The sequence below is a fragment of the Micromonospora sp. NPDC005161 genome (assembly GCF_053599855.1).
Genome location: NZ_JBSFYQ010000005.1, coordinates 115344 through 172606 on the forward strand (window position 1 = coordinate 115344; position 57263 = coordinate 172606).

At 73.2% G+C, this 57263-nt stretch carries 54 protein-coding genes (1 of these 54 only partly in view); 13 read left to right on the plus strand and 41 right to left on the minus strand.

Annotation, left to right across the window (positions count from 1 at the left end):
* From ACWD5O_RS07155 to ACWD5O_RS07165, 3 genes are all read left to right on the plus strand, one after another.
* On the plus strand, positions 1–706 hold the 3' portion of the coding sequence (locus ACWD5O_RS07155) for a terpene synthase family protein (RefSeq protein WP_450084810.1). The gene continues 170 nt to the left of window position 1, outside the view; only the last 706 of its 876 coding nucleotides appear in the window; the start codon falls outside the window, past its left edge; the stop codon is at positions 704–706.
* A gap of 137 nt (positions 707–843) precedes the next feature.
* On the plus strand, positions 844–2670 hold the full coding sequence (locus ACWD5O_RS07160; RefSeq protein WP_354964971.1) for an AMP-dependent synthetase/ligase: 1827 nt from the start codon (positions 844–846) through the stop codon (positions 2668–2670).
* 234 nt (positions 2671–2904) lie between these two features.
* Complete coding sequence (locus ACWD5O_RS07165) at positions 2905–3741, plus strand: IS5 family transposase (protein WP_450084811.1); 837 nt, start codon at positions 2905–2907, stop codon at positions 3739–3741.
* Positions 3742–3930: 189 nt separating this feature from the next.
* On the opposite strand, the gene ACWD5O_RS07170 is transcribed toward ACWD5O_RS07165, so the two are convergent.
* Entirely contained in the window at positions 3931–5214 is a 1284-nt protein-coding gene (locus ACWD5O_RS07170; RefSeq protein ID WP_450084812.1) for a low temperature requirement protein A, read from the minus strand.
* Positions 5215–5306: 92 nt separating this feature from the next.
* Positions 5307–6761 (minus strand): MocR-like transcription factor YczR, encoded by a 1455-nt coding sequence (gene yczR, locus ACWD5O_RS07175; RefSeq protein ID WP_450084813.1) that lies wholly within the window; start codon positions 6759–6761, stop codon positions 5307–5309.
* A gap of 59 nt (positions 6762–6820) precedes the next feature.
* Between yczR and yczE the strand changes: the two genes are divergently transcribed.
* Together yczE and ACWD5O_RS07185 are read left to right on the plus strand one after the other, a co-directional pair.
* A complete protein-coding gene (gene yczE, locus ACWD5O_RS07180; protein WP_450084814.1) occupies positions 6821–7519 on the plus strand; it encodes a membrane protein YczE in 699 nt (232 codons plus the stop codon).
* A 102-nt stretch (positions 7520–7621) separates the two neighbouring features.
* Complete coding sequence (locus tag ACWD5O_RS07185; RefSeq protein WP_089019770.1) at positions 7622–8083, plus strand: hypothetical protein; 462 nt, start codon at positions 7622–7624, stop codon at positions 8081–8083.
* A 6-nt stretch (positions 8084–8089) separates the two neighbouring features.
* On the opposite strand, the gene hisF is transcribed toward ACWD5O_RS07185, so the two are convergent.
* The 11 genes from hisF to hisD form a co-directional block, all read right to left on the minus strand.
* Complete coding sequence (hisF, locus tag ACWD5O_RS07190) at positions 8090–8857, minus strand: imidazole glycerol phosphate synthase subunit HisF (RefSeq protein ID WP_450084815.1); 768 nt, start codon at positions 8855–8857, stop codon at positions 8090–8092.
* Between the two features lie 132 nt (positions 8858–8989).
* A complete protein-coding gene (locus ACWD5O_RS07195) occupies positions 8990–9988 on the minus strand; it encodes an NADP-dependent oxidoreductase (RefSeq protein ID WP_450084816.1) in 999 nt (332 codons plus the stop codon).
* Positions 9989–10033: 45 nt separating this feature from the next.
* Positions 10034–10465 carry an organic hydroperoxide resistance protein gene (locus ACWD5O_RS07200; protein ID WP_450084891.1) on the minus strand — a complete coding sequence of 144 codons (432 nt, stop codon included), beginning with the start codon at positions 10463–10465 and terminating at the stop codon, positions 10034–10036.
* A 5-nt stretch (positions 10466–10470) separates the two neighbouring features.
* The gene (locus ACWD5O_RS07205; protein ID WP_354964977.1) at positions 10471–10917 is read right to left on the minus strand and encodes a MarR family winged helix-turn-helix transcriptional regulator; all 447 of its coding nucleotides are present in this window, start codon (positions 10915–10917) and stop codon (positions 10471–10473) included.
* 84 nt (positions 10918–11001) lie between these two features.
* Positions 11002–11727, minus strand: a complete 726-nt coding sequence (gene priA, locus ACWD5O_RS07210; RefSeq protein ID WP_354964978.1) for a bifunctional 1-(5-phosphoribosyl)-5-((5-phosphoribosylamino)methylideneamino)imidazole-4-carboxamide isomerase/phosphoribosylanthranilate isomerase PriA — start codon at positions 11725–11727, stop codon at positions 11002–11004.
* Positions 11728–11740: 13 nt separating this feature from the next.
* Positions 11741–12064 (minus strand): hypothetical protein, encoded by a 324-nt coding sequence (locus tag ACWD5O_RS07215; RefSeq protein ID WP_089019766.1) that lies wholly within the window; start codon positions 12062–12064, stop codon positions 11741–11743.
* A 39-nt stretch (positions 12065–12103) separates the two neighbouring features.
* Entirely contained in the window at positions 12104–12736 is a 633-nt protein-coding gene (hisH, locus tag ACWD5O_RS07220; RefSeq protein WP_450084817.1) for an imidazole glycerol phosphate synthase subunit HisH, read from the minus strand.
* On the minus strand, positions 12733–12903 hold the full coding sequence (locus tag ACWD5O_RS07225; protein WP_450084818.1) for a hypothetical protein: 171 nt from the start codon (positions 12901–12903) through the stop codon (positions 12733–12735). The genes hisH and ACWD5O_RS07225 overlap by 4 nt, the downstream gene beginning before the upstream one ends.
* On the minus strand, positions 12903–13514 hold the full coding sequence (hisB, locus tag ACWD5O_RS07230) for an imidazoleglycerol-phosphate dehydratase HisB (RefSeq protein ID WP_450084819.1): 612 nt from the start codon (positions 13512–13514) through the stop codon (positions 12903–12905). The genes ACWD5O_RS07225 and hisB overlap by 1 nt, the downstream gene beginning before the upstream one ends.
* Complete coding sequence (locus ACWD5O_RS07235) at positions 13514–14584, minus strand: histidinol-phosphate transaminase (protein WP_450084820.1); 1071 nt, start codon at positions 14582–14584, stop codon at positions 13514–13516. Before ACWD5O_RS07235 ends, hisB begins: the two co-directional genes overlap by 1 nt.
* The gene (hisD, locus tag ACWD5O_RS07240) at positions 14581–15906 is read right to left on the minus strand and encodes a histidinol dehydrogenase (RefSeq protein ID WP_450084821.1); all 1326 of its coding nucleotides are present in this window, start codon (positions 15904–15906) and stop codon (positions 14581–14583) included. Before hisD ends, ACWD5O_RS07235 begins: the two co-directional genes overlap by 4 nt.
* Before the next feature lie 105 nt (positions 15907–16011).
* Between hisD and ACWD5O_RS07245 the strand changes: the two genes are divergently transcribed.
* Positions 16012–16716, plus strand: coding sequence for an LON peptidase substrate-binding domain-containing protein (locus tag ACWD5O_RS07245; protein ID WP_450084822.1), 705 nt, complete (start codon positions 16012–16014; stop codon positions 16714–16716).
* On the opposite strand, the gene ACWD5O_RS07250 is transcribed toward ACWD5O_RS07245, so the two are convergent.
* From ACWD5O_RS07250 to mraZ, 25 genes are all read right to left on the minus strand, one after another.
* Positions 16631–17431, minus strand: coding sequence for a DUF2567 domain-containing protein (locus ACWD5O_RS07250; protein ID WP_450084823.1), 801 nt, complete (start codon positions 17429–17431; stop codon positions 16631–16633). The two genes, ACWD5O_RS07245 and ACWD5O_RS07250, sit on opposite strands and share 86 nt — an antisense overlap.
* 82 nt (positions 17432–17513) lie before the next feature.
* Complete coding sequence (locus ACWD5O_RS07255) at positions 17514–19097, minus strand: AAA family ATPase (protein WP_450084824.1); 1584 nt, start codon at positions 19095–19097, stop codon at positions 17514–17516.
* Between the two features lie 74 nt (positions 19098–19171).
* On the minus strand, positions 19172–20200 hold the full coding sequence (locus tag ACWD5O_RS07260; RefSeq protein ID WP_450084825.1) for a hypothetical protein: 1029 nt from the start codon (positions 20198–20200) through the stop codon (positions 19172–19174).
* Positions 20201–20242: 42 nt separating this feature from the next.
* Positions 20243–21187 carry an RluA family pseudouridine synthase gene (locus ACWD5O_RS07265; RefSeq protein WP_450084826.1) on the minus strand — a complete coding sequence of 315 codons (945 nt, stop codon included), beginning with the start codon at positions 21185–21187 and terminating at the stop codon, positions 20243–20245.
* Positions 21184–21798, minus strand: a complete 615-nt coding sequence (gene lspA, locus ACWD5O_RS07270; RefSeq protein ID WP_450084827.1) for a signal peptidase II — start codon at positions 21796–21798, stop codon at positions 21184–21186. The genes ACWD5O_RS07265 and lspA overlap by 4 nt, the downstream gene beginning before the upstream one ends.
* Before the next feature lie 64 nt (positions 21799–21862).
* Positions 21863–22282, minus strand: coding sequence for a TraR/DksA family transcriptional regulator (locus ACWD5O_RS07275; RefSeq protein ID WP_074313014.1), 420 nt, complete (start codon positions 22280–22282; stop codon positions 21863–21865).
* Between the two features lie 225 nt (positions 22283–22507).
* A complete protein-coding gene (locus ACWD5O_RS07280; RefSeq protein WP_450084828.1) occupies positions 22508–24007 on the minus strand; it encodes a potassium/proton antiporter in 1500 nt (499 codons plus the stop codon).
* Between the two features lie 22 nt (positions 24008–24029).
* Complete coding sequence (locus tag ACWD5O_RS07285; protein ID WP_450084829.1) at positions 24030–24335, minus strand: DUF167 domain-containing protein; 306 nt, start codon at positions 24333–24335, stop codon at positions 24030–24032.
* Positions 24336–24345: 10 nt separating this feature from the next.
* Entirely contained in the window at positions 24346–25053 is a 708-nt protein-coding gene (locus ACWD5O_RS07290) for a hypothetical protein (RefSeq protein WP_450084830.1), read from the minus strand.
* Positions 25054–25133: 80 nt separating this feature from the next.
* The gene (locus ACWD5O_RS07295) at positions 25134–25937 is read right to left on the minus strand and encodes a DivIVA domain-containing protein (protein ID WP_450084831.1); all 804 of its coding nucleotides are present in this window, start codon (positions 25935–25937) and stop codon (positions 25134–25136) included.
* A gap of 44 nt (positions 25938–25981) precedes the next feature.
* Positions 25982–26287, minus strand: a complete 306-nt coding sequence (locus ACWD5O_RS07300; protein WP_354964994.1) for a YggT family protein — start codon at positions 26285–26287, stop codon at positions 25982–25984.
* A gap of 28 nt (positions 26288–26315) precedes the next feature.
* Complete coding sequence (locus ACWD5O_RS07305; RefSeq protein WP_354964995.1) at positions 26316–27005, minus strand: cell division protein SepF; 690 nt, start codon at positions 27003–27005, stop codon at positions 26316–26318.
* A 191-nt stretch (positions 27006–27196) separates the two neighbouring features.
* Positions 27197–27940 (minus strand): YggS family pyridoxal phosphate-dependent enzyme, encoded by a 744-nt coding sequence (locus tag ACWD5O_RS07310; RefSeq protein WP_450084832.1) that lies wholly within the window; start codon positions 27938–27940, stop codon positions 27197–27199.
* Positions 27941–27949: 9 nt separating this feature from the next.
* The gene (gene ftsZ / locus ACWD5O_RS07315; protein WP_089019751.1) at positions 27950–29065 is read right to left on the minus strand and encodes a cell division protein FtsZ; all 1116 of its coding nucleotides are present in this window, start codon (positions 29063–29065) and stop codon (positions 27950–27952) included.
* 255 nt (positions 29066–29320) lie between these two features.
* Positions 29321–30139, minus strand: a complete 819-nt coding sequence (locus tag ACWD5O_RS07320) for a cell division protein FtsQ/DivIB (RefSeq protein ID WP_354964997.1) — start codon at positions 30137–30139, stop codon at positions 29321–29323.
* Positions 30136–31710 (minus strand): UDP-N-acetylmuramate--L-alanine ligase, encoded by a 1575-nt coding sequence (gene murC, locus ACWD5O_RS07325; RefSeq protein ID WP_450084833.1) that lies wholly within the window; start codon positions 31708–31710, stop codon positions 30136–30138. Before murC ends, ACWD5O_RS07320 begins: the two co-directional genes overlap by 4 nt.
* A complete protein-coding gene (murG, locus tag ACWD5O_RS07330) occupies positions 31707–32813 on the minus strand; it encodes an undecaprenyldiphospho-muramoylpentapeptide beta-N-acetylglucosaminyltransferase (protein WP_354964999.1) in 1107 nt (368 codons plus the stop codon). The genes murC and murG overlap by 4 nt, the downstream gene beginning before the upstream one ends.
* Positions 32813–34243 carry an FtsW/RodA/SpoVE family cell cycle protein gene (locus tag ACWD5O_RS07335; protein ID WP_387323993.1) on the minus strand — a complete coding sequence of 477 codons (1431 nt, stop codon included), beginning with the start codon at positions 34241–34243 and terminating at the stop codon, positions 32813–32815. The genes murG and ACWD5O_RS07335 overlap by 1 nt, the downstream gene beginning before the upstream one ends.
* A gap of 320 nt (positions 34244–34563) precedes the next feature.
* Positions 34564–35688 carry a phospho-N-acetylmuramoyl-pentapeptide-transferase gene (mraY, locus tag ACWD5O_RS07340; protein ID WP_354965000.1) on the minus strand — a complete coding sequence of 375 codons (1125 nt, stop codon included), beginning with the start codon at positions 35686–35688 and terminating at the stop codon, positions 34564–34566.
* Positions 35685–37088 (minus strand): UDP-N-acetylmuramoyl-tripeptide--D-alanyl-D-alanine ligase, encoded by a 1404-nt coding sequence (locus ACWD5O_RS07345; protein ID WP_354965001.1) that lies wholly within the window; start codon positions 37086–37088, stop codon positions 35685–35687. Before ACWD5O_RS07345 ends, mraY begins: the two co-directional genes overlap by 4 nt.
* Positions 37085–38608 carry a UDP-N-acetylmuramoyl-L-alanyl-D-glutamate--2,6-diaminopimelate ligase gene (locus ACWD5O_RS07350; protein ID WP_450084834.1) on the minus strand — a complete coding sequence of 508 codons (1524 nt, stop codon included), beginning with the start codon at positions 38606–38608 and terminating at the stop codon, positions 37085–37087. The genes ACWD5O_RS07345 and ACWD5O_RS07350 overlap by 4 nt, the downstream gene beginning before the upstream one ends.
* Positions 38609–38699: 91 nt before the next feature.
* Positions 38700–40907 carry a peptidoglycan D,D-transpeptidase FtsI family protein gene (locus ACWD5O_RS07355; protein WP_354965003.1) on the minus strand — a complete coding sequence of 736 codons (2208 nt, stop codon included), beginning with the start codon at positions 40905–40907 and terminating at the stop codon, positions 38700–38702.
* 3 nt (positions 40908–40910) lie between these two features.
* A complete protein-coding gene (locus tag ACWD5O_RS07360; RefSeq protein ID WP_354965004.1) occupies positions 40911–41519 on the minus strand; it encodes a hypothetical protein in 609 nt (202 codons plus the stop codon).
* Entirely contained in the window at positions 41509–42621 is a 1113-nt protein-coding gene (gene rsmH, locus ACWD5O_RS07365) for a 16S rRNA (cytosine(1402)-N(4))-methyltransferase RsmH (protein WP_450084892.1), read from the minus strand. The genes ACWD5O_RS07360 and rsmH overlap by 11 nt, the downstream gene beginning before the upstream one ends.
* Before the next feature lie 203 nt (positions 42622–42824).
* Positions 42825–43256, minus strand: a complete 432-nt coding sequence (gene mraZ, locus ACWD5O_RS07370; RefSeq protein ID WP_450084835.1) for a division/cell wall cluster transcriptional repressor MraZ — start codon at positions 43254–43256, stop codon at positions 42825–42827.
* Positions 43257–43611: 355 nt separating this feature from the next.
* On the opposite strand from mraZ, the gene ACWD5O_RS07375 reads away from it, so the two are divergent.
* From ACWD5O_RS07375 to ACWD5O_RS07390, 4 genes are read left to right on the plus strand one after another with little or no spacing between them, the layout of a single operon-like run.
* A complete protein-coding gene (locus tag ACWD5O_RS07375; RefSeq protein ID WP_354965125.1) occupies positions 43612–44859 on the plus strand; it encodes a MurT ligase domain-containing protein in 1248 nt (415 codons plus the stop codon).
* Entirely contained in the window at positions 44849–45568 is a 720-nt protein-coding gene (locus tag ACWD5O_RS07380; protein WP_354965005.1) for a type 1 glutamine amidotransferase, read from the plus strand. Before ACWD5O_RS07375 ends, ACWD5O_RS07380 begins: the two co-directional genes overlap by 11 nt.
* Positions 45565–46254: a TVP38/TMEM64 family protein gene (locus tag ACWD5O_RS07385; RefSeq protein ID WP_354965006.1), complete on the plus strand. Its 690-nt coding sequence runs from the start codon at positions 45565–45567 to the stop codon at positions 46252–46254. Before ACWD5O_RS07380 ends, ACWD5O_RS07385 begins: the two co-directional genes overlap by 4 nt.
* Positions 46251–47033 carry a phosphotransferase gene (locus ACWD5O_RS07390; protein WP_354965007.1) on the plus strand — a complete coding sequence of 261 codons (783 nt, stop codon included), beginning with the start codon at positions 46251–46253 and terminating at the stop codon, positions 47031–47033. Before ACWD5O_RS07385 ends, ACWD5O_RS07390 begins: the two co-directional genes overlap by 4 nt.
* Positions 47034–47170: 137 nt before the next feature.
* Here ACWD5O_RS07390 and leuS read toward each other — a convergent pair whose 3' ends face one another.
* Positions 47171–50011 carry a leucine--tRNA ligase gene (gene leuS, locus ACWD5O_RS07395; protein WP_450084836.1) on the minus strand — a complete coding sequence of 947 codons (2841 nt, stop codon included), beginning with the start codon at positions 50009–50011 and terminating at the stop codon, positions 47171–47173.
* Between the two features lie 401 nt (positions 50012–50412).
* Between leuS and ACWD5O_RS07400 the strand changes: the two genes are divergently transcribed.
* From ACWD5O_RS07400 to ACWD5O_RS07410, 3 genes are read left to right on the plus strand one after another with little or no spacing between them, the layout of a single operon-like run.
* The gene (locus tag ACWD5O_RS07400) at positions 50413–51465 is read left to right on the plus strand and encodes an AAA family ATPase (RefSeq protein WP_354965009.1); all 1053 of its coding nucleotides are present in this window, start codon (positions 50413–50415) and stop codon (positions 51463–51465) included.
* Position 51466: 1 nt separating this feature from the next.
* The gene (locus ACWD5O_RS07405) at positions 51467–52765 is read left to right on the plus strand and encodes a DUF58 domain-containing protein (protein ID WP_354965010.1); all 1299 of its coding nucleotides are present in this window, start codon (positions 51467–51469) and stop codon (positions 52763–52765) included.
* 16 nt (positions 52766–52781) lie between these two features.
* Positions 52782–55250, plus strand: coding sequence for a transglutaminase family protein (locus tag ACWD5O_RS07410; RefSeq protein WP_450084837.1), 2469 nt, complete (start codon positions 52782–52784; stop codon positions 55248–55250).
* Positions 55251–55476: 226 nt separating this feature from the next.
* On the opposite strand, the gene ACWD5O_RS07415 is transcribed toward ACWD5O_RS07410, so the two are convergent.
* Positions 55477–55875 carry a DUF3040 domain-containing protein gene (locus tag ACWD5O_RS07415; RefSeq protein WP_074313058.1) on the minus strand — a complete coding sequence of 133 codons (399 nt, stop codon included), beginning with the start codon at positions 55873–55875 and terminating at the stop codon, positions 55477–55479.
* Between the two features lie 116 nt (positions 55876–55991).
* Positions 55992–57251, minus strand: a complete 1260-nt coding sequence (locus ACWD5O_RS07420) for a DNA polymerase IV (RefSeq protein ID WP_450084838.1) — start codon at positions 57249–57251, stop codon at positions 55992–55994.
* Positions 57252–57263 lie beyond the last annotated feature (12 nt).

A 57263-nucleotide genomic window follows, 5' to 3' on the forward strand; every position in this document is an offset into this window, starting at 1 on the left:
GATGGACGACGCCTGCGACGAGGACGGCCTCGGCGCCGACCCGGGCCGGCTGGCGCCGGCGATCGGCACCCTTCTCGACGTGCTGGACCGGTGCGGTGACCCCGACGTCGTGCCGCCGACCGCGGGGCCGCTGGGTGACGCGCTGCACGACCTGTGCCGCCGGGCCCGGCTGCACGACCGCCCGACACTGCTGCTGCGGTTCGTCAGCCAGGTACGGGAGTACCTGCTGGCGCTGCTCTGGGAGGCGACCAACCGGGAGCGCCGACGGGTGCCCGAGGTCGCGGAGTACGTCCAACTGCGCCGACACATCGGCGGCGTGCACCCCTGCCTCACCTTGACCGACCTGGCGTCGGAGGAGCCGCCCGAGCCGAGCCGGCACGCCGACCCGGCGCTGGCCGCCCTGGACCTGCTGGCGGTGGACCTGGTCTGCTGGTGCAACGACCTCTTCTCCTTCGGCAAGGAGAGCCGGGCCGACCCGGACGCGCACAACCTGGTGACCGTGATCGCCCAGGAGACCGGCACGGACGAACCGGGCGCGCTGCGGGCCGCGGCCGACCGGTTCAACCAGGGGCTGACGGCGTACCTGACCGCGGAGGACGCGCTGCTCGCCAGCGGGGACGAGGGGTTGCACCCGGCGCTCGCCGCCCGGCGCAACTGGATCCGGGCAACCTACGACTGGTCACTGGTGGCCGCCCGTTACGCCTGATCCGGCGTACCGGATGGCGGGACGGGGGGCCCGGACGATCACCAGGGCTAGCCGATGCCCGGCGACAGGCAATACCCTTCGGTAACCACTATGACGTGACGATCGTCACGCCACCACCCCCGAAGGCGGCTACAGCGATGGCTCTCGATGTCCCGTACCGCTCCATCCCGGACATGTTCCTCAAGCGCGTGGCGGCCACCCCCGACCGGCACGCGTTCGCTTACCCGGCCCCCGACGAGTCGGGCCCGGTCTGGCTGACCTGGGAGCAGGTCGGCCAGCGCGCCAAGGCGGTCGCCGCCGGCCTGCACGGCCTGGGCGTCGGCCAGGAGGATCCCGTCGCGATCCTCGCCAACACCCGCCTGGACTGGGTGATCGCCGACCTCGGCATCATGTGCGCCGGCGGGTCGACCACCACCGTCTACCCGACCACCGAGCCGGCGGACGCGACCTACATCATCGCCGACTCCGGTTCGAAGGTGCTCTTCGCGGAGAACCCGGCCCAGGCCGCCAAGATCGCCGGCGCGGACCTGCCCGCGCTGACCCACGTGGTGCTCCTCGACGGCGCCGCCGACGAGACCGCCGCGGTCCCCCAGCTCACCCTCGCTGACCTGGAGGAGCGGGGCGCCCGCGCGCTGGCCGCCGAGCCGGATCTGATCGACATGCTGGTGGCCGGCATCGGTCCGGAGCACCTGGCCACCCTGATCTACACCTCCGGCACCACCGGCCGGCCCAAGGGCGTCGAACTGCTGCACGGCGGCTGGTGCTGGGAGGCCGTGGCGCAGGCCGAGGTCGGGCTGCTCCGCGACGACGACCTGCAGTACCTGTGGCTGCCGCTGGCCCACTCGTTCGGCAAGACGCTGCTCTGCGGCGCCATCCACGTGGGCCTGCCCACCTACGTCGACGGGCGGGTGGACAAGCTGGTCGACCTGCTCTCGGTGATCCGGCCGACGCTGATGTGCGGCGCTCCCCGGGTGTTCGAGAAGGTCTACAACAAGGCGGTGACCACCGCGCAGGGCGCCGGCGGCGCGAAGGCGAAGATCTTCGCCTGGGGCGTCCGGGTCGGCAAGGAGAAGGTGACCCTGGAGCAGGCCGGCAAGCCGGTGCCCGCCGGGCTGAAGCTGCGCTACGGGTTGGCCGAGAAGCTGGTGTTCAGCAAGCTCCAGGCCCGCCTGGGCGGCCGGATGCGGGTGCTGGTCTCCGGCGCGGCTCCGCTCAGCCCGGAGATCGCCACCTTCTTCGCCGCCGCCAACCTGCCGATCTCCGAGGGCTACGGCCTGACCGAGACGAGCGCCGGCAACTTCGTCAACCCGCCGTCCGGGCTGCGGATCGGCACGGTGGGCCGGGCGATGGGCGACCTGGAGTGCCGGATCGACACCGACGGGGAGATCCTGGTCCGCGGCCGGCCGGTGATGCGCGGCTACCACAACCTGCCGGAGGAGACCGCCGCCGCGTTCACCGAGGACGGGTTCTTCCGCACCGGCGACATCGGCAGCCTCGACGAGCAGGGCTACCTGCGGATCACCGACCGGAAGAAGGACCTGGTCAAGACCTCGGGCGGCAAGTACATCGCGCCCTCGCACATCGAGGGGATGTTCAAAGCGATCTGCCCGTACACCTCGCAGGCGGTCGTCGTCGGGCAGGCCCGCAACTTCTGCACGATGCTGGTCACGCTGGACCCGGACGCGATCCGGGGGTGGGTGGCCGGCGGCCCGCTGGAGGGCCGCGACTACTCGGCCATCGTCACCTCGCCGGAGGCCAAGGCGATGGTCGAGGAGTACGTCGCCCAGCTCAACGCCAAGCTCAACCGCTGGGAGACGATCAAGAAGGTGGCGATCCTGCCGCGCGACCTGACCATCGAGGACGGCGAGATCACCCCGTCGTTGAAGATCAAGCGGCGCGGTGTGGAGAGCAACTTCGCCGCCGAGATCGACAAGATGTACGCCGGCACCCTCGCCGAACTCTGAGACGAGCCCTGACTGGGCGTTTTGATCTCTCCTGTTGTGGATTGCTGCTTTCGTCAGCGTGGTCGGCAGGGCATCGGGCAGAGTCGAATGACCACCACCAGGAACGGTTGGGCCCGATTGATGCCGATGCGATACGCCGGCTTTGATCCACGGATCGTGTCTGGTTCAGAAAGCTCTGGAATCGTCGGACTCCAGGTGCTATCCACCACGTGCCATCCACAGTAGACCTACTGTGTGACCGAGCGGCCCGCCTACCCCTCCGACCTGTCCGACGCCCGCTGGGCGCTGATCGCACCACGGCTCTCGGCCTGGCGCCAGGCCCGCACCGACGCAGGCATCGGCGGACGCACCGCCACCCACGACCTACGCGAAATCTTCAACGCGATCCTCTACGTCAACCGCACCGGCATTGCCTGGCGCTACCTGCCACACGACTTCCCGCCATGGCAGACCGTCTACGGCTACTTCACCGCCTGGACCACCAACGGCATCTTCACCCAGCTCAACTACGACCTCACCGCACTGGCCCGCACCAGGGCCGGACGCACCGCACAGCCGTCGGCCTGCGTCATCGACACGCAGAGCGTGAAGACCTCCACCAACGCCCCGCTCGCCACGCAGGGCATCGACGCCGGCAAGAGGATCGTCGGACGCAAGCGCGGCATCGTGACCGACGCCCTCGGCCTGCTGCTCGCGGTCATCGTCACCGCAGCCAGCGCCAGCGACAACACCATCGGTATTGATCTGCTGGAACAAGCCAAAGCCGCCCACCCCGCCCTGTCCAAGTCCTGGGTCGACGCCGGCTTCAAGAACCGGGTGATCGAACACGGCGCCACCCTCGGCATCGATGTCGAGGTCGTCAGCAAAGACCCGCACGTCAAAGGGTTCTCAGTGGTTAAACGCCGATGGGTCGTCGAACGCACCCTGGGCTGGATCATGCTGCACCGGCGCCTCGCCCGTGACTACGAAGCCCTACCGAACAGCTCCGCCAGCATGATCCGCATCGCGATGATCGACAACCTCACCAAACGCGTCACCGACGAAAGCACCCCGACCTGGCGAGACATCTGAATGTTGCATCACTCGCAAAATACGTGAATCAGACGCCCTCTGAGCTCGACCGCCGGCGGCCCCGCACCGATCAGGTCTCGGGGCTGCCGGCGTTCACGGGTGCGCAGCCCGCCGGTGCGTCTGGCCGGCCGCCGCGACCGGTGCCGTGCACCGCTGTGTTCCGCCACCCACCCGCGCCGCCTGCTCCGGTCAGTCGCCCGGAGCCGCGCCCGCGCCGTGCTCCGCGAGGAAGGAGTCCCGCAGCTCGCGGCGGGCAGCGCCGAACAGCCGCACCTCGGCGACCACCATTCCGACGCAGACGGCGGCCAGCAGGCCCAGCGCGGCCAGCGCCGGCAGGTGGTCGGCCACCGGCAGCAGCGCCACCAGCAGCAGCATCGTCGCCACCCGAGGCCAGTTGACCGAGCCCATGTTGCGCAGCCGGAAGCCGAGGTGGCCCAGCAGGTAGAGGATCACGCCGCCGTAGAGGGCCAGCAGTCCCAGCCCGTGCAGCGGGTCGCTCAGCTCGTGCTCGGTGCCGTCCCCCACGTACGACAGCACCTTCTTGAAGCCGAGGGCGAGCAGGATGATGCCGGCCACCATGGGCAGGTGCAGGTAGGTGTAGGAGTCGCGGCCCAGCGCGGCGCGGGCGGCGCCCTCGGCCCGGTGGAGCACCCGCTCGGCGGCGATCGACACCACGTCGAAGTACGCCCACCAGAGCGCGGCGGTGACCACGATGGCCAGCACCGAGGCGACGATGATCGGCCAGGAGATGGGCAGCGCGGTGACCCCCACGCCGATGGCCACCAGCGACTCGCCGAGCGCGATGATGATGATCAGGCCGTGCCGTTCGGTCCAGTGGGCGGCGGAGAAGATCTGCCAGCCCCGCGCCCCGATCGCCATGATCCCGCCGTAGTCGACAGCGAGTGCGAGCACCCAGAGAGCCGTGCGGATCGTGTCGACCTGCTGCGGTGTGTCGGTCAGCCGCTGCGGCACCACCGCGGCGGAGAAGAGCAGCAGCGCCCCGGCGAGCATCGGCAGGGCAGCGCGGAGCAGTTGACGGCGCAGCCCGGCGTCACCACGTGCCGCGAAGTAGTAGAGCACCAGGTGCAGCACCCGGACGACCAGGTAGCAGGCGGCGAAGACCACCGGGCCGGAGAGCCCGCCGGGAAGGTCGTCGAAGGCTTCCGGGATGGTCACCGCGACCACGAACATGGTGGCCATGACGGCGAACAGCACCACCCGCACCAGGCCCTCGTCGGCCCGCACCGTGTTGCCCAGCCAGGCGTAGCAGCACCAGCACCACCAGAGCAGGGCCAGCAGCAGCAGGCCCCGCAGCAGGCCGGCACCGGTGAGGTCGTCCGCCATCAGCGCGGTCACCTGGGTGAGCGCGTAGACGAAGACCAGGTCGAAGAAGAGTTCCAGCGGGGTCACCGTGGAGCCCTCGGTCATCGCCCGCATCCGCGGCGTCCGCCGCGTCGTACCGCCAATCGTCACGGCGCACAGTCTCGCAGTCCAGGCGGACCGGCGAGGCCCCCGCGACGACGTGACGGCGATCCCACCCGGGGCTTGCGCTCGGGGCGACGGTCTCAGGCGATGACGGTGGGCTCGCTCCACCGCTGCCGGCCGGTGCGGTCCAGGTCGTAGCGGACTGCGGCGATCCGCCCGACGGCCTCGACGAGGTCCGCGGCGGGCAGGGTGAACGGCAGCCGCAGGAAGCGCTCCAGGGTGCCGTCCAGGCCGAACCGGGGGCCGGGCGCCAGCCGGACGCCGACATCCTCGGCGGCCCGGGCCAACGCGCTGGAGACCGGGCCGTCCAGTTCGGCCCAGAGCGTCACGCCGCCGCGTGGCACGGTGATCCGCCAGTCCGGCAGCCGGTGCGCCAGCGCGCCGAGCAGCGCGTCGCGCTGGGCGGCGAGTTGGGCGCGGCGGTCCGCGACGATGGCCTTCGCGTCGGCGAGCAGGTGCACGGCGACGAGTTGGTCCAGCACCGGGCTGGCCATGTCCACGCCGACCCGGACGGCGGCCAGCCGCTGCACCTGCGGGGCGGAGGCGCGTACCCAACCGATCCGCAGGCCACCCCAGTACGGCTTGCTCATCCCGCCGATGCTGACCACCCGGCTGTGCCGGTCGAAGGTGGCCGTCGGCGGGGGCAGCTCGGTGCCGTCCAGCGGCAGGTCCACGAAGGACTCGTCGATGACCAGGTCGGTGCCGACGGCGTGGGCGGCGGCCACCACCCGCTCGCGCAGCGACGCCGACATCAGGTGCCCGGTCGGGTTCTGGAACTCCGGGATCAGGTAGGCCAGCTTGGGTCGGGTCTGCCGGAGGCTGCCCAGTAGCAGGTCGGACTCCCAACCGGCGTCGGCGGCCAGGCCGTGGGTGGCGATGCGAGCGCGCCGGCCGGCCAGCGCGGCGAGCGCGTTGGGGTAGGTCGGTGACTCGACCAGCACGCTGCCGCCGGGGGCCAGGGCGAGTCGCAGCACCAGGTCCAGCGCGTGCTGGGTGCCACTAGTGATCATGATCTGGTCGGCCGAGGTGGGAAGGCCCCGGGCGGCGTACCCGTCGGCCACCGCCTCGCGCAGCTCGATGATCCCGGTGGGGTGGTAGCCGGCCCCGCCCAGGTAGCGGGGCAGGTCCTCGGCGGCGGCGCGGGCGGCCGCCAGCAGTTGCGGCGGGGCGGCCAGCGCGGCGACGCCGAGGTCGATCATCTCCCGGTCGTCCAGCGGGGTCCACAGCCCGGTGCTGGCCACCCGGTGGTTACCGGGCAGCATGGTCCAGCTGCCGGCTCCCCGGCGGCTGGCCAGGTGCCCGGTCTCGCGCAGCTGCCGGTACGCGGCGGTGACCGTGGTCCGGCTGATCCGCAGCGCCTCGGCCAGCTCCCGTTCCGCCGGCAGGCGGACGCCGAGCGGCAGCCGGCCGTCGGCGAGCAGCCCGCGCACCGCGCCGGCCAGGGCGGCGTAGTCGGGGCTGCGGCGACGACCCGGCAGGGCGTGCCACTGCCCGAGCAGACGGGCCAATTGGCTGCCGCGCACCTGAGCTGTCATGGCCACTCCTCCGATATTGGCTTCTTCCTCCGGGAGGATTGGCACCTAGGGTGGCATGCATGGCACTGATTGGCAATCTGCGGCACCGGCCTGCGCGACGGCTGGCCCAGCTGTACGCCGGGCTGACCCTGTACGGGATCAGCATGGCTCTGATGATCCGCTCCGACCTGGGCCTCGACCCGTGGGACGTGTTCCACCAGGGGTTGGCCGAGCTGACCCGGCTCTCCTTCGGCACGGTCACCATCGGGGTCGGCGCGCTAGTGCTGCTGCTCTGGATTCCGCTGCGGCAACGCCCCGGCCTCGGCACGGTCAGCAACGTGGTGGTGATCGGCCTGGTGGTGGACGCCACGCTGGCCCTGCTGCCGGCCGGCGGCCCGCTCGGCGTCCGGATCGCGCTGCTGATCACCGGGATCGTCGCCAACGGCGCCGCCACCGGTCTCTATCTCGGCGCCCGGCTCGGCCCCGGCCCACGCGACGGGCTGATGACCGGTTTCGTGGCCCGCCGACCCGGCCGTTCGATCCGCCTGGTGCGCACGGTCATCGAGGTCACCGTGCTGGCGCTGGGCTGGCTGCTGGGCGGCACGGTCGGTGTGGGCACCGTGGCGTACGCGCTGGCCATCGGCCCGCTGGCGCAGCTCTTCATCCCGCTGTTCGCGGTGCCCGAACAGCACCCCGCGGCACCCGACCCACTGCCCGGCGTGCCCGACCCCTCGGCCACCGCGCCGGGAGCCGTCACGCCGGTGGGCCCGGCGGGCTGAGCGTTCACCGACGGTCCGCGCACCGGCACGCGCCGGTGGTGGAGGCGGGCCGGTTGGTGGGTTGGTGTTCCCTTCCGCGACGCTCGCCGTCATCATCTCTGCATGGGGGAGAACGGTTGGCGCTGGACCGACGCCTGGATCTTCGTGTCGCTGGTGATCGCGAGCGGGGCGGGGCGGCACCGTCGGTCCGCCACCAGCCGCCGTCCGGAGGGCGTCCGCCTGGCCGACGTGCTCTCCACCGCCGATCACCTCAACCAGGCGATCCCGCAGCGGCACGAGGTGGAGGCCGCCGTCCGACGGCTGGTCGGCGCCGGTCTGGTCAGCGTCGCCGACGGCTGGTTCCGGATCACCGCCGAGGGCGAGCAGCTCTGGCGCTCCCGGCCACGCGCCGGTGTGGCGACCATGGTGGACACCGTCCAGGGCGTGCTGAGCCGCCGGCACGCGCCGGGCAGCGCCGAGTGGAACCTGGACGAGGCCGACCACGCGGCGGCTGTCCAGGAGTACGCGGTCCGCTCGATTCCCACACCTCGGCGTTCACCGGAGGGTCACTCCGGAGGGCACTGATCGGGCTCAGCGCACCGGGTGGCCGCTGCGGCGCAGCGCGTCCTTGACCTCGGCCACGGTCAGCTCGCCGAAGTGGAAGACGCTGGCGGCGAGCACCGCGTCCGCCCCGGCACCGATGGCGGGCGCGAAGTGGGCCACCTCGCCGGCGCCACCGCTGGCCACGACCGGCACGTCCACCACCGCCCGTACCGCGCCGATCAGTGCCAGGTCGAAGCCCGCCTTGGTGCCGTCGGCGTCCATCGAGTTGAGCAGGATCTCCCCCGCACCCAGCTCGGCGCCCCGCTGCGCCCAGTACACCGCGTCGATCCCGGTGCCGCGCCGGCCGCCGTGCGTGGTGACCTCGAAGCCGCTGGGCGTGGTGCCGGCCGGGGCCCGGCGCACGTCGAGGGAGAGCACCAGCACCTGCCGGCCGAACCGGTCGGCGATCTCGGCGATCAGCTCCGGCCGGGCGATGGCGGCGGTGTTCACGCCGACCTTGTCCGCGCCGGCGCGGAGCAGCGTGTCGACGTCGGCGACCTGCCGGACGCCGCCGCCGACGGTCAGCGGGATGAACACCGACTCGGCGGTGCGGCGCACCACGTCGAGCATGGTGCCCCGGTCGCTGGAGGACGCGGTGACGTCGAGGAAGGTCAGCTCGTCCGCGCCGGCCCGGTCGTAGGCGGCGGCCAGCTCCACCGGGTCACCGGCATCACGCAGGTCGAGGAAGTTGACCCCCTTGACCACCCGCCCGGCGTCCACGTCCAGACAGGGGATCACCCGCACCGCCACGGTCATGCCCGCCAGCCTATCCCTCCGCGACACGACGGTGGCCGGCCTGTGTGGCCGGCCACCGCGGGTGCCGTTTGGTGCTGTGCGTGTTAGGAAGGGGCCCTTCCTATACCGCAGGCGTTAACAGGGGGCCCTTCCTTACACCCGGACGAGCATCTTGCCCAGGTTGTCGCCGCGGAGCAGCCCGAGGAACGCCGCCGGGGCGTTCTCGATGCCGTCCACGATCGTCTCGTCGTAGAAGAGCCGGCCCTCGCGCAGCCAGCCGGCGACGTCACGGACGAACGCCTCGCGCACGTCCTCGTGGTCGCGGACCAGGAAGCCGCGCAGGGTGAGCCGCTTGCCGATGACCAGCGCCAGGTTGCGTGGCGCGGCCGGTGGCTCGGTGTCGTTGTACTGCGCGATCATGCCGCAGATGGCGGCCCGACCGTGCAGGTTCAGCACCGAGATCGCCGCCTCCAGGTGATCGCCGCCGACGTTGTCGAAGTAGACGTCGACGCCGTCCGGGGCGGCCGCCTTCAGCGAGTCGCGGACCGACCCGTCGTGGTAGTCGAAGGCGGCATCGAAGCCCAGCGCCCGCAGTCGCTCCACCTTGGCCGGCGAGCCGGCGCTGCCGATCACCCGGCCGGCGCCCTTGAGCTTGGCGATCTGGCCGACCAGGCTGCCGACCGCGCCGGCCGCGGCGGAGACGAAGACCGTCTCGCCGGGCTTCATCGCGGCCACCTCCAGCAGCCCGGCGTACGCGGTCAGGCCCGTCATACCCAGCACGCTGAGGTACGCGCTGACCGGTGCCAGGCTCGGGTCGACCCGGCGGGCGGCGGTGGCGTCGAGCACCGCGTACTCCCGCCAGCCCAGCCCGTGCAGCACGGTGTCGCCGATGCTGACGTCCGCTGCCTCGCTGGCCACCACCTCGCCGATCGCGGCGCCGTCGAGCGGCGCGTCGAGCGCGAACGGCGGCACGTACGACTTGACGTCGTTCATCCGGCCACGCATGTACGGGTCGACCGACAGGTACTGGTTGCGGACCACGATCTGGCCCGGGCCGGGCGTCGGGACGTCGGTCTCGACGAGCCGGAAGTTCTCCTCAACGGGCCAGCCCTGGGGGCGGCTGGCCAGGTGGATCTCACGGTTGCTGGTCACGGGGTGGTCGTCCTCTCGTCGCGGTCGGGGCCTGGGTCCGCGACGTCACGCGGTCAGGGACTCGCGGACGGTCAGCGCGACGTCGATGTTGCCGCGGGTGGCGTTGGAGTACGGGCAGACCTGGTGTGCCTGCTCGACCAACTGCTCGGCGGCGTCGCGGGGCACGGCGGGCAGGTCGACGACGAGCTGCACGGTGAGCCCGAACCCGCCGCTGCCGTTCGGGCCGATGCCCACCCCGGCGGCGACGACCGAGCCGGTCACGTCGGCCTTGGCCCGGCGGGCGACCAGCCGCAGCGCGCCGTGGAAGCAGGCCGCGTAGCCGGCGGCGAAGAGCTGCTCGGGGTTCGCTGCGCCACCGGCGCCACCCATCTCCTTCGGCACGGCCAGGTCGAGCGTGAACGTGCCGTCGGAGGTCTCGACGTGGCCGTCCCGGCCGTCGCCGCTGGCCGTGGCGGATGCGGTGTAGAGCACCTGCATGATGGTCACTGCTCCTTCTGTCGTTGGATGGTGTCGGTGACCCGGGTGAGGGTGTCGCGCAGCGCGACCAGCTCGGCGATGTCGAGCCCGGTGGCCCGGGCGATCTGCAGCGGGATTTCGTCCACCTGCTGCCGCAGTGCCCGGCCCTGCTCGGTGAGGCCCACCTCGACCCGTCGCTCGTCGCGCGCCGACCGCCGCCGCACCACCAGGCCCGCCCCCTCCAGCCGCTTGAGCAGCGGCGAGAGCGTGCCGGAGTCCAGCCGCAGCTCGGCGCCCAGCTCGGAGACCGTGGGGGCGTCGTCGGGGCGCTCCCAAAGCACCAGCAGCACCAGGTACTGCGGGTAGGTCAGGCCGAACCGGTCGAGGATCGGCCGGTAGACGTCGGTCAGGGCGCGCGACGCGGCGTAGAGCGCGAAGCACACCTGCCGGCGCAGCACCAGGTCATCGGTCACCGCTGAACCGTAGCCCACAATTAAGTTGTGCACAACCGATCTGGTCGCGATGCGGTCGTGACCACGGTCCGAGCCGGGTGACTGTTACACCTCGGCCAGCGTCCGCAGCGCCTCGGCCACCGTGAAGGCGCCCGCGTAGAGCGCCTTGCCCGCGATCACACCCTCCACCCCGAGCGGCTCCAGGGTCGCCAGCGCCCGCAGGTCGTCCAGCGTGGACACACCGCCGGACGCGATCACCGGAGCGTCGGTGTGGCCGCACACCTCGCGCAGCAGGTCCAGGTTCGGCCCGCGCATGGTGCCGTCCTTGGTGATGTCGGTGACCACGTACCGGCTGGCGCCCGCCTTGTCCAGCCGCTCCAGCACCTCGTACAGGTCACCGCCGTCACGGGTCCAGCCACGCGCCGAGAGGGTACGACCACGCACGTCCAGCCCGATGGCGACCCGGTCGCCGTACTCCCCGACCACCCGGTCGCACCAGACCGGGTCCTCCAGGGCCGCGGTGCCGATGTTCACCCGGGCCGCCCCGGTGCCCAACGCCGCGCGCAGCGACTCATCGTCCCGGATGCCGCCGGAGAGCTCCACCTGCACGTCGAGCTGCCGCACCACCTCGGCGAGCAGGTGCGCGTTGGTGCCGCGCCCGAACGCCGCGTCCAGATCCACCAGGTGGATCCACTCTGCGCCGTCACGCTGCCAGGCCAGTGCGGCGTCGAGCGGGTCGCCGTAGATGCTCTCGCTACCGACGGCGCCCTGCACGAGCCGGACGGCCCGGCCGTCGGCGACATCCACGGCGGGTAACAGGGTGAGGCTCACGTCTTCTCCTCGATCAGGTACGGCGGTCCAGGGCGATCACCACGACCGCCGGCAGTACGAGCAGCAACAGCACGATCAGCGCGATGCGCAGCGCCAGATCGTCGACGAACGTCCAGATCAGGATCAGCGCCGCCCCGGTGAGCAGCACGATAGCGGCACGCTCGCCCCTGGTGTGCCGAGCCAGCCGACCGGACCGGCCCCGCCGCAGCTGCGGCGTCAACCGGCGAACCACCGCCCGGCGACGCTGCCGGCGGGCCACCCGGCGCTGCCGGACCGCCCGCTCCCGGGCCTGCTCGGCCTCGCGTTCCGCCCGGCGGCGCGCCCGTTCCCGGCTCACCGCGACCCCCGCCGGGCGGGCGCCGGGCGGCGACGACGCTCAGCCACCACTGGGCAGCGTGGCGAGCCAGTTACGCAGCAGCGCGGCACCGGTGTCGGCGGACTTCTCCGGATGGAACTGTGCCGCCGAGAGCGGACCACGCTCCACCGCGGCGACGAAATCGGTGTCGTGGTGGGCCGTGGTCACCGTGGCGCCGGTCGCGGCCAGCGCCGCCGGGTCACCCATCGCGTACGAGTGGACGAAGTAGAACCTGCTCTGCGCCGGCATGCCCGCGAAGAGCACCGAGTCCCGGGGCGCCCGGACCGTGTTCCAGCCCATGTGCGGCAGCCGGGTCGCGGCCAGCCGGGTCACCCCGCCCGGCAGCAGACCGAGCCCCTTGGTCACCACACCGTGTTCGTCCCCGTGCTCGAAGAGCACCTGCATGCCCACGCAGATGCCGAGCACCGGTCGGCCGGCGGCCACCCGCTCGGCGATCACCGGGCCGGCGCCGAGCGCCTCGATCCCGGCCATGCACGCCGCGAAGGCGCCCACCCCCGGCACCACCAGACCGTCGGCCGCGGCCGCGGCCGCGACGTCGTCGGTCACCCGCACGTCCGCGCCGGCAGCGGCCAGCGCCCGCTCCGCGGAACGCAGGTTGCCCGAGCCGTAGTCGAGCACCACGACGCCGGTCATGAGCCCGAGCCCGGGAGCAGCCAGAGCACCCCGCCAGCGGTGGCCAACACGGCCAGGAGCGCGGTGACCACCACCGCGGCCTTCGGCGCGCCCTGCCGGTACAGCGACCACACCCCGCCCACCAGCACCCCGGCCAGGATCAGCAACAGCGTCGGCAACACGCGCATCAGAGAGCGCCCTTCGTGCTCGGGATCGCGCCCGCCGCCCGCGGGTCGATCGCGGTGGCCTCACGCAGCGCCCGGGAGACCGCCTTGAACTGCGCCTCCACCACGTGGTGCGCGTCCGGGTTACCGCCCGGCCGGGACGCCCGCAGCACGTCGATGTGCAGGGTGATCCGGGCCGCCTGGCCGAAGGACTCCCAGATGTGCCGGGTCATGCTGGTCGGGTACACCGGGCCGATGTACGGCGCCAGCGCCGGCTCGTCGTGCACCACGTACGGCCGGCCGGACAGGTCCACGGCGGCCCGGACCAGCACCTCGTCCATCGGGACGGTCGCCGAGCCGTACCGCCGGATGCCGGCCTTGTCGCCCAGCGCCTGGTCGAACGCGGCGCCCAGGGCGAGCGCGGTGTCCTCCATGGTGTGGTGCGCGTCGATCTCCAGGTCGCCGACGGTGCGCACGGTCAGGTCGTAGCCGCCGTGCCGGGCGATCTGGTGCAGCATGTGGTCGTAGAAACCGACCCCGGTGCTGATCTCGGCCGTGCCGGTGCCGTCGAGGTCGATCTCGACGAGGACCTTGGTCTCCTTGGTGATCCGCTCCACTTGGGCGGTCCGGCTCATCAGAATGTCTCCATCGCAGAAAGGAAGGCGTCGGTCTCGGCGGGGGTGCCGGCGGTGACCCGCAGCCAGCCGGGCAGGCCGACGTCGCGGACGAGCACCCCCTGCGCCAGCAGTGCGCGCCAGGCGGCGCCCTGGTCGCCGCCCACCTCGAAGAGCACGAAGTTGGCGTCGCTGTCGGCCACCCCCAGCCCCCGACCACGCAGCGTCGCCACGATCCGGTCCCGCTGCGCCATGATCGCGCTCACCGTACCGAGCAGGGCGTCCCGGTGGGCCAGTGCCGCGCGGGCGGCGGCCTGGGTCAGCGCGGAGAGGTGGTACGGCAGCCGGACCAGTTGCACCGCCTGCACCACCGCCGCGTCGGCAGCCAGGTAACCGAGTCGCCCGCCGGCGAAGCCGAACGCCTTGCTCATCGTCCGCGTCACCACCAGCCGCGGATGCCCCGGCAGCACGGCCAACGCGCTGACCGTGCCGGGCCGGGCGAACTCGGCGTACGCCTCGTCGACCACCACCATGCCGGGCGCGGCGTCGAGGACCGCGGCGACCACCGCCGGGGCCAGCGCGGTGCCGGTGGGGTTGTTCGGCGAGCAGAGGAAGACCACGTCGGGCCGGTGCTCGCGGACCTGGGCCACCGCCTCGTCGGCGGTCAACCCGAAGTCGACGCCGCGCCGGGCCGGCACCCACCGGGTGCCGGTGCCGAGGGCCAGCAGCGGGTGCATCGAGTACGCCGGCACGAAGCCGAGCGCGCTGCGGCCCGGACCGCCGAACGCCTGGAGCAGCTGCTGCTGGATCTCGTTGGAGCCGTTGGCCGCCCACACCTGCTCGACGGTGAGCCCGTGCCCGAGGTACCCGGCCAGGTCGGCGCGGAGCGCCACCGCGTCCCGGTCCGGGTAGCGGTTCAGGTCGCGCAGCTCGGCCGCGAGCGCCTTGCCGATCGCGTCGGCCACCGGCTCCGGCACCGGGTAGGAGTTCTCGTTCGTGTTCAACCGCACCGGCACGTCGAGCTGCGGCGCGCCGTACGGCGACAGCCCGCGCAGGTCGTCGCGGATCGGCAGGTCGTCGAGCGAGCTCACGCCCCCGACCCCCCGGGGAAGCGGGCCCGGACGGCCTGGCCGTGCGCGGGCAGGTCCTCCACGGTGGCCAGGGTGACCACGTGCGGGGCCACCTCGCGCAGCGCGGCCTGCGAGTATTCGATCAGGTGCACGCCGCGCAGGAAGGACTGCACGGACAGCCCGGACGAGTGCCGGGCACAGCCGCCGGTGGGCAGCACGTGGTTGGAGCCGGCGCAGTAGTCGCCGAGCGACACCGGCGACCAGGCGCCCACGAAGATCGCTCCGGCGTTGCGCACCCGCAGCGCCCACTCGCGGGCGTCGACCGTCTGGATCTCCAGGTGCTCGGCCGCGTACGCGTCGACCACCCGCAGCCCGGCCTCGAGGTCGTCGACCAGGACCACGCCGCTCTGCTCGCCGGTCAGCGCCGTGGTGACCCGCTCGGTGTGCTTGGTCGCCGGCACCTGCCGGGCCAGCTCCCGCTCGACCGCCTCGACCAGCGCCACCGACGGGGTGACCAGCACGCTCGCGGCGAGCGGGTCGTGCTCGGCCTGGCTGATCAGGTCGGCGGCCACGTGCGCCGGGTCGGCGGTATCGTCGGCCAGGATGGCGATCTCGGTCGGCCCGGCCTCGGCGTCGATGCCGACGACGCCCCGCAGCAGCCGCTTGGCGGCGGTCACCCAGATGTTGCCCGGGCCGGTGACCAGGTCGACCGGCTCGCAGCGCGCGTCGCCCGCCGGATTCACCGCCGCCCCGTACGCCAGCATCGCCACCGCCTGGGCGCCGCCCACGGCGTAGACCTCGTCGACGCCGAGCAGCGCGCAGGCGGCGAGCACCCGGGGGTCGGGCAGGCCGCCGTTGTCCTTCTGCGGTGGGCTGACCACCACCAGCGAACGCACCCCGGCCGCCTGGGCCGGCACCACGTTCATCACGACGGTCGACGGGTACATGGCCAGCCCACCGGGGACGTAGAGCCCGACCCGGTCGACCGGCAGCCACCGCTCGGTGACCGTGCCGCCGGGCACCACCTGGGTGGTGTGCTCGGTACGCCGCTGATCGGCGTGCACCCGGCGGGCGCGGCTGATCGACTCCAGCAGCGCTGCGCGCACGTCCGGGTCGAGCACCCCCTCGGCCTCGGCGATCGCCTCGACCGGCACCCGCAGCACCTCCGGGGAGACGCCGTCGAACCGCTCACTGGCCTCCCGGATCGCCGGGTACCCATGCTCCCGGACCGCCTCCACGAGCGGCCGGATCCGCTCGACGGCAACCGACACGTCGAGCTGGGCGCGGGGCAGCAGGCGGCGCGGGTCACCGAGACCATTGCGCAGGTCGATCCGATTCAGCACCCTTGCGAGTCTAGGCGGCCGGACCGGAGCGCACCCGGGCCGCCCGTCCGCCGGGACGGTGAGCCGGGCCACGCCGACGTGGGCGAGATTGGCTAGGCTCCACCTGTGACCGCACGGCTGCCGGTGTTCCCGCTCGCAACGGTGCTCTTTCCCGGGTTGGTGCTGCCACTGCACATCTTCGAGGAGCGTTACCGGGCCCTGGTCCGGCACCTGGTCGGCCTGCCCGAGGGCGCCTCGCGCGAGTTCGGGGTGGTCGCCATCCAGGCCGGCTGGGAGGTCGCGCCGGCCGGTCCCGGTGCCCGGCCCACACCCGCCGGCGGCGAGGTCACCCTGCACGAGGTCGGCTGCACCGCCGAGCTGCGCCAGGTGACCGAGCTGGCCGACGGGGGCTTCGACATCGTCACGGTCGGGCGGCGCCGGTTCCGGATCGCCGAGGTCGACGAGAGCTCCACGCCGTACCTGACCGCCGAGGTCGAGTGGCTGCCCGAGCCGGCCGGGCCGGACGAGGTGGCCGACCTGCTGGCCGCCCGGGTGATCGCCGTGTTCCGGCAATACCTGGGCCTGGTCCGGTCCGACCCGGAGGAGATCTCCGAGCAGCTCCCCGAGGACCCGACCGTGCTCTCCCACCTCGTGGCGGCGACCGCGGCGCTGACCGTGGACGACCGGCAGCGGCTCCTGGCGATCGATGACACCGCCGCCCGGCTCCGCGCCGAGCTGCGGCTGCTCAACCGCGAGGCGGCTCTGCTGCGTCAGGTGCGGGCGGTTCCGGTGCCGCTGGCGGAGCTGGCGTCCCCGCCGACACCCAACTGAACGCGGTCGGGTCGGGCTCCGGCTCCGGGCGCAGCGACGGCCAGCGCGACCAGCCGGCCAGCAGGGTGTACGTGATCGCGGCACCGAACGCCGGCAGCAGCAGGTTGCCGTGCGGCACCGGCAGCACGCCGAGCAACCAGTCGACGCCGCCGGCCCGCAGGTCGGCGGGTTTGGTGAAGGCCTGGCCGGCCGGGGCGGTGTCCAGCAGCCGGTCGAAGGTCGCCAGGCCGATCCGCCGACCCACCTGCCAGGCCACCGGCGCGGCGGCCAGCGCGCCCAGCACGGCGGCGAGCAGCCCGACGGGGCCGCGCCGACGGCGCAGTACTAACCACAGGGCGAGGGCCGCGAGCACCCCGAAGGCGAGCCCGAGCAGGCTGAACCAGCCGTCCGCGGCGATCGGCTGCTCCGGCTGCGGGTCGGCGTAGATCGCGCCCTCGGCGGTCTTGAGCACCGGGGTGTCGGGCGCGAGCGCAGCCCAGAGCAGCCCGAGCGGCGCACCCAGCACGGCCAGCGCGAGCACGACACCGGCTACCGTCACCCCGGTCCGCGCCGGCCTGCGCGGCGGATCGGCCGCGGCGGGGCCGAAATCCGCGTCCACGTCCGGTGGCCCCCCGCCGGCACGCTGGTCCGTTACCGGGTCGGCCGGTGTCGATGGCGCGGACGACTCGACGCCGGGCGGCGTGGGCCGGTCGGATTCGGGGCTGTCGGGGTTCACCCGATGATCCTCTCAGCTCGCCGCCCGGGCCGTGCACGGTCATCCGCGCTCGGGCCCGATGACGTGACCGCACCGCCTCCGGTTAGCGGGCGAACGGCTCCACCATGACCGAGGCGGCGCGCAGCCACGCCTGCCGGGTCTCCGGCTGGAGCTGGTGATACTCGATCGACGACCCGGTCTCGAGCGCCGGGTCGTAGGGCACCACGGCCACCGCGCGGGTACGGGTGGCGAAGTGCCGTTCCAGGTCGTCCTGCAGGGCGGAGCGGCCCGACGTGGGGCAGGAGATGAGCGTGATCGCGTTGTCGGCCAGCTCTCCCATGCCCTCCTCGTGCAGCAGGTCGAGCATCCAGTCGGCGCTGAACGCCGCGTCCTCACGCGGCACGGTGGTCACCACCAGCTGGTCGGCGGCCTGCATCACGGTGCGCCAGTTGGCGCTCTCCACGTTGTTGCCGGTGTCCACGCAGACCACGTCGTGGGTACGCCGCAGCAGCTCCAGCACCCGCCGAACGGTGAACTGGTCCAGCCGTTGGGCGAAGCGCGGGCTCTCCTCGCCGGCGAGCACGTCGTACGAGCCGTCGGAGGCGTGCCGCAGGAAGTCGTCCAGCCGCTCCAGCAGGGTCGAGCCCTCCAGGATCTCGATCTGGGCCAGCTCACTGATCAGGTGGCGGATCGTCCGGGCGTGCCGGGCGCTGCCGGCGCGCAGCCCGAGGGTGCCGCGCAGCTCGTTGTCGTCCCAGGCCAGTACGCCCCGCCCCCGCACGCTGCCGACCGTGGCCGCGGCGAGCACCGTCGCGGTGGTCTTGTGCACCCCGCCCTTGGGGTTGGCGAACGCGAACACCCGCGGAGTGCCGAGGTCGCGGCGGAGCACCCCGGTGGCCCGCTCCAACTCCTGGTCGACGCCCTGCGGACGCCATTCGATACGCGGCGGGTAGCCGCGCTCGGCGATGGCCGAGCTGACCGGCGGAGCGGGCGGTGGGACGACCGGTGGGGCCGGCAGGGGCGTGACCGGCGGGGCCGGCGGCGGCGTGACCGGCGGGGCGGACGGGGACGGCGGGGGCACGGGGTAGCCGGTCTCCGGCTGGTAACCGGTCTCCAGCAGCGCGTACCGGGACTCCACCGGCGGGTTGCCGTGCCGGTAGCCGTTGTCCAGCAGCGCGTAGCGCGACTCGACCGGCTCGGCCTGGCGGGACGGCGGCTCGGGCTCGGGCCGGTACGCCGGCTCCGCCCGATAGCCCGGCTCGGCACGGTACGCCGGCTCAGCGCGGTACGCGGGCTCGGCGCGGTAGGCCGGCTCGGCCCGATACGCCGGCTCGGCCCGGTAACCCGGCTCGCCCCGGTGGTCCGGCTCCGGCCGGTACGCCGGCTCGGCCCGGTAGGCGGGGTCGACCCGGTAGGTCGCCTCGGCCCGGTAACCCGGGTCCGCGCCGTACGACAGCTCGGCCGGATGCCCGATGGCCGACGCCCGCCCGGTGTAGCCGTCGGGGGCCGCGCGCCGCGGCAGCGGATCCGGCGGTGGTTCGTCGGCTCGCCGCTCCGGTTCGGTCTGCTCGGGGGCGCGGGCGCCGTGCCGGGCGCGGTCCAGCAGCGCCCGCCACCTCGGCGCTGGTTCGGCCGGCCGGCCCCAGCCGGTCTCACTGCCCTCCACGGCCCGCCCTCCCAGCGCCATCGATCTCCGTCTGACAGGCTACGAAGGAAACCCTATTCGGACCACACCACGGCACGCACACCACCCGGCGCAGATCACGACGGGGAGGGCGTCGGTGGCCCGGTGCCGGTGGCGTCCGGCGAGGTGGTGACGCTCGGCGGGGCCGACTCGGTGGGACCGGTCGTCGACGGTTCGGGTGATGGGATCGTCACGACCGGTGCGGGTTCCGACGATTCGCCCATCGGTGCCGAGGGCACCGGCGCGACCGGCGGCGACTCAACCGGCACCTCCGGGGTCGGCTCCGCGCTCGGCCCGGTGTCGGCCGGTGGGCGGACCACGTCCTGCTGCTCGGGCAGTGGCGGCGTGAAGACCGTGCGGTCCAGCCGGTACACCTCGGGGGCGGGGTCGACCGCCCGCACGTCCGGCCGGGTCGCCATGCCGCGCAGCGCCACCGGCGCCGCCCGCACCACCGCCGCGTACACGCAGGCGCAGCCGGTGCGGTACCCGGCCGCCTCGGCCGCCGCCACGGCCGCACCGCTGGCGTACCGCTCGCGCAGCTCCCGCACGTCCGCGCCGTCGCCGCTCACCGCGGCGGCCTTCGCCCGGTAGTCCGCGGCTTCGGCGTCCTTGCGGGCGGCCACCTGCGCCATTCCGGCGACCACGTCGTCCGGCACCCGCAGCGCGGGAATCTTGACGATCTCGGTCTGCCGGCCGGGCAGCGGGACCCGCCCGAACACCGTCGAGACCGACACGTCGCCGAGCACCGCCGCCAGTCGCTGCGGCGGCAGGTACGCGTCCAGCGTGACCAGGGCGTAGGTGCCCTCCCCGGTGGCCGGGGCCGCCGTGGGCAGCGCGGCCAGGTCGGCCGCGGCGGACCGCAGGTAGCCGGGGACGGAGTCGCCGTCGACCACCCCGACCCGGGTCACCTCGCCCACGGTCCGGTCGCCGACCGGAGCGTCGTCGACGGCCCAGACCGCGGTGCCCAGCACCGCCGCCGAGGAGAGCAGCGCGGCCCAGGTGAGCACCCCGGACCGCGCCGACCGGTCGCCCAGCCGGGCCACGGCCCGGGTCAGCGGCGGCAGCAGCCGTTGGTCCAGCTGCCGCAGCAGGTCGCCGGCGCGCACGGGCGGGATCCCCTCGTCGGATCGGTGTCGGGCGGTCGCCGCTCAGTCACGCAGGATCTGGAGCGCGCGGTCCAGGTCGTCAGGGTAGTCGCTGACGAACCGGACCTCGTCCCCCGTTCGGGGGTGCAGAAAGCTCAACTCGCGGGCGTGCAGCCACTGTCGGGCCAGCCCGAGCCGGGCCGACAGGGTGGGATCGGCGCCGTAGGTGAGGTCGCCCACACAGGGGTGCCGCAGGGTCGAGAAGTGCACCCGGATCTGGTGGGTGCGGCCGGTCTCCAGGCGGACGTCGACCAGGCTGGCCGCCGGGAACGCCTCCAGCGTGTCGTAGTGGGTGATGCTCGGCTTGCCGCCGGAGACCACGGCCCAGCGGTAGTCGTGGGTGGGGTGCCGGTCGATCGGCGCGTCGACGGTGCCGCGCAGCGGGTCCAGGTGCCCCTGCACCACCGCGTGGTAGCCCTTGTCCACCTCGCGGTACTTGAAGGCCCGCTTCAACGCGGTGTACGCCTGCTCGCTCTTGGCCACCACCATGATCCCGGTGGTGCCCACGTCCAGCCGGTGCACCACGCCCTGCCGTTCGGCGGCGCCGCTGGTGGAGATGCGGTGCCCGATCGCGGCGAGGGCGCCGATCACCGTCGGGCCGGTCCAGCCCGGGCTCGGGTGCGCGGCCACGCCGACCGGTTTGTCCACCACCACGATGTCGTCGTCGGCGTACACGACCCGCAGGCCCGGCACCGCCTGCGGCACCACGGTCGGCGGGGCGACCGGCGCGGGGAGCGTGACGTCCAGCCAGGAGCCGGCCTTGACCTTGTGCGAGTTGGCCCGGGCGGTGCCGTCGACCAGCGCGTCCCCGGCATCGACCAAGGCCGCGGCGGCGGTACGGGAGAGCCCGAACAGCCGGGACACCGCCTGGTCCAGGCGCATCCCGTCGAGCCCGTCCGGCACGGGCAGTGAACGGTGGTCGCCGCCGGCGGCGAACGCGGAGGTCACGCCCGCTCCCGCTGGTCGGCGTCCTGGGTGGCGCTCGCGTCGGCGGGGTCGCCGTCGCGGCCGACCCGTCGGCCGTCACGCTGGCGGCCGGTCAACTCCAGCAGCACGGCCAGCAGCACACCGCAGACCAGCGAGCTGTCGGCAAGGTTGAACACCGGCCAGACCTGGCCGTACGGGTCGAAGAGGCTGACCATGTCGACCACGTGCCCGTGGAACGGGGAGGGCGCCCGGAAGATCCGGTCGACGAGGTTGCCCAGCGCGCCGCCGAGCACCAGCCCGAGGGAGATCGCCCAGGGCAGCGACCGCAGCCGCAGCGCCATCCAGAGGATCCAACCGACCACCCCGATGGTGATCAGCGGGAAGACCCAGGTGTGGTCCGCGCCGATGCTCCACGCCGCACCGCTGTTGCGGGTCAGACTGAAATAGACCACACCGCCGAGCAGCCGGACCGGCTCCCGGTCGGTCAGCGTGGCCAGCGCGAGGTGCTTGGTGAGCAGGTCGGCCAGCAGGGCCACCAGCGCGACCCCGGCGAGGATCGCGACGGCCCTCGGCCGGGGTTTGTCGCCGCCCGGGTCGGTGCGGCCGGGTTCGGCGGACGGTGCTGCGGTCATGCGCTCCCCATCGACAGTCTCGGCGGTGATCGCTCACCGTCTCATCGCCGCCGGGGAGCGGACCTCAGCGCCGCTCCTCCAGCTGCTTGCACGTCACGCACAGGGTGGCCGACGGGAAGGCGGCGAGGCGCTCGACGGGAATCGGGTTGCCGCACCGCTCGCACCAGCCGTAACCACCCTCGTCGAGGCGCTCCAGGGCGCGCTCGACCTGCGTGATCCTTTCCAGGATGCTGTTGGCGAGAGAGATCTCCTGCTCCCGCTCGAGCGTCTTGGTGCCGGTGTCGGCCTGGTCGTCCCCGGCCGAGTCGGTCAGCCGATCGCGCTGCAGCTCGGTGATCTCACTCAGCGTCTGATCGTACTCGGCGCGAAGCTCGTCCCGCCGCGCCGCCAACGCCGCCCGGATCTTCTCGGTCTCCGCCGCGCTGCGGGTGGCCTTGGCCACCGGCTTGCGGCCGGCGGTCCTGGTGTCGGCTGGCTTCGCCATGGGTCGCTCCCTCGGCCGCGGAACCGCGTGGACCGCGGCACCTGGTCAGGGGGCGCCGACCAAGGCGTCCCCTATGTACGAAAAGGGGCGCACGGCGACGATGGCCGCGCACTCCGGAGGTTGGCAAGAATACGGAACGTACAGGCGTCCGACAACGTGCCGCACCGTCGCACCGCTTAAGAGCCCCGAGCCCTGCCTAACTGGGGCAAAAGGAACGCTAGCAGATCAAACGTCCGCCTCATCGCCGTACTCACCAAACCACCGGGCCAGCCGACCCCGCCTGCTGACGGCCCGCAACCGGCGCTCGGCGGCGTCGCGTACCCCGCCGGTGGCGACGATCAACAGGCTGTCGCCGGTCTTCAGCCGGGTGTCCGGACCGGGCACGAAGCCCACCCCGTCCCGCAGCACCAGGGTGACCGAGGCGCCCAGCGGCAGCCGCAACTCGTCGACGTGCACGCCGGCCAATCGCGAGCCCGTCGGCACCTCCAACTGGAGCAGATCGGCCCGCATCCGCTCCAGCGGGGCGGTCTCCACGTGGATCTCGGTGGCCTCGGCCGGCGCGGTGATCCGCAGCCGGCGGGAGAGCGGCCCGAGCGTCCCGGTCTGCACCAGCGTGAAGATCACCACCAGCACGAAGACCGCGTCGAAGAGGCGCTCCGCGCCGGGCACCCGCTCGGAGAGCGGAATGGTGGCCAGCACGATCGGCACCGCCCCGCGCAGCCCCGCCCAGGACAGGAACGCCTGCTCGCGCAGGCCGACCCGGAACGGCAGCGCCGACACGACCACCGACAGCGGCCGGGCCAGCAGCACCAGCGCCAGCCCGGCGACCACCGCCGGCAGCACCGCCGCGTCCAGCCGGCCCGGCGAGGCCAGCAGCCCGAGCAGCACGAACAGACCGATCTGGGCGAGCCAGGCCAGCCCATCGGCGAAGCCGAGGATCGCCTGCCGGTGCGGCAGCCGGGCGTTGCCCAGCAGCACCCCGGCTACGTAGACGGCGAGGAACCCCGAGGCGTGCAGCACCGCTCCCGCGGCGTACGCCAGCACCGTGATCCCCACCGCGGCGATCGGGTACAGCCCGGCCGAGGGCAGCGCCGCCCGGCGCAGCGCCCAGGTGCCGGCGACACCGGCGCCCACCCCCACCGCGGCCCCGACGCCCAGCTCGTAGGTGACCAGGGCGGCCTCGTACCACCACGGGTGCGACAAGCCCCGGTGGGACAGGAGCACCACCAGCAGCACCACCGGGGCGTCGTTCATGCCCGACTCGGCCTCCAGCGTCGCCACCAGCCGGGGCGGCAGGCGCAGCCGGCGCAGGGTCGCGAAGACGGCGGCCGCGTCGGTGGAGGAGAGCACCGCGCCGTAGAGGAGCGCCAGCCGCCAGTCCAGCCCGAGCAGCAGGTGCAGGGCGACGCCGACCAGCACGATGCTGACCACCACGCCCACCGTGGACAGGGCTGCGGACAGCGCGAGGACCGGCCGCAACGTGCTCCACCGGGCGGTCAGGCCACCCTCCGCGATGATCACGATCAGCGCGCAGAAGCCGAGGGTCCGGGTCAGCTCGACGTCGTCGAAGCGGATGCCCAGCCCGGCCTCGCCGATCGCCACGCCCAGCGCCAGGTAGACCAGGAGGCTGGGCACCCCGAGCCGGGTGGAGAGCCGGACCGCGCCGACCGCCACGAGCAGCACCCCCGCGCCGAGCAGCAGCGCGATATCCAGCCCGGGCGTCACGGTTGCCTGGCCCGGGCGTTCCTCACCCCGCGGATCCGTCGCGCAGCCGGCGCAGCACCTCGGGCAGCTCCGGGCCGGGACGGTCGACGAGGAAGAGCTTGTCCCGGCTGGCCGCGCCGGTACGCAGTGACACCGAAGCCGGCCGGACGCCCAACGCGCCGGCCAACGCCCGGCGGGCGGCCTCGGTGGCCCGACCGTCCACGGCCGGGGCGTGCACCGCGATCACCAGGGCCGGGCCGTGCGGGCCGTCGAACCGGCCCCCGATCCGGTCCCGGGAGGAGCCGGGCTTCACCCGCACCGCCACGGTGAGCGTGTCCTGCGCGGGCACCGGTGCCGCTTCAGATCGGTCGGGCGTCGGCGAGCAGGGCGGTGGCCGGCGCACACTGCGCGCACGGGGTGAAGCCGAGCTCGACGGCCTCGGCGACTGGGAGCGTCTCCGACGCCCGGCCGACGAGGTGCGGGCAACTGGCGAGGTGGTAGCGGGGGCGACCGTCCACCACCTGGACGGGGTCGGGCAGCCGGGCCACCCGGGCCGCCTCGGCGGGGGTGACCGGCTGCGCGGCCGGCTCCTCGTCCCTCATGCCATCGGCCGTTGGCGCATCGACGCCGGACGCCTCGTCGGCCGGCGCCGGGAAGGGCGACGCCTGACTGGCGGACGAGGCGTTGGAAGCGTGGTCGGCGGTCGCGAACGGTGGCCCCTGGTCGGCCGGCGGCTCGGGTGGTTGCCGCCACCCGGTGCCGCCGGTACCGACCGTCGTGGGCATGTGCTGGATTGGCACTTCCGGCTCGACCAGCGGCGGCCCGTACGCGACTCCCGGTCCGGCCTGGTTGGCCGTGCGGGGTGCTCCGGGGCTCCGCCGGCCGGTCCGGCCGGGCTCCGCCGTGACGCGGTTGGCGGCTGCCTGGCGGGCGCCCACCACCAACGCCACGGCGGCCAGCAGACTGGCCGCGATGGAGATGATCAACATAATGCTGGAACCACCGGCCAGGCCGAGCACCAGTAGCACCACCGCGACGAGGATGAGCAGGAGACTCGCGACTATCACGGCTCACCCCCGCCGCGTCGTACCGTCCAGGCGGGGCCGGCGACCGTCACCATCTGCGGACAGCGATCGCCGGCCGGTGCTCAGCGTCCGGCTTCGAGGGCGCCGGAGCGCCCGGCGCCGTACGAACCGGCGAGACCCGCGGCGGCCAGCCCGTTGCCGCCGGCGACCCGGCCTGCCTCGGAGCGGGTCATCTCGGCTTCGAGGCCCTGGCCGCGACCGTCGAGGTCACGCAGCTGGCTCTCCAGGTACGCCTTGAGCCGGGTGCGGTACTCGCGCTCGAACTGCTTGAGCTCCTCGATGTGCTTCTGCAGCGCCGTGCGCTTGGCGTCCAGGCCGCCCATGGCCTCCTGGTGCCGCTGGCGGGCGTCCCGCTCCAGGGCGTCGGCCTTCGCGCGAGCCTCGCGGGTCACCTCCTCGGCCTTGCCGCGGGCCTCGGACAGGAGCTGGTCGGCCTCGCGACGCGCGTCGGACACGTGGTCGTCGGCGGTGCGCTGGGCCATCATCAGCACCCGCAGGGCCTGCTGCTCACCGTCACCGGTGACCGCACCCGGGCCGCCGGTCGCGCGGACCTGCTCCAGCTCGGACTGCATGGCGCGGGCGGCCTGCTCGGCCGCTGCCTTGTCGCGCTGCACCCGGTCCAGCTGTGCCTTGACGTCGTTGAGCTCCGCCGCGAGTCGGGCGTCGCCGCCGGGGCCGGCGGGGGCACCGCCACGGCCGCCGCGCTCCACCTGGGCGCGCAGCTCGTTGTTCTCCTCGATGAGACGGGCGAGCTCGCGCTCAACCTCGTCCAGGAAAGCGTCGACCTCCTCCTCGTCATACCCCCGCTTGCCGATCGGCGGCTTTTTGAAGGCGACGTTGTGTACGTCGGCCGGGGTCAGCGGCATCGAAACTCCTCGGGTCAGTTGCGGCCGCGAAAGCGCGTCGGTCATCAGGCAGATGCCCTGATCGACGGCCCTAACACGAACTCCATCAGCACGAACAGGATAACCAGGAGCACAAGGGAGGCCAGGTCGATGCTCACGGTACCAATTCGCAGCGGAGGGATCACACGCCTCAACGCGTTGAGAGGGGGATCAGTGACGCTCCACACGGATTCCAGTCCCGCCGATGCTCTGCGCCCCGGCTGCCACCGGCGGCCGTACTGCAGGACGGCGCTCAGAACAAACCGGGACAGAAGAAGGAGCAGGAAGACATAAAGGATCAGGTACAACACTTGCAGCAAGATCGACAACACGGTCAGCGACGTCCCTCGGGTCGGGCGATCAACTCAGACTGAAAAAGCCGCCCTCAGCGATCTTGGCCTTGTCCTCCGCGGTGACCTGGACATTGGCCGGTGAGAGCAGGAACACCCGATTGGTCACGCGCTCGATCGTACCGCGCAGCCCGAACGCCAGACCGGCGGCGAAGTCAACCAGACGGCGGGCATCGGCCTCATCCATCTCGGTGAGGTTGATGATCACCGGAACCCCGTCGCGGAAGTGCTCACCGATGGTGCGCGCCTCCCGGTACGTGGTCGGGTGCAGCGTGGTGATCTGGTAACGCTGCTCCTCCTCGGGCGCCCGCTCCCGTGCCGTGACCTGCGGCGCGAGGGCAAGGTTGTCCCGGGTGTGGTACGTCAGCGCGCCGGAGGTCTCGCCAGCCGAGGACCTGGTGATCGACCGGACGCTGGACCGCTCGACCCGCTCCGGACGCTCGCCGTCGCCCCGGTCGGAGTCACCGACCCGCCCGTTCGAGCGCTCGGAGAGCCGACTCCGCTCGCCGGCCCGCGGCCGGGGAGCCGGCGGCTCCTCGGTGTCCTCGTCGTCCTCGTCGGCGAACTCCTCGGCGTACCGGCTCTGCCGGTAACGCGAGTCGCGGTAGCCACCCTTGTCGTAGCCACCGTCGTCGTAGGCCCGCTCATCGTCCTCTTCGACCAGACCGAGCCAGACCCCCGCCTTGCGCAGTGCACCCATCCCGCGCCCTTCCGTCCGCCGTGCGGCACGCGCCCCCGTGCCATGTCGCCCGTCGCGAGTGGACAACTATGCCCATCGGACCGGAACGGCAATCCCCCTGGCGCGCGATTCGCGTCGCGCGCCACGACCCCCGACTGGGAGACGCCGTTCCTGAAACAACACTGATGTAATTTGCTTCTCTCGCGGTCAGGCTACCGCAGCGTGGGGCGCATTCCGAGCAACGCGCTACCGACGCGGACATGTGTCGCGCCGTATTGGATCGCGATTTCCAGGTCGCCGCTCATTCCGGCGGACAACGCGACCGCTCCCGGATGGACCAAGCGAAACGCCTCGGCCACCTCGGCCAGCCGGGCGAAGGCCCGCTCCGGCGCCCAACCCAGTGGCGCCACCGCCATCAGGCCGGCCAACCGCATCGTCGGCGAGTCGGCGACCGCCTCGGCCACCGGCTCCAACCCGACGCCCGGGTCGGCCGAGCCCGGCAACGCGCCGCCCCGGGCCGGGTCGCCGTCGATGCTCACCTGGATCAGGGCGGCCAGCGGTCGCTCCCGCCCGGCCGCCGCGGTGGCCAGCGCCCGGGCCAGCCGGACACTGTCGACGGAGTGCACCACGTCGGCGTACCGGACCACCGAGCGGGCCTTGTTGCGCTGCAACTGGCCGATGAAGTGCCAGCGCGGGCTCACCCCGGCCGCGGCGACCTCGGCGGCCTTGCCGGCCGCCTCCTGGTCGCGGTTCTCTCCCACGTCGGTCACCCCGAGCCCGGCCAGCGCCAGCACGTCGCTGGCCGGGTAGGTCTTGGTGACCGCGATCATCGTGACGTCGGCACGATCCCGGCCGGCGCTGGCGCAGGCGTCGGCGATGCGGGCCCGGACCTGCGCCAGGCCGGCCGCGAGTTCGGCGCGCCGGTCCGGTCGTACCGTGGCTGAGCTGTCGGTCATCGGCGGTGCTCAGGACCCGTTCTTGAGGAAGTCGGGCACGTCCACGTCGTCGAAGAGCACCCGGCGCGGCGACTGGGTCGGCGCCGGCATGGTGGCAGGTGCCGGGACCGGGGCGCTCTGCGCCGCCGGCTGGTTGGTGTTGGTCTTGCGGGCCGGCTCGGCCGCCTTGTACGCCGGCGCTCCCCCGTCGAAGCCCGCCGCGATGACCGTCACCCGCACCTCGTCACCGAGCGCGTCGTCGATCACGGCGCCGAAGATGATGTTGGCGTCCGGGTGGGCCGCGTCGGTGACCAGCTGGGCCGCGTCGTTGATCTCGAACAGGCCCAGGTCGGAGCCGCCGGCGATGGAGAGCAGCACGCCGCGGGCGCCGTCCATGCTCTGCTCGAGCAGCGGGCTGGAGATGGCCGCCTCGGCCGCCTCGACCGCGCGGTTCTCGCCGCGGGCGCTGCCGATGCCCATCAACGCGCTGCCGGCACCGCTCATCACGCTCTTGACGTCGGCGAAGTCCAGGTTGATCAGACCCGGGGTGGTGATCAGGTCGGTGATGCCCTGCACACCGGAAAGCAGCACCTGGTCGGCGGTGCGGAACGCGTCCATCATGCTGATGCCGCGGTCGCCCAGCGCCAGCAGGCGGTCGTTGGGGATGACGATCAGGGTGTCGCACTGGTTGCGGAGTTCGTCTATTCCGGACTCGGCCTGCACCTGACGGCGCTTACCCTCGAAGGAGAACGGCCGGGTCACCACACCGATGGTCAGCGCGCCGAGCTTGCGGGCGATGTTCGCCACCACGGGCGCGCCACCGGTGCCGGTGCCGCCGCCCTCACCGCAGGTCACGAAGACCATGTCGGCGCCCTTGAGCACCTCCTCGATCTCGTCCCGGTGGTCCTCGGCGGCGTTCTTGCCGACGTCCGGGTTGGCGCCGGCGCCCAGCCCCCGGGTCAGCTCCCGGCCGACGTCCAGCTTGACGTCCGCGTCACTCATCAGCAGCGCCTGGGCATCCGTGTTGATCGCGATGAACTCGACGCCCTTGAGCCCAACCTCGATCATCCGGTTGACGGCGTTGACGCCGCCGCCCCCGATGCCGACGACCTTGATGACCGCCAGGTAGTTGTGCGGAGGTGTCATCTCCGGTCCTTTCCTTCGAGATTGGCTTCGGCCGACCGGGTACGGCGTGGCCAGACCAGCGGCCGACGACAGCTGTCACCAGCGAGGATCAGAGCTGAACCATCACCCTCTACTAGAGGCTTACAGTTATGTCAACCACTGATCCTCTTCGGGGCAACGTAAGCGCCGCCGCGCGATGAGCCAAGGACCCGACCGGCGTGTCGCCGCCCGGAGCGCAACGAGTCACCTTTCCGCACCTCGCGGCAAGCCCCTCGGTCAGCGGAAGGTCACCACATCCGGTGCGCTCACGTCGATCCGGTCGGTGTCCTCGCCGAGCAGCGCGGTGGCCACCCGGGCCTTGTCCGTGCTCCGGGTCGCGTCGCCCCACACCACCGTCCGGTCACCGCGCAACCGCAGACTGATTCGAGCCAACCCCTCCACGGTCACGTCCACCAGCTCGCCACGCAGCTGCGGGGTCAGCGCGACGAGCACCTCGAGCGCGGCCCGGGTGCCCGGATCGTCGGCGGCCGGTCGAGCCACCTTCACCAACGGCAGCTCGGCGGGGCGTCGGGCGACCGTCCGGAACGCCACCCCGGCCCCGTCGACCAGGGCGAACGCCTCCCCCTGCGGCACCGCCGCCACCGGAGTCCGCTCGGTCACCCGGACCACCAGCGCGCCCGGCCAGTCCCGCGACACCGTGGCCCGCTCCACCGGCGCCAACGCACCGACCCGCCGGGCGGCGGCGGCCAGGTCCACCCGGGCCAGCGGCACCCCGTCCGGCACCCCGACCGCATCGCGCACCTGCACCGGGGTGACCAGGCCGGCACCCTCCACCTTCACCTCGCGGACCCCGAACAGCCCGGTGCCGAGCACCGTCCAGGCGACCAGCCCGGCCAGCGCGAGCACCCCGGCGGCCACCGCCCACGGCAGCGCCGCGCGCATCCGGCGCTGGCGGGCCCGGGCCATGAACCGGCGGGTCGACGGTGGGACCGCGTCACGGCCGGCCCGGACCAGCTGCCAGCGCCGGACCGGACCGCGTCGCGCAGCGCCGCCGTCGGCGGCGCTTGTCCGCCCTCGGGCCGGGCCGGGGCTCATCCGGCCGTGGGCGCCGCGCCGTCCGGTGCGGCGGTGCCACCGAGGGCCGCTCCGTCGCCACCGGCGGTCGCCCCGCCGGGCACCGGACCACCGACCGCGGGGGCGGGGGCGGGGGCGGGGGCCACCGGGTCGACGGTCGCGGTCGGCGCGGAGCCGGCGCGCGCGAGCAGGCCGGCCAGCAGCTCGTCACCCATCAGCGAAATCGGCGGGGCGCCCATGGTCACCACCACGTCGCCCTCGCGGGCCCGGCGGATCACCTCGACCGGCGCCTCCTCCCAGGAGTCGACGAAGACCTTCCGGTCGGCGGGCAGCGCCACCGCCTCGATCAGCGCCGCCGAGCCCTCACCGGGCTGGCGCAGCTCGCCCGGCCCGAAGACCTCCAGCAGCACCACCTCGTCGGCGATGGCCAGCGCCTCGGCGATCTCCGCCTGGGAGTCGCGGGTGCGGTACAGCCGGTACGGCTGGAAGACCACGATCAGCCGCCCCTCCCCGGCCACCTCACGCAGCGTCTGCAACGCCAGCGTCATCGAGGTCGGGTGGTAGGCGTACTCGTCGTAGACCAGCACGCCGTCCGCGACACCCTTGCGCTCGAAGCGCCGCCGCACGCCGGGGAAGACCGCCAGCGCCGCCTCCGCCGCCGGCAGCGGCAGATCCAGCAGGTACGCGGCCAGCACCGCGGAGGCGCTGTTCAGCCCCATGTGCCGCCCCGGCACCGGCAACCGGAACTCGCCCAGCGACCGGCCGTCGATCGCGGCCAGGTAGCGCACCCCGCGCGCGGACGAGACGATCTCGGTCAGTCGCAGGTCGGCGTCGGCCGCCTCGCCGTACGTGTGCACCCGCCGCCCCTCGGCGCGCAGGGTCTCCGCCAGCCGCCGCCCGCCCGGGTCGTCGGCGCAGGTGATGATGAACCCGTCCGGGTCGGTGAGCCGGGCGAACTCGACGAACGCCGCCTCCAGCGTCGCGTAGTCGCCGTAGGTGTTCAGGTGGTCCGCCTCGACGTTGGTGATGATCGAGACGTACGGGCGGTAGATGAGGAACGAGCGGTCGCTCTCGTCGGCCTCGACCACGAAGTGCTCACCGGTGCCGTGGTGGGCGCCCGAGCCGACCTCGGAGATCTCCCCGCCGATCACGAACGACGGGTCCACCCCGGCCTGCTGGAGCACCATGGTCACCATCGAGGTGGTGGTGGTCTTGCCGTGGGTGCCGGCCACCGCGATCGCGCGGCGGCCCGTCATGGCCGCCGCGAGGGCCTCCGAGCGGTGCAGCACCCGCAGACCGCGACGGCGGGCCTCGACCAGCTCCAGGTGGTCCTGCGAGATGGCCGAGGAGTAGACGACGGTGTCCACGCCATCGAGGTTGGTCGCCTCGTGGCTGAGGTAGATGGTGCCGCCGAGCGCCCGCAGCCCCGCCAGCGAGGGCCACTCACGCAGGTCGCTGCCGGACACCCGGATGCCCCGGGTGAGCAGCAGCCGGGCCACGCCGAGCATGCCCACCCCACCCACTCCGATCAGGTGAACCGCGCCCAGGTCCTCGGCGGTCAGCGTGCCGGCCGGGGTGAACTGCGCGGTCATCGGGCCACCGCCTGGATGACGAACGAACGCAGCGCCTCGTCACCGTCGCGCCGCCCGTAGGCGGCCGCCGCGGCGCCCATCGCGTACAGCCGCTGCGGGTCACGGATCAGCGGGATGACGGTGCGCTCCAGCCAGGCCGGGGTCAGCTCCGTGTCGTCGACCAGCAGCCCACCGCCGGCCTCCACCACGGGCAGCGCGTTGCGCTTCTGCTCCTGGTTGCTGTGCGGGTACGGCACGTAGATCGTGGGCAACCCGATCGCGGCCACCTCGGCGCAGGTCATCGCCCCGCCCCGGCCCAGCATCAGGTCGGCGGCGGCGTAGCCCAGCTCCATCTCCGACAGGTACGGCAGCGTCACGTACGGCACCGGCAGGTCGGTGGGGATCGGCACCGGCTCGTTGCGGGCGCCCATCACGTGCAGCACCTGCACGCCGTTGCGGGCCAGTTCCTTGGCCGCCCCGGAGACCGCCAGGTTGATCGAGCGGGCGCCCGACGAACCGCCGGCGACGAAGAGCACCGGCAGGTCGGGGCGGAGCCCGAAGTGCGCGCGGGCGGCGTTGCGCAGCGCGTACCGGTCCAGTGTGGCGATGTTGCGGCGCAGTGGCACGCCGACCACGGTGGCGTCGCGCAGCGCCTCGGCCTGGACCGGTTGGTGCGGGAACCCGACCGCGACGTTCTTGGTGAACTTCATGCCCAGCCGGTTGGCCACACCCGCCGGCACGTTCACCTCGTGGATCACCATGGGCAGCTCCCGGCGCCAGGCGGCGAGGTAGGCCGGCACCGAGACGTACCCGCCGAAGCCGACCACCACGTCGGCGCGCACCTCGTCGATCACCTTGCCCGCGGCGCGCGCCGCGGTCCACATCCGGCCCGGGGTGCGGACCAGGTTCATGTTGACCGACCGGGGCAGCTGGTACGCCGGGATCTGCCGCAGGTCGTAGCCGTGCGGCGGGATCAGCTCGTTCTCCATGCCGCGTGGTGTGCCGAGGCAGGTGATCCGGACGCCCGGGTCGTGTCGGCGCAGGCAGTCGGCGAAGGCGAGCAGCGGGTAGACGTGCCCCCCGGTGCCACCTCCCGCGAGCACCACCGAACGCAGCGGACCCATCAGCGTCTCCTCTCGCTCGCCGTACCCCCGCGGCGCCGGTCCTGCCGGACCCCGCGCGGTGCGGCCTGGTCGTCCTGTCGCCGTTCGCGGGACCGGGGCACGGACCCTCGGCCAGCCGACGGCGTCGCCGGCCGGCGACGCCGGCCGGGAAGCGGCGGCAACGGGGCCCAGAGTAGTCGGACCCACCGGGCCGGCGGACGGGCATGCAGTGCTCTGGCCGCATCGGGTTCGGCGCGCGCGAAGGACGCCAGCATGCCGATCGCCGCCAACGTCACGACCAGGGCACTTCCGCCGTCGGAGATGAACGGCAGCGGCAGGCCGGTGATCGGCAGCAGCCCGACCACCCCACCGATATTGATCACGGCCTGGCTCACCAGCCAGGTGGTCACCGCGGCGGCGGCGAGCCGGCGGAACGGGTCGTCGACCCGCCGGGCGATCCGCAGCCCGGTGTACGCGAGCACCGCGAACAGGCTGAGCACCACCACGCAGCCGATCACGCCCAACTCCTCGGCGATGATCGCGAAGATGAAGTCGTTGTGCGCCTCGGGCAGCCAGTCCCACTTGAGGCTGCTCTTGCCCAGCCCGACGCCGAACCAGCCGCCGTGCTCGATGGCCAGTCGACCCTGGTAGAACTGGAGGCAGCCGTCGAGCTTGCACTTCTCCGGGTCCGGCGGGTTGAAGAACATGGCCAGCCGGGCGAAGCGGTAGTTCTCCTCGCCCTGCTCGCCGGAGCCGGCGCCCAGCGATGCCACCGCGATGAGCAGGCCGACGCCGAGCAGACCGACCACCGTCAGCACGCCGAAGACCCGCATCCGGACGCCGGCGGCCCAGAGCAGACCCACCACCAGGGCCAGCAGACAGAGCATGGTGCCCGTGTCGTTGTAACCGACCAGGACGAAGAGCAGGCCGACCACCGGGAAGAGCGGGGTGGCCAGCTCGCGCCACCAACCCAGCGCGGCACCCTTGCGGGCGACCAGGTACGCACCCCAGAGCACCATCGCGAACTTGGCCAGCTCGGACGGCTGGAGCTGGATCCCGCCGACGAACAGCCAGTTCAGTCGCGCCTCGACCGGACCGAACCCGGCCGACCGCTGACCGGTGAGCCGGGCGTAGGCGACCAGCAGGTTCAGCACCAGCAGCAGTGCGACCGAGGTGATCAGCAATGGCCGACCCAGGGATCGGTAGGTGCTGGCGGGCAACCGTTGGCAGGCCCAAAACACCCCGATGCCGATCACCGCGAAGATGGCCTGCTTGGTCACCGAGGCCGAGGCGTTGCCGTCCTCGGCGTAGTCCTTCACGCTGGTCGCCGAGAAGACCATGGTCAGCCCGATCAGCAGCAGCAGGCCGGCGCTGGACAGCAGCAGGTAGTAGGAGGCCAGCGGCCGGTCCAGCAGGCCGCGCAGCGCCGCGAGCCCATCGGCCGCGTCCAGCCCGCGCAGCGGCGCGGCAGCGACCGGGTCCGGCGCGCGCGGCGGCCCGCCCGGCTCGGCGCCGCGCTTGTCGTCCGGGCCGCGCTTGTCGTCCGGGCCGCGTAGCGCCGCGGTACGCGACGCACCCGGTGACCGCCGCGGCCGGCCGGCTGTCCTGTCCTCGGTGCCTGGTTCCTCCCCCACCGGGACATCATCACCGCTTCGTGCGCCGGGCACGCCCACACCGGCGCCCCCGGCGTGTCGGGCGGACACGCCTCGGCCCCCGGCGGTCCGCCGTGGGCGTAACCGGGGGCCGAGGTGGGGTGGCCGGCGCGCGCCGGTCAGGTCATGTTGGCGAGGAACTCGCTGTAGAACAGGCCCAGCGCGATGGCCACCCCGATGCCGGCGATGATCCAGAACCGGACCACGATGTTGACCTCGCTCCAGCCGGCCAGCTCGAAGTGGTGGTGCAACGGCGACATCCGGAAGACGCGCTTACCGGTGGTCCGGAAGGAGATGATCTGGATCACCAAGGACATCGTGATGATCACGAAGAGCCCACCGATGATCGGCAGCAGCAGGATGGTCCGGGTGGACATCGCCATGCCGGCGATCAGGCCGCCCAGCCCCAGCGCACCGGTGTCACCCATGAAGATCCGCGCCGGGGACGTGTTCCACCAGAGGAAGCCGACACAGGCCCCCGCGGCGGCGCCGGCTATCAGCGCGATCTCCAACGGGTCGCGGACCGCGTAGCAGTACGACTGGGTGTAGCTCGGGTCGGCGCACCAGTGCCGGTACTGCCAGAACGCGATCAACGCGTACGCGGCGAGCACCATCACCGAGGCGCCGGTGGCCAGACCGTCCAGGCCGTCGGTGAGGTTCACCCCGTTCGTCGCGCCCATCACCACGAAGATGAAAATGATCACCGCGCCGATCTTGCTGACCTCCAGGGCGTCGATGTCCCGGATGAAGCTCAGCGTGGTGCTGCCCACCGTCTCGGTGTTCGTCACCGCGCCCGACGCGTCGGTCATCGTGCTCGGGAAGTACAGCGCCACCACGCCGAAGACCGCGCCGACCAGGATCTGGCCGAGCAGCTTGCCACGCTTGTTCAGCCCGGCGCTGTTGCGCTTGCGCACCTTGAGGAAGTCGTCGAGGAAGCCCACCGCGCCGGAGAACACCATCAGTCCCAGCAGCACCAGCGCGGTGATGGTCGGCTCGACCTGGGCGATCTGCGCGTCCGGCAGGGTGGTCAGGGCCAGGTGCCCGGCCACGTACGCGATCACCGTGGCCAGGATGAAGACCACGCCGCCCATCGTCGGCGTGCCCTTCTTGGTCTGGTGCATGGCCGGGCCCTCGGCCCGGATCGGCTGGCCGGCCTTGAGCCGGGCGAACACCTTGATCGCGATCGGGGTGCAGAAGAGCGAGACGATGAAGGCCACCCCGACGGCGACGATGACCGCCCTCACGCGGTAGCTCCGTTTCCGGGGGTGCCGTCGGCGCGCAGTGCGTCGGCCACCTCCCACGTCCGGTACCGGGAGCCCTTGACCAGGACGACATCGCCCGGCCGTAGCTCGCCCCGCAGCACCTCGACGGCCGCCGCCTGATCGGTGAGCAGCACCGACTCTCCTCCCCAGTTCCCTACCGCTGTCGCGCCCTCATGGATCGGCGCAGCCGGCTCGCCCACCACGAGCAGCCGGTCGACACCCAGCTCGGCCGCGAGTTGGCCGAGCTCGGCGTGGCCGTCCCGCTCGAACGGCCCCAGCTCGGCCATGTAGCCGAGCACCGCGACCGTACGCCGATCCCGGCCGAGCGTGGCGAGCGCCTTCAGCGCCGCCGACATCGAGGCCGGGTTGGCGTTGTACGAGTCGTCGATCACGGTCACCCCGTCGGGGCGGTCGAAGACGTCCATCCGCCGGGTGGAGACCAACCCCAACTCGCCGAGCGCCGTGGCCAGCTCGGCCAGCGGCATGCCCAGCTCCCGGGCGACCGCCGCGGCGGCGAGGGTGTTGGAGACCTGGTGGCGGCCGGTCAGCCCGAGGCGCACCGGCGCGCTCCCCTCCGGGACGACCAGGGTGTACGACGCGCGCCCCCGGTCGTCCAGCGTGACGTCCTCGGCCCGCACGTCGGCGTCCGGGGCCTCCCCGTAGCGGACCACCCGGGCCCGGGTGCGGCTGGCCATCGCGTCCACCCGCGGGTCGTCGGCGTTGAGCACCGCCAGCCCTTCCGGCGGCAGCGCCTCGACCAGCTCCCCCTTGGCCACGGCGATGGTCTCCTGCGAGCCGAACTCACCGATGTGCGACGTCCCGACGTTGAGCACCACGGAGATCCGCGGCGGGACGATCTCGCACAGGTAGCGCACGTGCCCCACCCCGCGCGAGCCCTTCTCCAGCACCAGGTAGCGGGTGTCCGGCCCGGCGCGCAACGCGGTGTGCGGGTGCCCCAGCTCGTTGTTGAACGAGCCGGGCGGCGCCACCGTGGCCCCGAGCCGGGCGGTGAGCTGGCCGATCAGGTCCTTGGTGGTGGTCTTGCCGGAGGAGCCGGTCAGGCCGATCACGGTCAGCCCGGGCAGCCGGTCCACCACCGCGCGGGCCAGCCGGCCCATCGCGGTCAACGCGTCGGCGACCAGCACCATCGGCACACCGGGCACCTCGCGGGTGCCGAGCACGGCCACCGCGCCGGCCGAGATCGCCCCGGCCGCGTAGTCGTGCCCGTCGACCTTCTCACCCGGGAAGGCCACGAAGAGCGCCCCGGGCCCCACCTTGCGCGAGTCGAACTCGACCGGCCCGGTGACGGTGGCGGCCGGGTCGGCGGCGACCAGCCGCCCCTCGACCGCCGCGGCCACCTCGGCCAGGCTCAGTGCGATCACCGCTGACCCGCCAGGTCCCCGAAGCGGGCCCGCAGCGCGTCGGCCAACTCGATGCTGTCGTCGAACGGGAGCACCTCGCCCGCCACCTCCTGGCCTCGCTCGTGACCCTTGCCGAGCAGCGCGATCACGTCGCCCGGCGCGGCCAGCCGGACGGCCTCGTCGATCGCGGCCCGGCGACCGGCCACCTCGATGATCCGGGCGGCCGTGCCGGCCCGGTACGCCCCGGCGAGCACCTCGGCGCGGATCTCCGCCGGATCCTCGGTGCGCGGGTTGTCGTCGGTCACCAGCACCACGTCGGCCCCCTCCGCGGCGGCGGCCCCCATCACCGGCCGCTTGCCCCGGTCCCGGTCTCCGCCGGCACCGATCACGCAGATCAGCCGGCCGGCGCTCAACTCACGCAGCGCGGCCAGCGCGGCCACGATCGCGTCCGACTTGTGCGCGTAGTCGACGACCCCGCGCACCGGCCCGGCGACGTCGACGAGCTCCAGCCGGCCGGGCACACCGCCGCAGGCGGCCACGCCGGCGGCCGCGATCGCCGGGTCGACCCCGGCGCCGACCAGCGCGGCGATGGCCAGCAGCGCGTTGGCGACGTTGTGCCGCCCGGGCAGCGCCACCCCGGCGGGCAGGACCACACCGTCCGGGCCGTGCGCGGTGAACCGCTGGGCGTACCCCTCGCCATCCACGCCGTCGGCCCACCAGGTCGCCGCCGGGTCGCCGGCGGCCGAGTAGCTGATCGTGGCCGGCCGGTACAGCGGCTTCAGCGCCGGGTCGTCGTGGTTGAGCACCTCGACCGCGCACCGGCCGTCGAAGAGCTGCGCCTTGGCGGCGAAGTAGTCGGCGCTGTCGGCGTGGAAGTCCAGGTGGTCGGAGCCGAAGTTGGTGTAACCGCCGACGGCGAACCGGACACCGCCCACCCGGCCCATGGCCAGCGCGTGGCTGGAGACCTCCATGACCACCGCGGTGACCCCCCGCTCGCGGGCGGTGGCCAGCATGGCGTGCAGGTCGGTCGCCTCGGGGGTGGTACGAACGCTGTCGATCACCAGGTCACCGAGCCGGGTCTCGACGGTGCCGATCAACCCGGTGGTGTGCCCGGCGGCGCGCAGCCCCGACTCGATCAGGTACGCCGTGGACGTCTTTCCGGCGGTGCCGGTCACGCCGATCACGGTCAGCTCCGCGGTCGGGTCGCCGTAGACGGCCGAGGCCAGCTCGCCGAGCACCGCGCGGGGGTCGGGCACCACGAGAGCGGGCAGGCCGGTCTCCGCCGCCAGCTCGGCGCCGGCCGGGTCGGTCAGCAGAGCCACCGCCCCCGCCGCGGCGGCGCCGGCGGCGAACTCCGCGCCGTGCCGGCGGGCGCCGGGCAGCGCCGCGTACAGGTCGCCGGGGCGGACCTCCTGGCTGGCGTGGGTCGCCCCGGTGACGACCACCCCGGCGGCGTCCGCCGGCAGGTCGACGGCGAGCCGGACGGCGAGATCACCGAGCCGGACTCCGGTCACGGTACGTGGACGTGGATTGCCGGGCACGGCGTCAGACCCTACCCGGTCGCACGGTCCCGGCCACACAGCCGCCCCGGTGGTTCTTCGGCACTCACCGATGATGTCTCGCCGTCGCTGCTCAGCGCGGATAGACCACGAACTTGGGCGCCGAGCCGCCGGTGGACGGCGGTACGCGGTAGTGACGCAGCGTGAACTGCATCATGTCGCGGAACGCCGGCACGGCGATGGCGGCACCCCCACCGGCGGGCGCGTACACGAAGACCGCGATCACGTACCGGGGCTTCTCCGCGGGAGCCATGCCGATGAACGAGGACACCTCGCCGGGCTGCTTCTTGCCGTCCACCAGCCGCCAACCGGTGCCGGTCTTGCCGGCGATCCGATAGCCGGGGACCGCCGCGCCCACGCCGGTGGCGCCGTCGACCGTCGTGACCGCCTCCAGCATGGTGCGCAGCGCCGCCGCGTTCTGCGGGCTGAGCACCGACCGGGTCACCGGGGCCGGCGCGGGAGTGCGCTTGCCGTCCGGGCCGATCGTCTCCTTGACCAGGTGCGGCTGGACGTACGTGCCGTCGTTGGCGATGGCGGCGTACGCGGCGGCCATCTGCAGCGGCGTGGCGTCGACGCTGTGCCCGATCGGCACCGACCCGGCCGACGACCCGCTCCACTCGTCGGCCGGCAGCAGCCGGCCGCTGGCCTCGCCGGGCACCCCCTCACCGGTGGGCTGGCCAAGCCCGAACCGCTTCTGGTAGTCGATCAACCGGTCCCGGCCGAGCTTGTCGGCGATGGTGATGGTGCCGACGTTCGACGAGTAGGCGAGCATCCCGGGCACGCTCATCCGCCGGCCGTTGGCGAAGTGCGTGTCGGAGAACCAGGTGTCGCCCTTCTTGATGCTGTTCGCGATCGGCAGCGTGGTGTCCGGGGTGATCACCCCCTCCTGCAACGCCGCGCCGAACGTGATCGCCTTGTGCACCGAGCCGGGGTCGACCACGAAGCTGGTCGCCGCGTCCTCCCGGGCGACCGGATCGCTCGGGATCGGCTTCGCCGCGTTGTAGGTGGGGTGGCTGGCCTGGGCCAGCACCTCGCCGGTGGGCACGTCGATGATCACCGCCGCGGCCGTGGCGCCGCGCTGCTGCCCCATCCCCGCACTGAGGATCTGCTGCGTGCGGAACTGCAGGTCACGGTCGGTGGTGAGGGCTATCGAGCTGCCCGGCTTGGCCGGCGTGGTCCGGCTGTAGCCGCCCGGGATCGGCGCGGCGAGGTCACCGAGGCCGGCCTCGTACACCCGCTTGCCGTCCTGCCCGGCGAGCAGCTCGTCGTAGCGGGCCTCCAGCCCCTCCAGCCCGACCATGTCCTGGCTGGTGAAGCCGATCAGGTTGGCCGCCAGGTCATCGCCGGGCACCTCGCGGCGCTCGTCGCGGTGCACCCCGATGCCGGGCAGCTCGAGCGCCAGCACCTGCTTGGCGTTCGGGATCTCCACCCCCCGGGCCAGGTACTCGAACCGGGACGGGTTGCCGTTCTCCAGCTTGCGGGGCTTCATCAGCTCGGTGAGCCTCGACGCCGGGATGCCGAGCAGCGGGGAGAGCGCCTTCGCGGTGGCGGCGGAGTCCTCGATCTCGGTCGGGTCGGCGAACACGTACCGCGCCTCGACGCTGTGCGCCAGTGGCTCGCCGGTGCGGTCGTAGATCGCGCCGCGCGGCGCGGGCAGCTCGACCGTGCGGGTCCGGTCGGCGACGCCGCCGCCGGCGTACGCCGGGGTGTCCACCGCCTGAAGGAAGATCAGCCGGATCCCGATGGCGGCGAACAGCGCCAGGGTCAGGGCGGTGCCGAGTCGCAGCCGCAGCCGCGGGTCGGCCAGCTTCGGCGGTCGCGGCGGCTTGCGGGACGGCCGCCGGGCCGCCGGGCGGTCGGCGCGGCGCGGCGCGCGCGGCGTGGTCCGTCGGCGCGGCGGCGGCTCGTCGCCGGCCGGGCCACGGGGGGTACGGGGCGCGACGGTGCGCACGACCCCGCCGCGTCCCGCTGCCGGGGCGTCCCGCCGGCCGGATCGGGCGGCGGCCCGGCCTCCGTCGAGCACCTGCAACGCCGGCCGGAACGGGTCGCCGGACCGGGTGCTGCGCGGCGTACGCCGCTGCTCGGCGCCCCCGCTGCGCGGCGGCGTGCCGCGCTCCTCGCGGATGGTCCGACCCCTCGGGGTGTACGCCCGGGCGCCGGAGATGCCCCCCATGCCCGGCTCGCTGGCGCGCGGCTCCCCGTCCCTGGGGCCGGCGTCAGGTGAAGAGCCGCGCCGGGACCCCTTGGGATCCCGGCGCGGCTCGTCCGACCTCGGTGGCACGGGTCAGCCTCCAGAGCCCTGCTGGCTGGTCACCGACGGCTCGCCGGTCGCCGGCTTCGGTACGCCGATGGTCCGGCCGTCCGGCAGCCGGATGTACGCCGGCTCGCCGGCGTCCACCAGGCCCAGCCGTCGCGCCTGGGCAGTCAGGTTGCCCGGCGCCTTGGCCTCGGCGATCTGCTTGTCCAGCTGCTGCTTCTCCAGGTCCAGCCGGGCCTGCTGCTCCTGCAGCTTCTCCAGCCGGAACGCATTCTCGTTGATCTTGGTGTTGACCGCCAGGATGCCCAGCACCCCGCCGACCACCAGGACCACGATCAGCGCCGCGAACGGCGCGCGCGGCACCGACACCGGAGGCGGTGGCGCCACCCGCAGCCGGGGCGGGCGGGCGGTGGCGGCTACGCCGGCCTTCGCGGCCGGGCGCAGCGCGGCGGTGCCCTGGGTCGGGAACTCGCGCGCCCCCCGGGCGCGAGCCTCCCCCTGCCGGTTCACTCGATCGATGCGTGGCGTACCGTTGCCCCCGCGCGGCGCCCGCTCCGCCGCGGTCCGGCCCCCCGACCGCGGTGTGCGCTGCCCGGCGCCGGTGACGTCCCGACGCTCGCGCTTGTCAATGTTCATGTCCCTCCCCCTCTACATCCGTCCCTCTGTCGTCCCCCGGCGTCCCTGGATCCCCCACGGATCCCGCGGACCCCGTCCCCGGTTGGTGCATCGCCTTCACCCGTCGGCGGGACCGTTCGCGGTCGGTCCGCCCCTGCTGTGTCGCGTTCGGGTCGAGTCGCTCCGCGGCCCGCAACCGCACCGAGGCGGCTCGCGGGTTCGCGGCGACCTCCGCCTCCCCGGGCAGTTCGGCGCCCCGGCTGAGCAGCCGGAACGTCGGACCGGACCCGGGCAGTTCGACCGGGAGGTCGATCGGGCCCTTACTGCGGACCCGGTCCGCGAGCGCCACCTTGGTGAGCCGGTCCTCCAGCGAGTGGTAGGACAGGACCACCATGCGACCGCCCACGGTCAGTGCGTCGAGCGCGGACGGCAGCGCTGACTCCAGCGCTGCCAGCTCCTTGTTTACCTCGATCCGCAAAGCCTGAAACGTTCTCTTTGCCGGGTGTCCGCCCGTTCGTCGGGCTGGTGCCGGAATGGAGCCCCTGACCAGCTCCGCCAACCGCGCGGACGAGGTGATCCGGGCGCGTTCCCGCTCCCGGATGATCGCCGAGGCGATCCGGCCGGCGAACTTCTCCTCGCCGTAGACCCGCAGCACCCGGGCCAGGTCCGGATGGCCGTAGGTGTTGACCACCTCCTCGGCGGTCACCCCCCGGGTCTGGTCCATCCGCATGTCCAGCGGAGCGTCCTGGGCGTACGCGAACCCGCGGTCGGGCGCGTCCAGTTGCAGCGACGAGACACCCAGGTCGAACAGGATCCCGTCGATGCCCGGATAGCCCAGCCGGTCCAGCACCTCGGGCAGCTCGTCGTAGACGGCGTGCTCCAGGTGCACCCGGTCGGCGAAACGGGCCAGCCGGACCCGTGCGTGGGCGAGCGCCTCGGTGTCCCGGTCGAGCCCGATCAGGACCGTCTCCGGGTGCGCCTCCAGCACCGCCTCCGCATGCCCGGCCAGGCCGAGCGTCGCGTCGACGTGCACCGTCCGGCCGCCCCGACCCAGCGCGGGGGCCAGCAGCTCGAGACACCGCTCGAGCAGCACCGGCACGTGCGTGCCGCGCAGCTCCCCCATGATGACCCCCACTGGTTGAAACGTCCGTTCGTTCATGCGCCTGCCGTCGGACGGCGCCGCCGTCGTACCGCCAGATCCCCATCCGCTCCCGCCGGGCACCGGGCTCGGCCCGATGACTGGATCGTGCGCCTGGCACCGGGGAAGGGATGCCAGGAACTCGAAAGCGGCTGGAGATCTCGCAGTACGTCGGGCGCCGTCCCGCCCTACAGACCGCCGGGCAGCACCCCCTCCTCGATGTCGGCGAAGTCGTCTTCACTCTCGGCGAGGTAGGTCTCCCAGGCGACCCGGTCCCAGATCTCCACCCGCGTGCTCGCGCCGATCACGACCAGGTCGCGGTCGAGTGCGGCGTACGACCGCAGGTGGGCTGGGATCGTGACCCGGCCCTGCTTGTCCGGCACCTCGTCGTGCGCGCTGGCGAAGAAGACCCGGCTGTAGGCCCGGGCCGCCTTGTGCGTCATCGGTTGCGCGCGCAACTGCTCCGCGATCCGCTGGAACTCGGGCGTCGGAAAGACGTAGAGGCAGCGCTCCTGCCCTTTGGTGATCACGACACCCCCCGCCAGCTCGTCCCGGAACTTGGCCGGAAGGATCAACCGGCCTTTGTCGTCCAGGCGCGGAGTGTGGGTGCCGAGAAACACCGGCCCTACCCCCTCGCCCTTAAGCGGCGTTCGCGGCGCCGCTGACCCCCCGGGCCGGTGAGCCCTCCCGGCCTCACCATTGGGCCCCACTCTACTCCACTTCCCTCCACCTGCAACCAGAATCGACCGCGTGGCGCGCCCTATCCGTGGGCAAAACCGCACGTCACAGGGGGTGGGGCGGAGTGGAGGGCCCGGACCGCCGCCCGGCGTGGTCCGCTTTCCGACATTGATCGACTCCGTCCGGTGGAAGCCGACTCGGCCACCCGAGTCCGCACCACAACCGAACGGTTCGCCGTCGGCGGCGATCTGGTGGGGTGGGTGGTCCGGTAACCTCGCTCGCGTGACGGACGCGAAAATGCCCCTACGGGCCAAGGTGGCCAGCTCCGTGTCACGGACCGCCGCGGCGCTCTCCCGGGCGGCCGGCCGTGGCGACGGTTCGGTGATCGGCGGGTGGATCGGGCTGAAGATCGACCCGGACCTGCTGGCCCACCTGTCGGCCGGGCGCGCGATCGCGCTCGTTTCCGGCACCAACGGCAAGACCACCACCACCCGGCTGGCCGCCGCCGCGGTCGGCGTGCTCGGCCGGGTCGCCACCAACTCGTTCGGCGCCAACATGCCCAGCGGGCACACCTCGGCGCTCGCCAAGGCCGGCAGCACCCCGTACGCGGTGCTGGAGGTCGACGAGCACTACCTCGCCCAGGTGCTGGAGGCGACCGAGCCGCACGTGGTCGCGCTGCTGAACCTCTCCCGCGACCAGCTCGACCGGGCCAAGGAGGTCGCCATGATGGCGCAGCTCTGGCGCGCGGCGCTGGTCCGGCACACCGACGTGCGGGTGGTGGCCAACGCCGACGACCCGATGGTCGTCTGGGCCGCCACCCCGCCGGCCGACCCCGCCCGCGGCATCAACCCGCCGCACGTGACCTGGTTCAGCGCCGGCCAGCGCTGGCACGACGACTCCTGGGTCTGCCCCGAGTGCGGCTCCACCATCCAGCGCTCCGGCGACCAGTGGTGGTGCACCGGCTGCGCACTGCGCCGGCCGGAGCCGCAGTGGGTCGTCGAGGACGAGGGCGTGCTCGACCCCACCGGCGCCTGGCACAAGGTCTCCCTCCAACTGCCCGGCAAGGTCAACCTCGGCAACGCGGCGACCGCGCTGGCCGTGGCCGCCGAGTTCGGCGTCCGCCCGGTCGACGCGGTGTCCCGACTCGGCATCGTCACGTCGGTCGCCGGCCGCTACGCGCAGGTGGACAAGGACGGGCGCAACATCCGGCTGCTGCTGGCCAAGAACCCGGCCAGCTGGCTGGAGGCCTTCGACATGGCCGACGAGGCGCCCACCCTGCTCTCCATCAACGCGCGCGACCCCGACGGGCTGGACACCTCCTGGCTCTTCGACGTCGACTTCGCCCCGCTGCGCGGCCGGCAGGTGCTGATCACCGGCGACCGGGCGTACGACCTGGCGGTCCGGCTGAACGTCAACGACGTGCCGTTCCAGCACGTGCGCACCTTCGACGACGCGATCCGGTCGGTCCCGCCCGGGCGGCTGGAGGTCATCGCGAACTACACCGCGTTCCAGGACATCCGAGCGGAGTTGGACCGTGTCAACTGAGAGCCTGCGCATCGTCTGGATCTACCCCGACCTGCTCTCCACCTACGGCGACCGGGGCAACGCCCTGATCCTCGCCCAACGGGCGCGCCAGCGCGGCATGCCGGTCGAGGTCATGGAGGTCCGCTCCGACCAGCGGCTGCCCGCGACCGCCGACATCTACCTGGTCGGCGGCGGCGAGGACGGTCCGCAGGCGCTGGGCGCGCAGCGGCTGATCGCCGACGGCGGTCTGCACCGGGCGGTCGCCCAGGGCTCGGTGGTGTTCGGCGTCTGCGCCGGCTACCAGCTGCTCGGCATGTCGTTCTTCGCCAAGGGTGTGCAGTGCCGCGGCCTTGAGCTGCTCGACCTGCAGTCCGACCGGGGCCCGAGCCGGGCCGTCGGCGAGCTGGCCGGCGAGATCGATCCGCGGCTGGGCCTGCCCGCGCTGACCGGCTTCGAGAACCACGGCGGCCGCACCCACCTCGGCCCGGAGGTCGCGCCGCTGGCCCGGGTGACCGCCGGGGTCGGCAACGACGGCAGCACCGAGGGCGCCTGGCGCGGCAAGCTGCTCGGCACGTATTCGCACGGGCCCGCACTGGCCCGCAACCCGGCCCTGGCCGACCTGCTGCTGCGCTGGGCCACCGGCGCGCACCAGCTCCCGCCGCTGGACGACACCTGGTCGGACCGGCTCCGGAACGAGCGCCGCGCCGCAGTGGCCGCCGCCCGGGCATGATCCGGGCCGTCCGGCGGCTGCTCCGGCAGCCGTCGGCCGTCCGGTTCGCCCTGCTCGTGCTGCTGATCGGCGTCTGCGCGCTGCTGTTGCTCCTGGCGCCCCGGCCGGATCCGGCGCGGCTGCCGCAGCTGGCTGACCGGCTCGGCGACCTCGCCCCGGTGGCGGCGGTCCTCGGCGGCGCGCTGCTGCTGGTCGCGTTGGTCCCCCGGACGTTCATCACGCTCGCCGCCGGCGCCATCTTCGGTCCGCTGGAGGGCGCCGCGTACGCCCTGGGCGCCGCGCTGGTGGCGGCGGCGGTCGGGTTCACGGTCGGTCGGCTGCTCGGCCGGGAGTTCGTCGCCGAGCGGGTCCGCGGCCGGCTGGCCCGCCTCGACGGCTGGTTCGCCCGACAGAGCGTGCTCGGCGTGATCACCGTCCGGCTGCTGCCGATCGCCGGCTTCGGGCTGGTCAGTTACGGCTACGGCACCACCGGAGCCCGGATGCTGCCGTTCCTGGCCGGCAGCGTGATCGCCTCCGCCCCGACCGCCTTCGGTTACGCCGCGATCGGCGCGGCGGTCAGCTCCCCCGGCCACATCAACTGGTACGCCGCCGCCCCGGCCAGCCTCGGCCTGATCGCCAGCGTGGTGCTGATCTCCCGGTGGTGGCGCGCCGAGCGGCGGCGCCGGCCGGTGGTGAGCCGACCGTGAGCCGGACCGACGGGCCCGGCGAGCAGCGGCTCGCGGGCGGCTTCGTGGCCGAGGTGGTCCGGGTCGGTGACACGGTACGGCGTACGCCGCCGGCCAACCTGGACTTCGTCGGCGCGCTGCTGCGCCACCTGGCCGGGGTGGACGCGGACCTCGCGCCCCACTACCTGGGCGTCGACGCCCACGGCCGGCAGATCCTCAGCTACGTCGCGGGTCGGGTGCCGTGGCGGGACCGGGAGGATCCCACCTTCTTCGCCGACCCGGCGCTGGTGCGGCTGGCCGAGCTGATCCGGCGGCTGCACGACGCGTGTGCGGGCACCGCGCTGGCCGGCGACGCCGAGACGGTGTGCCACCGCGACCTGTCCCCGAAGAACACGGTGTACCGGGACTCCCCGGCCGGACCGCTGCCGGTGACCTTCCTCGACTGGGACCTGGCCCGGCCGGGCCGAAGGATCGAGGACGTGGCGTTCGCCGGCTGGCACTGGGCGGCGTTGGGCGAGGGCGCCGATCCGACCGAGCTGGGCCGGCGGTGCCGCGTGCTCTGCGACGCCTACGACGCGGCGTGCGGCGCGCCCGTCCGTCCGGCACTGCCTCGCCACGAGCTGGTGGGCCTGATGCTCGACCAGATCGAGAGCACCTGGCGGACCATCGACGCCGGCGCCGACCGCGACGAGCCGGCCATGCGCCGACTGCGCGACCTGGGCGCGGTCGAGGGGGTACGCCGCTGGCAGGACTGGCTGCTCACCCACCGCCCCGCCGTGGTCACGGCGTTGACCGCCTGAGGCGGTGCCGCACGTCGAATAACCGGCCTGCCGCGCCCGCGGAGGCGGCGTGCCGCGCCCGGCGGCGCGTGCGCGCCGGAGAGCGTTATGACTCAGAGGCATATTTATACCTCTGAGTCATAACGCTCGTCACAGTGTCAGGCGACGACCGAGACCACCCGGCCCGGGACGACGATGACCTTGCGAGGTTCCTTACCGGCCAGGGCGGCGGCCACCGCCTCCAGCGCGGCCGCGCGGACGGTCTCCTCGGACGAGTCGGCCGGAACCTCGATACGGCCACGCACCTTGCCGTTGATCTGCACCGGATAGGTGACCGTGTCCACCACCAGCAGCGCCGGGTCGGCCGTCGGGAAGTCCACATACGTCAGCGACGTGTCGTGGCCCAGCCGACGCCACAGCTCCTCGGCGACGTGCGGGGCGAACGGCGCCACCATCAGCACCAGCGGCTCGGCCACCTCGCGCGGCGTCGCCGACAGCCGGGTCAGCCCGTTGGTCAGCTCGATCAGCTTCGCGATCGCGGTGTTGAACCGGATGCCGTCCATGTCGCCGCGGACCCCGTGGATCACCTTGTGCAGCAGCCGGCGGGTCGCCTCGTCGGCCGGCTCGTCGGTGACCCGCAGCGCACCGGTCTCCTCGTCGATCACCGCCCGCCAGACCCGCTGCAGGAACCGGTACGACCCGACCACCGCCCGGGTCTCCCACGGGCGGGACACCTCCAGCGGGCCCATCGACATCTCGTACACCCGGAACGTGTCGGCGCCGTACGCGGCGCACATGTCGTCGGGGGTCACCACGTTCTTCAGCGACTTGCCCATCTTGCCGTACTCGCGGTTGACCACCACGTCGTCCAGGTAGTAGGCGCCGTCGCGCTCGATGACCTCCTCGGCCTGCACGTAGCTGCCGCGCGAGTCGGTGTACGCGTACGCCTGGATCATGCCCTGGTTGAACAGCTTGCGGAACGGCTCGAACGACGACACGTGCCCCAGGTCGAACAGCACCTTGTGCCAGAACCGCGCGTACAGCAGGTGCAGCACGGCGTGCTCGGCGCCGCCGACGTACAGGTCGGTCCCCCCGCAGTCGCCCTCGCCGCGCGAGCCCATCCAGTACCGCTCGTTCTCGGCGCCGACGAACCGCTCGCTGTTGGTCGGGTCCAGGTAGCGCAGCTCGTACCAGCAGGAGCCGGCCCACTGCGGCATCACGTTGGTCTCCCGGGTGTAGCGCTTCGGCCCGTCACCCAGGTCCAGCTCCACCTCGACCCAGTCGCGGCGACGCGACAGCGGCGTCTCCGGGTTCGAGTCGGCGTCGTTCGGGTCGAACGTCTTCGGCGAGAAGTCGTCCACCTCCGGCAGCTCGACCGGCAGCATCTCGTCCGGCAGGGCGATCGCCGCGCCGGTCTCGTCGTAGACGATCGGGAAGGGCTCACCCCAGTAGCGCTGCCGGGAGAACAGCCAGTCGCGCAGCCGGTAGGTCACCGCGCCGGCCCCGTGCCCGTTCGCCTCCAGCCAGGCGATGATCGTCGACTTGGCGTCGGCGACCCCCAGGCCGTCCAGGTCCAGGCCGCGCTCGGGCGCCGCGCTGTTGATCGCCGGACCGTCCCCGGTGTACGCCTTACCGTCGAAGCCCTCCGACGGCTGCACGGTCCGCACGATGGGCAGCTCGAAGACCTCGGCGAACGCCCAGTCCCGCTGGTCCTGTGCGGGCACCGCCATGATCGCGCCGGTGCCGTAGCCGGCCAGCACGTAGTCGGCGATGAAGATCGGGATCTGCCCGTCGGTGACCGGGTTGGTGGCGTACGCCCCGATGAAGACGCCGGTCTTCTCCTTGGTGTCGGCCTGCCGCTCGATGTCCGTCTTGGCCGCCGCCGCCTTGCGGTACGCCTCGACGGCCGCACGCGGGCTGGCGTGCCCGCCGGTCCAGGCGTCCCGCGTCCCCTCCGGCCAGGCGGTCGGCACCAGCGTGTCGACCAGTTCATGCTCGGGCGCCAGCACCATGTAGGTGGCGCCGAAGATGGTGTCCGGCCGGGTCGTGAACACGCGCACGGGCGCGCCGGCGGTCGGGAAGTCGATGTGCGCGCCGGTGGAGCGGCCGATCCAGTTGCGCTGCGAGTGCTTGATCGCCTCGGGCCAGTCCAGGCTGCCCAGGTCGTCCAGCAGCCGGTCACCGTACGCGGTGATCCGCATCATCCACTGCTTCAGGTTGCGCTTGAAGACCGGGAAGTTGCCCCGCTCGGAGCGGCCGTCGGCGGTGACCTCCTCGTTCGCCAGCACGGTGCCCAGCCCCGGGCACCAGTTCACCGGGGCCTGCGAGACGTACGCCAGCCGGTGGTCGTCGACGACCTGCCGGCGCTCGGCGATGCTCAGCTCGGCCCAGGCCCGGCCGTCCGGAGTCGGCCGGTTACCGCCCTCGAACTCGGCGATCAGCTCGGCGATCGGCCGCGCCCGCCCGGCGTCCCGGTCGTACCAGGAGTTGAAGATCTGCAGGAAGATCCACTGGGTCCAGCGGTAGAAGTCGGTGTCGATGGTGGCCACCGAGCGACGCTCGTCATGCGCCAGCCCCAGCCGGCGCAGCTGCGCCTTGTACCGCTCGATGTTCGCCACCGTGGTGGTCCGCGGATGCGTGCCGGTCTGCACCGCGTACTGCTCAGCGGGCAGGCCGAACGCGTCGAAGCCCATCGCGTGCAGCACGTTGCGCCCGGCCATCCGCTGGTAGCGGGCGAAGCAGTCGGTGCCGATGTAGCCCAGCGGGTGGCCGACGTGCAGGCCGGCGCCGGAGGGGTAGGGGAACATGTCCAGCACGTACAGCTTCTCCGCACCGGCCCGGGGGTGGTCCGGGTCGGCCAGCGGGCCGGTCGGGTTCGGGGCGTGGAACGTGCCCTCGCGCGCCCAGATGTCCTGCCAACGGTTTTCGATCTCGTCGGCCAGGGCCGCGGTGTACCGGAACGGGGGGATGTCGCCCGCCGGTGCGGCTGCCTCACTCATGGTCTCTCCTCGCTCAGCTTCGCTTCGTCTCGGCGCCACCGGGCCGGCCGGCGACGGGCACAAAAAAGCCCCTCGCGCAGGAGGGGCCGCCGTGCTGTCGCGCGTTCAGCGCATCAGCACGGCCCGGTAAGAAGCAGGAAAGCTCCGGCCATGCCCGGCAGTGTACCTCGCCGCCGGGCCTGGCTGGCGTGGCCCGGGACGAGCCGGGTCCGATCGCCCGAGTTGGCGAATATCGGTGCGTAACCGACGGACTACCTGCGGGGGTCGGCGTTAACGACAAACATGGTTAGCCTGAGAGGCCAGTGAGATTTCTGCGGCAAACGAGGCTCGACGTCGCGAACCCAACGGCGGGTCCAGGTGCTCTATACAGAGCTGCAGTGACGGCGACGAGGAGGAGGCCCGTGACACAACAGACCTGGGACGAGGTGGGCGGCTTGCTGCCGCACGACGAGTTCCGCGCCGCCAGCGAGGCCATCGTGGCCAACATCGAGCAGGTCATCGAGGGTAAGACCGCCACCGTGCGGCTGGCCCTGGCCGTCCTGCTCGCCGAGGGCCACCTCCTCATCGAAGACGTCCCCGGCGTCGGCAAGACCAAGCTGGCCAAGGCCCTCGCGCGGTCCATCGACTGCACGGTGCGGCGGATCCAGTTCACCCCCGACCTGCTGCCGAGCGATGTCACCGGCGTCAGCGTCTACAACCAGGAGACGCACGACTTCGAGTTCCGCCCCGGTGCCGTCTTCGCCAACCTGGTCGTCGGCGACGAGATCAACCGGGCCTCGCCGAAGACCCAGTCGGCGCTGCTGGAGTGCATGGAAGAGCGGCAGGTCACGGTCGACGGGGTGACATACCAGCTGCAGACCCCGTTCATGGTCATCGCCACCCAGAACCCGATCGAGATGGAGGGCACCTACCCGTTGCCCGAGGCGCAGCGCGACCGGTTCACCGCCCGGATCGCGATGGGCTACCCGGACGCCGGCGCCGAGCTGGCGATGCTGGACGGGCACGGCGCCACGGACCCACTGAACGAGCTGCGTCCGGTCTCCGACGCGGACATCGTCCGGCAGCTCATCGCCACGGTCCGGAAGGTGCACGTCGCGGACGCGGTAAAGCAGTACGCCATCAACCTGGTCACCGCCACCCGCGAAGCCCCCGACCTGCGTCTGGGCGCCTCCCCCCGGGCGACCCTGCAGCTGCTGCGCACCGCCCGGGCGGTCGCCGCCCTCGAGGGGCGCGACTACGTCCTCCCCGACGATCTGCAGGCTCTCGCGGTGCCGGTGCTCGCGCACCGGATCATCCCGACCGCCGACGCCCAGCTCGCCCGCCGCACCACCGACGCGATCGTCTCCGAGCTGGTGCACCGACTGCCGTTGCCACACGACCGGCAGCGCTCCCCCTACGACACCCGGCCCGCCACCGGCAACGGTCGCGCGCCCTACGAGCCGCGGAGGCCGTGACGTGCGTGCCGGGCTGCGCGGGCTGACCACCCGCGGGCGCTCGTTCCTCGCCGCCGCGGTCGCGGCGGCGATCTCGGCCGGCATCCTGGGCGAGAAGGATCTGCTCCGGGTGGCCGTGCTGCTGGGCATCCTGCCGCTGCTGGCCGCCGCCTACGTCGGGCGCAGCCGCTACAAGCTGGCCTGCAACCGATCGCTGGATCCGCACCGTGTGCCGGTCGGGGCCAACTCCCGGGTGGTGCTGCGCCTGCAGAACCTCTCCCGGCTGCCGACCGGCACCCTGCTGCTGGAGGACCGGCTGCCGTACGCCCTGGGCAGCCGGCCCCGGGTGGTGCTGGAGCGGTTGGGCGCGCACCAGGCCAGCTCGGTGGCGTACACCGTGCGGGCCGACGTGCGGGGCCGCTACGACGTGGGCCCACTGGTGGTCCGGATGACCGACCCGTTCGGTCTCTGTGAGCTCAGCCGGGCGTTCCCCAGCACCGACCACCTGACGGTCATCCCGCAGGTCACTCCGCTGCCGTCGGTCCGGCTCCCCGGTGAGTACGCCGGCAGCGGCGACAGCCGGGCCCGCTCGGTGGCGGTGCACGGCGAGGACGACGCGGCGACCCGGGAGTACCGGCGCGGCGACGACCTGCGCCGGGTGCACTGGAAGTCCACCGCCCGCACCGGTGAGCTGATGGTGCGCCGCGAGGAGCAGCCCTGGGAGAGCCGGGCCACGGTCGTGCTGGACACCCGCGCGTACGGCCACCGCGGCGACGGGCCGACGGCGAGCTTCGAGTGGGCCGTCTCCGCAGCCGCGAGCATCGCGGTACACCTGCGGCAGGCCGGCTACAAGCTGCGGCTGGTCACCGGCTCGGGGGTCGACGTGGACGCCTCGGAGGCCGGTGGCGACGGTGCCCTGCTCGACCACCTCGCCGAGGTCCGGTTGGACCAGCGGGCCGAGGTGGCCGGCCTGGTGCAGCGGGTCCGGCAGCGCGCCGACGGCGGTCTGATCATCGGGTTGTTCGGCGCGGTGAGCGTGGCCGAGGCCGAGCTGCTGGCCGGGCTGCGGGGCAACGGCGCCACCTGCGTCGGCTTCCTGCTGAACAGCTCCACCTGGCTCAGCCTGCCCGAGAAGGCCCGGGCCGAGGCGGAGCACGTGCACGGCGCCGCCGCGCTCGCCATGCTGCACAGCGGCTGGCGGGTGGTCGGCGTCGACCACGGCAGCCGACTGCCGGCGCTCTGGCCGCAGGCCGGCCGGGGCCCGCAGGGGTTCGCCCTGCGCGCCGCGCTGGCCGAGACGGTCGCCGGCGGCGTGCGATGAACGGAAGGCTCCCCTCATGATCGCCAGTCGGAACATCGGTCCGGTGGCGGCCGCCGCCACCCTTCTCGCCGCCGCCCCGCTGTCGGCCATCTTCCAGAGCTGGACGTGGCTCGTCCAGTCCGCGATCGCGGTCGCGATAGTGGCCGGGGTCGCCGCGCTGACCCGGCTCGTCCGGGCGCCGCTGTGGGGTCAGGTCCTCGGCATGCTGGCCGCCCTGGTGCTCGCCCTGACCTGGCTGTTCCCCAGCGGCGGGGAGCTGCTCACCTTCCTGCCCACGCCGGGCACGTTCGGGTACTTCGCCGAGCTGTTCACCGGCTCCATGCAGGACATGCACTCGTACGGCGTGGAGGTACCGGACACCGACCCCCTGCTGTTCATCACCGTGCTCGGCGTCGGCGGGGTGGCCGTACTGGTCGATGTGCTGGCGGTGGGTCTGCGCCGGCCCGCCCTGGCCGGGCTGCCGATGCTCGCGATCTACTCGGTGCCGGTCGCCGTCTACGTCGACAGCGTCCCCCCGGTGCCGTTCGTGGTGGGCGCCGCCGGGTACCTCTGGCTGCTGGTCACCGACAACGTCGACCGGGTCCGCCGGTTCGGCCGCCGGTTCACCGGCGACGGCCGCGACGTCGACGTGTGGGAGGCCTCGCCCCTGGCCGCCGCCGGCCGCCGGCTCGCGGTGGTCGGGGTGGCCATCGCCGTGGCGCTGCCGCTGGCCGTGCCGGGCATGACGGGCGGGCTGCTCGACACGCTCGGTGGCGGCACGGGCAACGGCAACGGCCGCGCGGGTGCGGGCTCATCGGGCCGGATCGACCTGTTCGCCTCGCTCGCCGGCCAGCTCAACCAGTCCGAGGTGGCCGACCTGGTCAAGGTGACCACGTCCGAGCCGAGTCCGTTCTACCTGCGCTACGCCGTCGCGGACGAGCTGCGCACGAACGGGTTCCAGGCGCGCAACCCCATTGGCCGGCCGGTCAACCGGGACCTGCCGGACCCGACCGAGCGGGTTGGCCCGGGCGTCCAGCAGGCCCGCTACCAGGCGACCGTCGAGGTCACCAAAAGCCTGAGCATGTCCCTGATGCCGGTGTACGCCGAGCCGGTGCGCACCGAGGACCTCAACGGCAACTGGCTCTACGACCCCAACCAGCAGGTCGTCTTCTCCAACCGGGACAACTCCCGGGGCAAGAAGTACTCCTTCGACTACATCCGCTCGACGTACACCCCGGCGGCGCTGCGGGCCGCACAGCCGCTGCCGGCCGACCATCCGGTACGCCGGCAGCTGACCGCCACTCCCGGGGCGGTGCCCGAGGTTGAGGAGCTGGTCAAGGGCCTGGTCCAGGGCAAGCGCACCGACTACGACCGGGTGCTGGCGATCTACCAGCACTTCTCGGCGGACAACGGGTTCAGCTACCGGCTCAGCACCGAGAGCGGCAGCAGCGGCGAGGACATCGTCAACTTCCTGACCAACAAGGTCGGCTACTGCCAGCAGTACGCCGCGGCGATGGCCTGGCTGGTGCGCAGCGCCGGCATCCCGGCCCGGGTGGCGTTCGGGTTCACCAACGGCAGCAAGCGGGACGGCGACACCTACACGCTGACCAACCTCAACCTGCACGCCTGGACCGAGGTCTACTTCGACGGGGTCGGCTGGGTGCCGTTCGACGCCACGCCGTCGTACGGTGTGCCGGGCTCGACCCGGTCGGCCTGGGCACCGGACATCGACGCGCCGGAACCATCCAGCCCAGACCCCGGCACCTCGGGCGCCACGGCGGACCCCGGCGCGTCGGGCGGCCCGGCCGGTCCGGACAACGCCGATCGGGACCTCGACTCGGGGCTCTCCGTCGCCGGCGAGACGCCGGCCGATCAGCCGCCGGTGTGGCCGTGGTGGACGGCGGGTCTGCTGGCACTGCTGGCACTGCTGGCGGTGCCGGCACTGCGCCGGCTGGCGCTGCGCCGACGGCGGGGTGGCCGGGCGGCGGACGCTGCGATGACCGCCGCTCCGAACGACACCGCGTCGGTGGACGGGACGCGTGTGATGGTGGTCGGGCCGGATGCCAACCGGGCTCGCGCGGACGCGCACGCCGCCTGGGCGGAGCTGCTCGACACGCTGGTGGACTTCCAGGTCCGGGTCGACCGGACCGAAACACCCCGGGCGACCGCGGACCGGCTGGTCCGGGAGACCTTCAGCGATGACACCGCGGCGGTCGGCGCGGCGCGGCTGCTCGGCCGAGCTGAGGAGCGGGCCCGTTACGCGCGGGATCCGCTGACCGGTGAACCGCTGGTGCCGGCGCTGCGCGCGGTCCGCGGTGCGCTCGCCGCCCGGGCGAACCGCCGGACCCGACTGCTCGCCACCGTGCTGCCGCCGTCGGTGCTGCTGCGCTGGCGGACCGCCCTGGCGGACAACTCCGGCCGGATGGTGGCGCTGACCGGGCGGGCCCGGTACCGGCTGCTCCGCTGGAATCCGCGTCGGCTGCTGGCCGACCGGGCGGCCCGCTGAGCGACGTCCGTCCGGCTCGGGGTGGCGGTCCATCGGCCGTCGCCCCGGGCCACCCGGGCTCTCCGCCCCGCGGTGCCCCCATGGTCACTTGATTTCGGGTGGTCGCCGGAAGCCGCACGGCTTCGCCTACAGTGCGATGGGCACACGGATACCTCAGCGGTCGCCGGGACTGATCCCGGCGACCCGCTCGTCGCGGCGTACGGCCCGCCTCAGCGGCGGGACCGGCTCAGCGGTGCCCCTCCGGGCGCTGCCGCCACCTGTCCTCCATGCGGTCCAGGATCGACGGCCGACGACCAGATCGGCCGCCGCGGGGACGGCGACGACTGGTCGTGCCACCCACCACGTGCAGGTCGGGTGACTGCGCCCGCCGGTGCGACTGCACCGCGAACGCGGCCGAGGCCAGCATGACGACAAAGCCCGCCACCGCCAGCGGTGGAGTCTTGATCACCGCGCCATAGACCAGTAGAGCCAAGCCAGCGATTATCACGCCAGCAGCGACGAGCAGGCGACGCCGCGCGTGGAAGCGCGGATCGCTGGCGCGCACGGCCGAGGCGAATTTGGGGTCCTCGGCAAGCGACCGCTCGATCTGCTCGAACAGCCGCTGCTCGTGCTCCGAGAGCGGCACGGCACTCCTCCCCGGTCACGTTGGTCGGGCCCACTCGGGCCGACAGACCGTGGCAGCCAACCGGCTGCTTACCCGCAAGTCTACGAGGGGGGTCGCGCGTCGGAAAGCGGGACGACCTACCGGTGGGGTGGATTTTCGTTTCGACGGGGGTCACGGTCGCCCAGGAGACTGGCCGGACCTATGACGGACCGCCCGAATCGGGCAGCAGCGGCGTCCGCGGCAGCTTCCGCCTCACGCCAGCCACGCTCGGGCGCGCCGAGGGTGAGCTGGCGGGGCGCGCCCAGCGCCGGGGCGAGCCCCTCCACCCGGACACCGACGAGCCGGATCCGCTCGCCCGGGTCCAGCGCGGTGTAGAGCGCCCAGACCGTGTCGAACATCTCGCGGGCGGTGTCGGTGGGGACGCCGAGGGTGCGGGAGCGGTTGACGGTGCGGAAGTCGGCCAGCCGCACCTTGAGTGTCACGGTGCGCCCCACCTGCCCGGAGCCGCGCAACCGGACGCCGACCTTCGCGCTGAGCGCGAGCAGGGCGCGGCGGATCTCCACCGGGTCGGCCACGTCGGCGTCGAAGGTCGCCTCGGCGCCGATCGACTTGTCGACATGCTCAGGGCTGACCCGGCGGGGGTCCCGCCCCCAGGCCAGCTCGTGCAGGTGCGCCGCCGATGCCGCACCGACCGCCCGGCGGAGCATGCCCACCGGGGCCTCGGCGAGGTCGCCGACGGTGGACAGGCCGAGCCGGCGCAGCGACTCGGCGGCGCGCTCCCCCACCCCCCAGAGCGCGTCCACCGGCAGGGGGTGCAGAAAGTCGAGCACCTGCCCCGGGGGCACGACCAGCATGCCGTCCGGCTTGGCCCGGGTGGAACCCAGCTTGGCGACGAACTTGCTCGGCGCCACCCCGACCGAGCAGGTCAGCCCCTGCTCGTCGGAGACCCGGCGGCGGATCAGCCGGGCGATGGCGGCCGGGGAGCCGAACAGCCGACGGGCTCCGGTCACGTCGAGGAACGCCTCGTCGAGGGAGAGCGGCTCGACCAGCGGAGTGACGTCCCGGAAGATCTGCATGACGGCCCGGGAGGCGGGGGTGTAGGCGGTGAAATCCGGTGGCAGATAGACCGCGTTCGGGCAGCGGGCCCGGGCCTGGCTGGTCGGCATCGCGCTGCGGACGCCGTAGCGGCGGGCCTCGTAGCTGGCCGAGCTGACCACGCCGCGCGGCCCGACGCCGCCGACGACCACCGGTCGGCCCCGCAACTCGGGCCGGCGGCGCACCTCGACGGCGGCGAAGAAGGCATCCATGTCGACGTGCAGGATCGGGCTGCCGGAGTCGTCGGCGTCCGGCCCGAAGCGCGGATCGCCGCCCCGGGGCAACGATTGGCTGCGGCCCATCCCGGCAGGTTA

What these genes read in the sequence shown, in the direction of transcription:
- ACWD5O_RS07160 (WP_354964971.1), top strand. Translation starts at nt 844, where the DNA reads ATGGCTCTCGATGTCCCGTACCGCTCCATCCCGGACATGTTCCTCAAG.
- yczR (WP_450084813.1), bottom strand. Translation starts at nt 6,761, where the DNA reads ATGACAGCTCAGGTGCGCGGCAGCCAATTGGCCCGTCTGCTCGGGCAG.
- yczE (WP_450084814.1), top strand. Translation starts at nt 6,821, where the DNA reads ATGGCACTGATTGGCAATCTGCGGCACCGGCCTGCGCGACGGCTGGCC.
- ACWD5O_RS07185 (WP_089019770.1), top strand. Translation starts at nt 7,622, where the DNA reads ATGGGGGAGAACGGTTGGCGCTGGACCGACGCCTGGATCTTCGTGTCG.
- hisF (WP_450084815.1), bottom strand. Translation starts at nt 8,857, where the DNA reads ATGACCGTGGCGGTGCGGGTGATCCCCTGTCTGGACGTGGACGCCGGG.
- ACWD5O_RS07200 (WP_450084891.1), bottom strand. Translation starts at nt 10,465, where the DNA reads ATGCAGGTGCTCTACACCGCATCCGCCACGGCCAGCGGCGACGGCCGG.
- hisH (WP_450084817.1), bottom strand. Translation starts at nt 12,736, where the DNA reads ATGACCGGCGTCGTGGTGCTCGACTACGGCTCGGGCAACCTGCGTTCC.
- ACWD5O_RS07225 (WP_450084818.1), bottom strand. Translation starts at nt 12,903, where the DNA reads ATGCGCGTGTTGCCGACGCTGTTGCTGATCCTGGCCGGGGTGCTGGTG.
- hisB (WP_450084819.1), bottom strand. Translation starts at nt 13,514, where the DNA reads ATGAGCCGGACCGCCCAAGTGGAGCGGATCACCAAGGAGACCAAGGTC.
- ACWD5O_RS07255 (WP_450084824.1), bottom strand. Translation starts at nt 19,097, where the DNA reads ATGGCGCTGGGAGGGCGGGCCGTGGAGGGCAGTGAGACCGGCTGGGGC.
- lspA (WP_450084827.1), bottom strand. Translation starts at nt 21,798, where the DNA reads ATGACCGCAGCACCGTCCGCCGAACCCGGCCGCACCGACCCGGGCGGC.
- ACWD5O_RS07275 (WP_074313014.1), bottom strand. Translation starts at nt 22,282, where the DNA reads ATGGCGAAGCCAGCCGACACCAGGACCGCCGGCCGCAAGCCGGTGGCC.
- ACWD5O_RS07295 (WP_450084831.1), bottom strand. Translation starts at nt 25,937, where the DNA reads ATGCCGCTGACCCCGGCCGACGTACACAACGTCGCCTTCAAAAAGCCG.
- ACWD5O_RS07305 (WP_354964995.1), bottom strand. Translation starts at nt 27,005, where the DNA reads ATGGGTGCACTGCGCAAGGCGGGGGTCTGGCTCGGTCTGGTCGAAGAG.
- ACWD5O_RS07310 (WP_450084832.1), bottom strand. Translation starts at nt 27,940, where the DNA reads ATGACCGACAGCTCAGCCACGGTACGACCGGACCGGCGCGCCGAACTC.
- ftsZ (WP_089019751.1), bottom strand. Translation starts at nt 29,065, where the DNA reads ATGACACCTCCGCACAACTACCTGGCGGTCATCAAGGTCGTCGGCATC.
- ACWD5O_RS07320 (WP_354964997.1), bottom strand. Translation starts at nt 30,139, where the DNA reads ATGAGCCCCGGCCCGGCCCGAGGGCGGACAAGCGCCGCCGACGGCGGC.
- murC (WP_450084833.1), bottom strand. Translation starts at nt 31,710, where the DNA reads ATGACCGCGCAGTTCACCCCGGCCGGCACGCTGACCGCCGAGGACCTG.
- murG (WP_354964999.1), bottom strand. Translation starts at nt 32,813, where the DNA reads ATGGGTCCGCTGCGTTCGGTGGTGCTCGCGGGAGGTGGCACCGGGGGG.
- ACWD5O_RS07360 (WP_354965004.1), bottom strand. Translation starts at nt 41,519, where the DNA reads ATGAACATTGACAAGCGCGAGCGTCGGGACGTCACCGGCGCCGGGCAG.
- rsmH (WP_450084892.1), bottom strand. Translation starts at nt 42,621, where the DNA reads ATGGGGGAGCTGCGCGGCACGCACGTGCCGGTGCTGCTCGAGCGGTGT.
- ACWD5O_RS07375 (WP_354965125.1), top strand. Translation starts at nt 43,612, where the DNA reads ATGCCCCTACGGGCCAAGGTGGCCAGCTCCGTGTCACGGACCGCCGCG.
- ACWD5O_RS07385 (WP_354965006.1), top strand. Translation starts at nt 45,565, where the DNA reads ATGATCCGGGCCGTCCGGCGGCTGCTCCGGCAGCCGTCGGCCGTCCGG.
- leuS (WP_450084836.1), bottom strand. Translation starts at nt 50,011, where the DNA reads ATGAGTGAGGCAGCCGCACCGGCGGGCGACATCCCCCCGTTCCGGTAC.
- ACWD5O_RS07410 (WP_450084837.1), top strand. Translation starts at nt 52,782, where the DNA reads ATGATCGCCAGTCGGAACATCGGTCCGGTGGCGGCCGCCGCCACCCTT.
- ACWD5O_RS07420 (WP_450084838.1), bottom strand. Translation starts at nt 57,251, where the DNA reads ATGGGCCGCAGCCAATCGTTGCCCCGGGGCGGCGATCCGCGCTTCGGG.